This window comes from Curtobacterium sp. MCSS17_008 (genome assembly GCF_003234185.1).
Classification (GTDB): domain Bacteria; phylum Actinomycetota; class Actinomycetes; order Actinomycetales; family Microbacteriaceae; genus Curtobacterium.
On the sequence record NZ_QKSM01000002.1, the window covers coordinates 281,431 to 329,414 of the forward strand.

39 protein-coding genes (1 of these 39 running past the window's edge) are annotated in these 47,984 nt (G+C 72.9%); 21 read left to right on the top strand and 18 right to left on the bottom strand.

Features of this window, described 5'->3' with window-relative positions; genetic code table 11:
- The 3 genes in view from DEJ23_RS04165 to DEJ23_RS04175 are tightly spaced (at most 52 nt apart) and all read left to right on the top strand, a layout consistent with a single transcriptional unit that may run on beyond the window.
- A protein-coding gene (locus tag DEJ23_RS04165) for a biotin--[acetyl-CoA-carboxylase] ligase (RefSeq protein WP_111238977.1) crosses the window boundary here: on the top strand, positions 1-769 show its 3' portion. The gene continues 95 nt to the left of window position 1, outside the view; 769 of the gene's 864 nt are visible here — the last part of the coding sequence; the start codon falls outside the window, past its left edge; its stop codon occupies positions 767-769.
- Positions 770-773: 4 nt separating this feature from the next.
- On the top strand, positions 774-1,322 hold the full coding sequence (locus DEJ23_RS04170; RefSeq protein ID WP_181429101.1) for a PH domain-containing protein: 549 nt from the start codon (positions 774-776) through the stop codon (positions 1,320-1,322).
- 52 nt (positions 1,323-1,374) lie between these two features.
- Positions 1,375-2,682 (top strand): UDP-glucose/GDP-mannose dehydrogenase family protein, encoded by a 1,308-nt coding sequence (locus DEJ23_RS04175; protein WP_111238979.1) that lies wholly within the window; start codon positions 1,375-1,377, stop codon positions 2,680-2,682.
- A gap of 93 nt (positions 2,683-2,775) precedes the next feature.
- Here the strand turns inward: DEJ23_RS04175 and DEJ23_RS15610 are convergent, their stop codons facing one another.
- Positions 2,776-3,987, bottom strand: a complete 1,212-nt coding sequence (locus DEJ23_RS15610; protein ID WP_181429102.1) for a glycosyltransferase — start codon at positions 3,985-3,987, stop codon at positions 2,776-2,778.
- Positions 3,988-4,122: 135 nt separating this feature from the next.
- Here DEJ23_RS15610 and DEJ23_RS04185 point away from each other — a divergent pair, with 135 nt between their 5' ends.
- Together DEJ23_RS04185 and DEJ23_RS04190 are read left to right on the top strand one after the other, a co-directional pair.
- Positions 4,123-5,346 (top strand): polysaccharide pyruvyl transferase family protein, encoded by a 1,224-nt coding sequence (locus tag DEJ23_RS04185; RefSeq protein ID WP_181429103.1) that lies wholly within the window; start codon positions 4,123-4,125, stop codon positions 5,344-5,346.
- Positions 5,343-6,335 (top strand): lysylphosphatidylglycerol synthase domain-containing protein, encoded by a 993-nt coding sequence (locus DEJ23_RS04190; protein ID WP_111238981.1) that lies wholly within the window; start codon positions 5,343-5,345, stop codon positions 6,333-6,335. Before DEJ23_RS04185 ends, DEJ23_RS04190 begins: the two co-directional genes overlap by 4 nt.
- 97 nt (positions 6,336-6,432) lie before the next feature.
- Here the strand turns inward: DEJ23_RS04190 and DEJ23_RS04195 are convergent, their stop codons facing one another.
- The gene (locus DEJ23_RS04195) at positions 6,433-7,995 is read right to left on the bottom strand and encodes a glycosyltransferase family 39 protein (RefSeq protein ID WP_111238982.1); all 1,563 of its coding nucleotides are present in this window, start codon (positions 7,993-7,995) and stop codon (positions 6,433-6,435) included.
- 38 nt (positions 7,996-8,033) lie between these two features.
- The gene (locus DEJ23_RS04200; RefSeq protein WP_111238983.1) at positions 8,034-8,522 is read right to left on the bottom strand and encodes a GtrA family protein; all 489 of its coding nucleotides are present in this window, start codon (positions 8,520-8,522) and stop codon (positions 8,034-8,036) included.
- Between the two features lie 104 nt (positions 8,523-8,626).
- On the opposite strand from DEJ23_RS04200, the gene DEJ23_RS04205 reads away from it, so the two are divergent.
- The 3 genes from DEJ23_RS04205 to purE all read left to right on the top strand — a co-directional run bounded on the left by DEJ23_RS04205 (position 8,627) and on the right by purE (position 12,594).
- Complete coding sequence (locus DEJ23_RS04205; RefSeq protein WP_111239054.1) at positions 8,627-9,793, top strand: 5-(carboxyamino)imidazole ribonucleotide synthase; 1,167 nt, start codon at positions 8,627-8,629, stop codon at positions 9,791-9,793.
- A 246-nt stretch (positions 9,794-10,039) separates the two neighbouring features.
- On the top strand, positions 10,040-12,046 hold the full coding sequence (locus tag DEJ23_RS04210) for a glycoside hydrolase family 6 protein (protein WP_146240187.1): 2,007 nt from the start codon (positions 10,040-10,042) through the stop codon (positions 12,044-12,046).
- A gap of 38 nt (positions 12,047-12,084) precedes the next feature.
- A complete protein-coding gene (gene purE, locus DEJ23_RS04215) occupies positions 12,085-12,594 on the top strand; it encodes a 5-(carboxyamino)imidazole ribonucleotide mutase (protein WP_258375241.1) in 510 nt (169 codons plus the stop codon).
- Between the two features lie 7 nt (positions 12,595-12,601).
- On the opposite strand, the gene DEJ23_RS04220 is transcribed toward purE, so the two are convergent.
- The 4 genes from DEJ23_RS04220 to DEJ23_RS04235 form a co-directional block, all read right to left on the bottom strand.
- Positions 12,602-13,684 (bottom strand): GH25 family lysozyme, encoded by a 1,083-nt coding sequence (locus DEJ23_RS04220; RefSeq protein WP_111238985.1) that lies wholly within the window; start codon positions 13,682-13,684, stop codon positions 12,602-12,604.
- A gap of 120 nt (positions 13,685-13,804) precedes the next feature.
- Positions 13,805-14,533 (bottom strand): hypothetical protein, encoded by a 729-nt coding sequence (locus tag DEJ23_RS04225; protein WP_111238986.1) that lies wholly within the window; start codon positions 14,531-14,533, stop codon positions 13,805-13,807.
- A gap of 95 nt (positions 14,534-14,628) precedes the next feature.
- Positions 14,629-15,771: a glycosyltransferase family 1 protein gene (locus tag DEJ23_RS04230; RefSeq protein WP_111238987.1), complete on the bottom strand. Its 1,143-nt coding sequence runs from the start codon at positions 15,769-15,771 to the stop codon at positions 14,629-14,631.
- A 79-nt stretch (positions 15,772-15,850) separates the two neighbouring features.
- Positions 15,851-17,086, bottom strand: coding sequence for an acyltransferase (locus DEJ23_RS04235; protein WP_111238988.1), 1,236 nt, complete (start codon positions 17,084-17,086; stop codon positions 15,851-15,853).
- Between the two features lie 113 nt (positions 17,087-17,199).
- On the opposite strand from DEJ23_RS04235, the gene DEJ23_RS04240 reads away from it, so the two are divergent.
- Positions 17,200-19,086, top strand: a complete 1,887-nt coding sequence (locus DEJ23_RS04240) for a hypothetical protein (RefSeq protein WP_146240188.1) — start codon at positions 17,200-17,202, stop codon at positions 19,084-19,086.
- A gap of 121 nt (positions 19,087-19,207) precedes the next feature.
- Here the strand turns inward: DEJ23_RS04240 and rfbD are convergent, their stop codons facing one another.
- The 3 genes from rfbD to DEJ23_RS04255 form a co-directional block, all read right to left on the bottom strand.
- Positions 19,208-20,059, bottom strand: a complete 852-nt coding sequence (rfbD, locus tag DEJ23_RS04245; protein ID WP_111238990.1) for a dTDP-4-dehydrorhamnose reductase — start codon at positions 20,057-20,059, stop codon at positions 19,208-19,210.
- Complete coding sequence (rfbB, locus tag DEJ23_RS04250; protein ID WP_111238991.1) at positions 20,056-21,042, bottom strand: dTDP-glucose 4,6-dehydratase; 987 nt, start codon at positions 21,040-21,042, stop codon at positions 20,056-20,058. Before rfbB ends, rfbD begins: the two co-directional genes overlap by 4 nt.
- A gap of 86 nt (positions 21,043-21,128) precedes the next feature.
- A complete protein-coding gene (locus tag DEJ23_RS04255) occupies positions 21,129-22,070 on the bottom strand; it encodes a glycosyltransferase family 2 protein (protein ID WP_111238992.1) in 942 nt (313 codons plus the stop codon).
- Between the two features lie 126 nt (positions 22,071-22,196).
- Between DEJ23_RS04255 and DEJ23_RS04260 the strand changes: the two genes are divergently transcribed.
- The 4 genes from DEJ23_RS04260 (at position 22,197) to DEJ23_RS04275 (ending at position 26,916) form a co-directional block, all read left to right on the top strand.
- Positions 22,197-23,297: a hypothetical protein gene (locus tag DEJ23_RS04260; RefSeq protein WP_111238993.1), complete on the top strand. Its 1,101-nt coding sequence runs from the start codon at positions 22,197-22,199 to the stop codon at positions 23,295-23,297.
- Positions 23,298-23,407: 110 nt separating this feature from the next.
- Entirely contained in the window at positions 23,408-24,016 is a 609-nt protein-coding gene (locus DEJ23_RS04265) for a dTDP-4-dehydrorhamnose 3,5-epimerase family protein (protein WP_111238994.1), read from the top strand.
- Positions 24,017-24,032: 16 nt separating this feature from the next.
- Positions 24,033-24,896 carry a glucose-1-phosphate thymidylyltransferase RfbA gene (rfbA, locus tag DEJ23_RS04270; protein WP_111238995.1) on the top strand — a complete coding sequence of 288 codons (864 nt, stop codon included), beginning with the start codon at positions 24,033-24,035 and terminating at the stop codon, positions 24,894-24,896.
- 1 nt (position 24,897) lies between these two features.
- On the top strand, positions 24,898-26,916 hold the full coding sequence (locus tag DEJ23_RS04275) for a glycosyltransferase (protein ID WP_111238996.1): 2,019 nt from the start codon (positions 24,898-24,900) through the stop codon (positions 26,914-26,916).
- Between the two features lie 130 nt (positions 26,917-27,046).
- Here DEJ23_RS04275 and DEJ23_RS04280 read toward each other — a convergent pair whose 3' ends face one another.
- From DEJ23_RS04280 to DEJ23_RS04305, 6 genes are all read right to left on the bottom strand, one after another.
- Entirely contained in the window at positions 27,047-28,171 is a 1,125-nt protein-coding gene (locus DEJ23_RS04280; RefSeq protein ID WP_111238997.1) for a glycosyltransferase family 2 protein, read from the bottom strand.
- A gap of 61 nt (positions 28,172-28,232) precedes the next feature.
- Complete coding sequence (locus DEJ23_RS04285; RefSeq protein ID WP_258375242.1) at positions 28,233-29,126, bottom strand: glycosyltransferase family 2 protein; 894 nt, start codon at positions 29,124-29,126, stop codon at positions 28,233-28,235.
- Complete coding sequence (locus DEJ23_RS04290; RefSeq protein WP_220034178.1) at positions 29,123-30,250, bottom strand: glycosyltransferase family 1 protein; 1,128 nt, start codon at positions 30,248-30,250, stop codon at positions 29,123-29,125. Before DEJ23_RS04290 ends, DEJ23_RS04285 begins: the two co-directional genes overlap by 4 nt.
- A 1-nt stretch (position 30,251) precedes the next feature.
- The gene (locus tag DEJ23_RS04295; protein WP_111238999.1) at positions 30,252-31,499 is read right to left on the bottom strand and encodes an ABC transporter ATP-binding protein; all 1,248 of its coding nucleotides are present in this window, start codon (positions 31,497-31,499) and stop codon (positions 30,252-30,254) included.
- Positions 31,500-31,502: 3 nt separating this feature from the next.
- Positions 31,503-32,399, bottom strand: a complete 897-nt coding sequence (locus DEJ23_RS04300; protein ID WP_111239000.1) for an ABC transporter permease — start codon at positions 32,397-32,399, stop codon at positions 31,503-31,505.
- Between the two features lie 91 nt (positions 32,400-32,490).
- The gene (locus tag DEJ23_RS04305) at positions 32,491-35,058 is read right to left on the bottom strand and encodes a glycosyltransferase (protein WP_111239001.1); all 2,568 of its coding nucleotides are present in this window, start codon (positions 35,056-35,058) and stop codon (positions 32,491-32,493) included.
- A gap of 131 nt (positions 35,059-35,189) precedes the next feature.
- Between DEJ23_RS04305 and DEJ23_RS04310 the strand changes: the two genes are divergently transcribed.
- The 4 genes from DEJ23_RS04310 to DEJ23_RS04325 all read left to right on the top strand — a co-directional run bounded on the left by DEJ23_RS04310 (position 35,190) and on the right by DEJ23_RS04325 (position 40,855).
- A complete protein-coding gene (locus DEJ23_RS04310; protein WP_181429105.1) occupies positions 35,190-36,221 on the top strand; it encodes a glycosyltransferase family 2 protein in 1,032 nt (343 codons plus the stop codon).
- A gap of 242 nt (positions 36,222-36,463) precedes the next feature.
- Positions 36,464-38,548, top strand: coding sequence for a hypothetical protein (locus tag DEJ23_RS04315; RefSeq protein ID WP_111239003.1), 2,085 nt, complete (start codon positions 36,464-36,466; stop codon positions 38,546-38,548).
- Between the two features lie 92 nt (positions 38,549-38,640).
- Positions 38,641-40,014 (top strand): hypothetical protein, encoded by a 1,374-nt coding sequence (locus DEJ23_RS04320; RefSeq protein ID WP_111239004.1) that lies wholly within the window; start codon positions 38,641-38,643, stop codon positions 40,012-40,014.
- 76 nt (positions 40,015-40,090) lie between these two features.
- Positions 40,091-40,855, top strand: coding sequence for a polyprenol monophosphomannose synthase (locus DEJ23_RS04325; RefSeq protein ID WP_111239005.1), 765 nt, complete (start codon positions 40,091-40,093; stop codon positions 40,853-40,855).
- A 60-nt stretch (positions 40,856-40,915) separates the two neighbouring features.
- Here the strand turns inward: DEJ23_RS04325 and DEJ23_RS04330 are convergent, their stop codons facing one another.
- Positions 40,916-42,226 (bottom strand): O-antigen ligase family protein, encoded by a 1,311-nt coding sequence (locus tag DEJ23_RS04330; RefSeq protein WP_111239006.1) that lies wholly within the window; start codon positions 42,224-42,226, stop codon positions 40,916-40,918.
- 94 nt (positions 42,227-42,320) lie between these two features.
- On the opposite strand from DEJ23_RS04330, the gene DEJ23_RS04335 reads away from it, so the two are divergent.
- Positions 42,321-43,706 carry a hypothetical protein gene (locus DEJ23_RS04335; protein ID WP_111239007.1) on the top strand — a complete coding sequence of 462 codons (1,386 nt, stop codon included), beginning with the start codon at positions 42,321-42,323 and terminating at the stop codon, positions 43,704-43,706.
- 16 nt (positions 43,707-43,722) lie between these two features.
- Here DEJ23_RS04335 and DEJ23_RS04340 read toward each other — a convergent pair whose 3' ends face one another.
- Complete coding sequence (locus tag DEJ23_RS04340; protein WP_111239008.1) at positions 43,723-45,096, bottom strand: O-antigen ligase; 1,374 nt, start codon at positions 45,094-45,096, stop codon at positions 43,723-43,725.
- Between the two features lie 69 nt (positions 45,097-45,165).
- Between DEJ23_RS04340 and manA the strand changes: the two genes are divergently transcribed.
- The 3 genes from manA (at position 45,166) to DEJ23_RS04355 (ending at position 47,920) form a co-directional block, all read left to right on the top strand.
- Complete coding sequence (manA, locus tag DEJ23_RS04345; protein ID WP_111239009.1) at positions 45,166-46,374, top strand: mannose-6-phosphate isomerase, class I; 1,209 nt, start codon at positions 45,166-45,168, stop codon at positions 46,372-46,374.
- Between the two features lie 54 nt (positions 46,375-46,428).
- Positions 46,429-47,391, top strand: a complete 963-nt coding sequence (gene galE / locus DEJ23_RS04350) for a UDP-glucose 4-epimerase GalE (protein ID WP_111239010.1) — start codon at positions 46,429-46,431, stop codon at positions 47,389-47,391.
- A 190-nt stretch (positions 47,392-47,581) separates the two neighbouring features.
- Positions 47,582-47,920: a WhiB family transcriptional regulator gene (locus DEJ23_RS04355; protein WP_111239057.1), complete on the top strand. Its 339-nt coding sequence runs from the start codon at positions 47,582-47,584 to the stop codon at positions 47,918-47,920.
- The last annotated feature ends 64 nt before the right edge of the window (positions 47,921-47,984 follow it).

Sequence of the window (47,984 nt, forward strand, 5' to 3'; positions counted from 1 at the left end):
GAACGCGGACCTGCTCGCCGTCGCGCCGGACCGTCCGCACGGCAGCGTCCTCGCGACCCTGGACCAGACCGCCGGGCGCGGCCGGCTCGACCGCACCTGGACGGCGCCGGCCGGTCAGGCGCTCGCGGCCAGTCTGCTCGTCCGGGCCGACCTCGACGACCGCGACCGCGGCTGGCTGCCGCTGGTCGCCGGGACCGCGATGCGCGACGCGGTGACCACGGTGCTGCCCGGCGCCCGGGACGGCGGCGACGCCTCCCGGCCGGTGGCCGCCGACGCGAGCGCGACCCGGACGTCCGAGCCGCGAGTCCTGGTGAAGTGGCCGAACGACGTCCTGGTGGACGGACGCAAGGTGTGCGGGATCCTCTGCCAGGTCGCCGCGGACGGGAGCGTCGTCGTCGGCGCCGGCGTCAACCTGACCATCCCGGCGGACGCGCTGCCGACCCCGACGTCCACGTCGCTGGCCGTGGCGGGTGCGCCCGGCGATGCCGTCGGGCTGGGCGACGCGGTGCTGTCCGCCTTCACGACGGCCGTCCTGGAGGCCGTGGGCGCCCTGGTCGACGGCGGTGCCGGTGCCGAGGCGGTCCGGTCCCACGTCCGTGCCGCGTGCGGCACGATCGGTCGCCGCGTGCGCCTGGAGCTGCCCGACGGCGGCGTCGAGGAGGTGGACGCGACGGGGATCGACGACGACGGCCGGATCACGATCCGGGATCGGGACGGCCGCTCCAGGGGCGTCGCGGTGGGGGACCTCACCCACCTGCGGTATGCATGACGGCATGACCGCCGAGCCGCCGCCCGAACGCGTCGTCGCGCGGCTCCGGCCGCACGCGCGGCGGCTGGTGCGGCCGGCCGTGTTCGTCGTGCTCGTCGCGATGGCCGGCGGGTTCGGCTTCGGGGTGTTCCGCGCGCAGCTCGCCTGGGTGAACGCCGTCGTGGCCGCGCTGACGGTGCTGCTCGTCGTGCTCGGCGGCCTGGTCCCGCTGCTGCGGTGGATGTCCCAGCGGTACGTCGTCACCACCAGGCGGCTCGTCGTCGTGCACGGGCTCGGCACCCGGACCAGGCGGGAGCTGCTGCACTCACGCGGCTACGACGTGACCGTCCGCCGCCGCGGAATGCAGGGGGTCTGGCGGTCCGGGGACGTCCTCGTGTTCCCCGGTGACGACGCCCCCGTCGTGCTCGCGGACGTGCCGCACGCGGACCTGGTCGTGGCGGTCCTGCACGACCTGGTCGAGGCGCACGAGGCCCGCCGTCGGCACCGCGAACCGGACTGGGACGAGATCGTCGGCGGCCCGGTCCGCCCGACGTGGGACGACGGCGGGCGCTGACCCGCACGCGCGGGGATTGGGGCATTCCCGGGGGACCCGGTACCGTCGTCCCGTGCGTATCTCCGTCATCGGCTGCGGGTACCTCGGTGCCGTGCACGCCGCCTCCATGGCCAAGCTCGGACACGAGGTCGTCGCGGTCGACGTCGACCCCGCCAAGATCGAGCGCCTCGCCGCGGGCGAGGCCCCCTTCTTCGAGCCCGGACTGCCCGAGATCCTGACCGAGGCCCTGTCGTCCGGTCGCATCCGGTTCACCACCGACATGTCCGAGGTCGCGGGCTCGACCGTGCACTTCCTCGCGGTCGGCACCCCGCAGGGCCCGACCGGCGCCGCCGACCTGACCTACGTCGACGCCGCCGTCGCCGCGCTCACGCCGCACCTGTCGGCGGGCGAGTTCGTCGTCGGCAAGTCGACCGTGCCGGTCGGCACCGCGGCGCGTCTCGCGGGCGAGGTCGAGTCGGCCGTCCCCGGTGCGACGCTCGTGTGGAACCCGGAGTTCCTGCGCGAGGGCTTCGCCGTGCAGGACACCATCTCGCCCGATCGCTTCGTCTACGGGGTCCCCGAGGGCGAGGCCGGTCAGCGCGCCGTCGCCGTGCTCGACGAGGTCTACGCGCAGGCGCTCGCCGCCGGCACGCCCCGCCTCGTGGTGAACCTCCCCACGGCGGAGCTCGTGAAGATCAGCGCCAACGCGTTCCTCGCGACGAAGATCTCGTTCATCAACGCGATGGCGGAGATCGCCGAGGTCGCCGGCGCCGACGTCACGGCGCTCGCCGACGCGATCGGACACGACGACCGCATCGGCCGGAAGTTCCTCAACGCGGGTCTCGGGTTCGGCGGGGGGTGCCTGCCGAAGGACATCCGTGCGTTCCAGGCGCGCGCCGACGAACTCGGCGTGGGGGAGTCCCTGGCGTTCCTCGCCGACGTCGACGCCACGAACCTGCGTCGTCGCGCCCACGTGGTCGAGCTCGCCACGGAGCTGCTCGGCGGTTCGGTCGAGGGCAAGCGCGTGGCCGTGCTCGGACTCGCGTTCAAGCCGAACTCGGACGACGTGCGCGACTCCCCGGCGCTCGACATCGCGGCGCGGCTGCTCGCCCTCGGCGCGACGGTCGCGGCGTACGACCCGGAGGCGATCGAGACCGCCCGTCGTCTGCACCCCGCACTCGACTACGTCGCGTCGCCCACCGACGCGGTGACCGGCGCGGACCTCGTGCTGGTGCTGACCGAGTGGACGGCGTTCCGCGACCTCGACCCGACCGAGATCACTCCGCTCGTCGCGTCGCCGGTCGTGATCGACGGCCGCAACTGCCTGGACCGCGACGCCTGGACCGCCGCGGGCTTCACGTACCGCGGCATGGGGCGTTGACCCGCTGACGACCATCACGACGGACGGCCGCTCCCCTCGGGGAGCGGCCGTCCGTCGTCCGACCGGGTTCCTGCGACGGGCCCCCGGTCCGGGTCAGGCCCGTGGGGCGGTGGCCCGGTCGAGTGCCGAGCGGAGGACGTCGCGGTAGCGCGCACCGATGCGTTCCGTCGCGTACTCGGCCGCGGCCGCCACGGCACCGTCCTGGTACCGCTGGCGGGCGTCGTCGTCCGTCAGCGCGCGCACGAGCGCGGCGCGCAGTGCGTCCACGTCGCCCGGGGGCACGAGCAGACCCGACGTGTCGTCGCGGACGACCTCGCGGATGCCGGGCAGGTCGCTCGCCACGATCGCCGCGCCCACCGCCGCCGCCTCGAGCAGCGTGACGGGCAGCCCCTCCTGGTCGCCGTTCGCGGCCGGGACGGAGGGCAGGGCGACGACGGTCGCCGACGCCAGGGTGGCGAGGACCTCGGACTTGCCGCGCTGGCCGAGGAACTCCACCGGCAACCCCGCGGCCTGCCGCTCGAGGCGCTCGCGCCAGGGGCCGTCGCCGACGACGGTCAGTGACCAGTCGACCTCGTCGATGCCCCGGAGTGCCTCGACGAGGTTGCCGAAGCCCTTCTTCTCGACGAGGCGACCGACCGCGACCACGTGCCCCGGTCGGCGTGCGGTGTCCTGTCGTGCCGCGAGGGCAGGAGCGAGGTCGACGCCCATCGGGATGACGCTCGAACGCGCCGGGTCGACACCCCACTCGGTCAGACGGTCGCGCATCTCGTCGTTGACCGTGGTCACGTGGGCGGAGCGCCCGAAGACCCAGCGCTTGAGCCGGACGAGCGGCGCGGCGCGGAGGGCGTAGACGTCGCCGCCGTGCGTCGTGACGACGAGGGGGACCCCGGGTGCCGCGAGCGCCGTGACGAGGCCCTGCGGGATCGCCCAGTGCGCGTGGATGACGTCGGGCCGCGCCGCCCGGACGGCACGCCGCACGGCGAGGTACTGCGCGACCAGGAGCGCCGGCACCTGCAGCAGACGCTTCCGGTCCGCCTTCAGGTTGTCCAGGATCGCGCCGTCCGCCAGGTCCTCGAAGCGACGCGGGAAGTAGGGGAACCGGCGGACGCGGACGCCGTCGATGGTCTCCGACCGGGCCGCGCCGGCGACCCGCGGCGTCAGGACGGCGGTGTCGAACTCGACCGCCTCCTGCCGTGCGAGGTCGAGCACGAACGCGGGCACCCCGTCGTCGGGGTGCGCGGGGAAGGTGGAGGCGAGCACGAGCAGGCGCGGGCGTCCGGTGGCGGGGCGGGCGGGTGCGGGCAAGGAGGGGCCTTCCGTGTCGACGGTGGATCGGCGGACGGGTCCCGGTCGATCGGGGACGCCGCTCGGGTTGGTACGCTGCTCGGGGCCTGCGGCGCGACCGGTGCGCAGGCGCGGCAGGACCGGAGCAGGAGACCCGTGCGCGTACTCATCCACAATAGCGATTCGCCCCACAACCGAGGGGACCGGGCGATCCTCGCCGGGAACATCGAGCTGGCTCGCCGTCGGTGGCCGGGTGCGGAGATCGTGTCGCTGTCGCAGTACCCGGAGCGCGACGGGGAGTGGTTCGGGATCCGATTCCTGCCGATGTCGCCGTACAGCACGGGCATCGGCGACCTCTTCCGTCTGCTGCGGGCGGCGCGCACCGCCGACGTCGTCCTCTGGGGCGGTGGCGAGATCCTCAAGGACTACACGAACAAGCTCGGGCTGGTCTACTGGCTGCTGAAGTTCCTGCTCGTCCGTGCCGTCAACCGGCACGTCGTCGGCGCGTTCCAGGGCATCGGACCGACGTCGGCGGGCATCAGCAAGCGGCTGATCCGCGCGACGGTCGACCTGACCGAGGTCTTCATCGTCCGCGACGAGGAATCGCGCGAGAAGCTGCGCTCCTGGGGTGTCCGGACGCCCGTGATCGCGTCCTTCGACCCCGCGGTCGTCGGGACCGTGACCGCCCCGGACGCGGCCGTGCTCGAGCGCCTCGAGCGGACCACCGGGCTCACCGCCGACCGACTCCGGGGCTCGGTGGGCATCGGCGTCCGCCGCTGGTTCCACTACAAGCGCAGCGGTTGGATCCCGTTCCGCTTCATCCCGAAGGCGCTCCGACGCGCGCACGCGGAGTCCGCCGATCTCGTGACCTACCGCGGGGCGCTCGCGGAGCTGGTCGACACCGTGGTCGAGCGCTGGGACGCCGACGTGGTCTTCTACCCGATGCACATGGAGGCGTCCGAGGGGGACGCCGCGTTCGCGCGCGAGGTCATCGCCGAGATGCGGCACGGCGACCGCGCCCACGTCGTCGAGGCCGACGAGTTCTCGCCCGCCGAGTACGCCGGCCTCATGTCGCGCAGCCGCCTCTTCATCGCGAGCCGCCTGCACTCGGCCATCGTCGCGACGATCGCGGGCGTGCCGGCCACCGTCCTCTACTACGTCGACAAGGGGCGGCTGTTCTTCGAGCAGATCGGCCAGCAGCGCTACGCCCGTCCCATCGAGGACGCCCTCACGCCGACCTTCGTCGCCGACGTCGTCGCCTCGCTCGAGGACCTCGACGAGCACCGCGACCGTGTCGTCGCGGACCTGGCTGACGGCGTGGAGCGCATGACGACGGCCCTGCACGCCGACTTCGCGCGCGGGACCGAGGGCGTGGCTTGAGCCCGACGGCGAAGCGTGTGCTGCGACGGGCCGTCCCGATCGTCTTCTACGTCCTCCTCGCGGTCTTCCTCTTCCTCTACGTCCGCAGCGTCGACTGGGGGCAGCTCGCCGGGATCCGCTGGAACTGGTGGTGGGTCGCCGTCGCGACGGCGATCAGCCTCGGCTTCCGGTACTGGGGCGTCGGCATCTGGTTCTTCCTGCTCCGGCGGCTCGGTGCGACCGGCCTGCGGGGCAGCGGTGTCGCGCTGACCTTCGTCTACGCCAAGTCGTGGATGGGCCGGTACATCCCGGGCGCCGCGACCTGGATCATCGGCAAGGTCTACTTCGCGTCGAAGCACGGTGTCTCCCGCGCACGGCTCGGTGTCAGCGGGCTGCTCGAAGGCGCCCTGCAGATCGCCGCCACGCTCGCGCTCGCACTCGTGCTGCTGCTGGTCGACCCGCGGACGCACGAGCTCGACCCGTGGATCATCGCGCTCATGGTCGTCGCCTTCGTCGGGTGCGTGGTGTGCCTCATCCCGAAGGTCTTCGTCTTCCTCATCAGCACGGCCCTGCGCATCCTCCGCCGGCCGGCGCTCGACCCCGACGTCGCTCCGAGCCTCGGCACGGTGCTCGGCGGCGCCGGCCTCTACGTCGCCGGTGCGGTCCTGTCCGGGACCGCGTACTACTTCATCACGCTCGCGGTCTACCCGTCGCTGCGTCCTGCCGACGCCGCGTTCGTGATCGGCGCGGCCAGCATGGCGTCGGCGATCAGCATGCTCGCCGTCTTCGCCCCCGGCGGCCTCGGCGTCCGGGAGGGCGTGCAGGCGCTCCTGCTCGGACTCGTGATGCCGGGACCGATCGCGCTCGTCGTGGTCGTCGTCACCCGCGTGTGGAGCCTGGCGGTCGACGGGCTGTTCCTGCTGGTCGCTGCCGTCCCGACGTGGTTCTCGAAGCGGAGCGGGCCCGACGAGGTCGACCCCGCCGGTGCGGAGCCCGCGCCGGGCCACTGAGACGGACCGGTCGACAGGACGCAGGAGCAACGGCAGGGGCCGGACCACCGCGGTGGTCCGGCCCCTGCCGTTGTGGCACCGTCCGCGGCAGGAGGGGTCAGGCGGTCGTCACCCGGTCACGGTCCGCCACGCGCGCAGGGGCGGGCATCCGCACCACCTGGACGACCGTCGCGACCACCCCGACGAGCACCAGCACGACCAGGACGGCGACGACCGCCGGGGGCACGGGCCCGAGGGCCACGTAGCGGGCGACCCCGGCGGGCGTGACCGGGAACCGCGCGGCGTTCCAGAACCAGCTCGACACGACGCCGAGGCCGTAGAAGCCGATCACGGGCAGCGCGACCGCCAGACCGACGGCCGTCCGGGTGCGGGCGACGGGACCGGCGGCGAGCCGACGCCAGGCGACCGCGCTCACGGCGATGAGACAGACGATCGCGGGGAAGTAGTAGCGCCCCTGCGTCGCCGCGACCTCGGTCGTCGTCAGGTAGGCGTGCGCACTCGTGTACGTCTGGATGCCGATGAGGAGCGCGGGGAAGACGGCCACCACCGCGACCACGCGGCGCTCCGGGGCGCGACGGAAGGCGAACACGACGACGACCACGAGCGCGACGATCGTCAACAGGCTCGTCAGCACGTCACCGATCGAGACCTGGGCCTTGATGCCCGGACTGCCCCAGAACGTCCTGGCGAGGGTGCCCCAGCTGACGTCGAGGAAGTGCCCGAGTGTCGGGTGCTCCCCGGGCGGGAAGTCCTTCGGCGGCCGCATCGCGGTGTAGCCGTTGGGTTGCACGCGGCCGTACGCCACGATGTTGTGCAGCCACCACCACGCGCCGATCGCGGCGGCGAGGGCGAGCGTCGCGACCGTGCGCACCAGGCGAGCCCGCAGGGTGACCACGCCGCTGCCCGCGACGAGCACGACGAGCGCCACGAACGGGATCGCGGGGAGCCCGGTCCCCTTGATCCAGATGAGGGCGCCCAGTGCGACCCCGAGGCCGAGCGTCGTCCGCCACCGGTGGTCGCCGGTGAGGAGCCGGACGGCGAGCCACACGACGACGGCGGCGAACAGCATCACGGGTGCGTCGTTCGACACCGAGGACGCGATGGAGGCGAGCTGGGGGACGGCGAACAGCGCCAGCGCACCGAGCAGGCCGGCGCGCGGCGACCGGGTGACGCGACGCACCGACGCCCAGGTGAGGAGGGGGAGGAACGTGACCGCGGCGACGTCGACCAGTCGCAACACGAGGACCGCGTGGTCCCACCGGAGATCGGCGAAGTGGACGGCCTTGAGCGCGAGCGCGCCGACCAGGTAGGCCGTCGGCGGGTGCTGCGTCATCTGGTCGACGGTGCTCGACTCACCGGGTGCGCCGCCGAGGAGCTCCGCGAAGTCGGACCACTCCGACTTCGGGACGGTGGTCTGCTGCGCGGCCGCGGCCTGGACCGCGTTGAGCACGTGCATCTCGCCGGGCGCGACCCAGGGCGCCCCGATCGCCAGGTGCACGGTGGCGTCGATGTGCGCGGTCTCGTCGGGGGCCTGGAACACGGGCACGACGAGCGCCCAGACGAGCAGCCACAGGCCGAAGGCGACCGTGACGACGGCGACGGCGACGCGCTCCCGACGCGTGGTGGGTGGCAGGGTGTCTCGGCGTCCGGTCGTCGTCACCGGACCATCCTAGGGACGGTGCCGGGGGTCCACCGGTGTCAGGCCTCGGGGACGCGGACCGCCTCGGGCGTCGGGTCCGAGCGCCGAGCGGACTCCTGCTCGACGCGATCGGGGTGGTACACCCACACCTTGTACAGCCAGAACCGGAACGCCGTGCCGAGCCCGAGGCCGATCACGTTGCCGGACACGTTGTCGGCGAGGGCGGACGTGAAGCCGAGCACGTAGTGCGACACGGCGAGGCAGCCGAGCGAGATGACCATGCCGCCGAGGGAGACGACGACGAACTCGAAGCCCTCCTTCGCGGCGACCGACCGTCGCTGGTGCCGGAAGGTCCAGTAGCGGTTGCCGATCCAGTTCACGAAGATCGCGACGGTGGTGGAGACGACCTTCGCCCAGAAGGGCCCGCTGTGGACCTCGTCGGGGGAGAGCACCGTGGCGCGGAGCAGGTTGAAGACCCCGAGGTCGACGACGAAGCCGAACGCCCCGACGACGCCGAAGCGTGCGAGCTGTGCGATGAGTCGCCGCACGTGGTCTCCTGAGTCCGTAGAGTTGTCCGGGACCGGCCAGCGGTCGGAACGGGGCGGATCGACGATCGGCCTCGCAAGAGTGTAGTCGAGCGGTCGTGTCGACCATGTCCGGAACAGCGGAAGGAACACACAGCATGGCATTGCGCGTCGGAGTCGTCGGCGGAGGACAGCTGGCCCGGATGATGGTGCCCGCGGCCGTCGAGCTCGGCCTGGAGATCAGCGTCCTCGCGGAGGGGCCCGGCATGTCCGCCGCGATCGCCGCCACCGCCGAGGGCGACTACCACGATGCCGAGACCGTCCTCGCCTTCGCACGCGGGGTCGACGTCGTCACCTTCGACCACGAGCACGTGCCCCAGGACGTCCTCCGCGCGCTCGTGGCCGCGGGCGTCGCCGTGCATCCCGGGCCGGACGCGCTCGCCGTGGCCCAGGACAAGATCGAGATGCGGGAACGGCTGAGCGCCCTGGGCGTGCCCGTGCCCGAGTGGGCCGCCGTCCACGACCGCTCCGAGCTCGCGGCGTTCCTCGCTGACCACGGTGGCCGAGCGGTCGTGAAGACGCCGCGCGGTGGGTACGACGGCAAGGGTGTCCGGGTCGTGGCCGACCCCGCGGAGGTCGACGACTGGTTCACCGCGGTCGCCGAGCTCGGCGGGGACCAGGCACTGCTCGTGGAGGAGCTCGTGCCGTTCACGCGGGAGCTCGCGCAGTCCGTGGCGCGGCGACCCTCCGGGGACGTCGTGGCCTGGCCGCTCGTCGAGACCGTGCAGCGTGACGGTGTCTGTGCCGAGGTCATCGCCCCGGCACCGGCCGCCGCTGGTCGGCTCGCAGACGAGGCCGAGTCGCTCGCGGTCCGGATCGCCGAGGAACTGGGTGTGACCGGTGTGCTCGCGGTCGAGCTGTTCGAGACCGCCGACCAGCGGATCCTCGTGAACGAGCTCGCGATGCGTCCGCACAACACCGGTCACTGGTCGATCGACGGCGCGACGACGAGCCAGTTCGAGCAGCACCTGCGCGCCGTCCTCGACCTGCCGCTGGGCACGACCGGGATGCACGCGCCGGCGGCAGTGATGGTGAACGTCCTCGGCGGCCCGGTGGACGGCGACCTCGCCGGCCGGTACCCGGCCGCGCTCGAGGCGTTCCCCGAGGCGAAGTACCACTTCTACGGCAAGGCCCCGCGCCCCGGTCGGAAGGTCGGTCACGTCACGGTGCTCGGTGAGGACGTCGACGACGTCGTCTACCGGGCCCGCGCCGCTGCCGCGCACTTCGACGACTGACACGACCGGGCACGACCGACGCGGCCCGACCCTGGGCCGGGGCACGGCGTCGGCCTGCCCCGGGACGGCGGTCGGCAGCGGGGCGGCGGTGGGTCGTGCCTCCCGTCCGGAGGGGCGGACCCGCGTCCGCGGCGGTCCGCTGGACGACCGACACCCGCTCGGGTGCCACCCGGTCTGGGAACTGCGCCGACGGCGGTCCCGGGGCTTCCATGGGATGGTCCGTGCCCGTGTGTCCCGGAGAGTGCCGTGTCCCACCGAACCGCCCCGCCCGCGCGTCGTCGCACCCGCACCACCGTGGTGTGCACAGCCGTCACCGCCCGCGTGCTCACCCTGACGGCCCTGCTGAGCGGCACGCCGGCGTCGGCGGCCACCGACGTCCGCGACGCCACCGCGGCGCAGCTCTACCGCGGTGGACAGTACCTGTCGCCGACGAGCGAAGCGGCACGGGCCGCAGCGGCGCTCGCGTCCTCCGACCCTGCCGGGGCCCGCGCGGCGAGCGTCATCGCGCAGTACCCCGTCGCGACCTGGCTCGGGGAGTGGACCACCGGCCCGACCCTGGCGCGGACGATCGACACCGCGACGGCGGGCGGCGCCTCCGCCGGCACCACCCCCGTGTTCGTCCTCTACGCGATCCCCGACCGCGACTGCGGCGGCTACTCGGCCGGCGGGTTCGACGAACGGACCTACGACGCCTGGGTGGACCAGGTCGTCGCGCGCCTCGCCGGGAAGCGGGCCGCCGTCGTCGTCGAGCCGGACTCGCTGGCGATGCTGAGCAACGCCCGGTGCACGACCGACCTCGACGAGCAGCGCTACCGGATCCTCTCGCGCACCGTCACGGCACTCACGGCGGCAGGCGTCCCGGCGTACCTCGACGCCGGCAACTCGAACTGGGTGCAACCGTCGACCATGGCCGCGCGGCTCGAGCGGGCCGGCGTCGACCGTGCGCGCGGGTTCTCGACGAACGTCGCGAACTACTACCCGGTCGCGCAGGAACAGGCGTACGCCGAACGGGTGTCCGCCCTGACGGGAGGCGCGCACTACGTCATCGACACCTCGCGCAGCGGGCAGGGCTGGCGCGGCACCTGGTGCAACGCCCCCGGCGCCGGGCTCGGCGCCACCCCGCGGGTCGCGTCGGACGGCACGGCGCTGGACGCCCTGCTCTGGGTGAAGACGCCGGGCGCGAGCGACGGCACCTGCAACGGCGGGCCCGCGGCGGGCCGGTGGTACGCCGCGTACGCTCGTGCCCTCGTGGCGAACGCCGCCCTCGACCTGCCGACGAGCAGCACCGTGCTCGGCGCGTTGGACGACGTCACCGGATCGGCCGGGACGGTCCGCGTGACGGGGTGGGCGGCGGACCGTCAGGACCCGGCACGGTCCCTGACGGTCGACGTCACGGTGGACGGCGCACCGGCCGCGCCCGTCGCCGTAGCGGGGGTGTCCGCGAGCGGGACGGCCGCCGTCGCCGACCGTCCGCGGGCCGACGTCGACCGGTCCTACGGAGTGGGCGCGGCGCACGGCTACGACGTGACGGTCGCGGCACCCGCCGGCCTGCGGGAGGTCTGCGTCCGTGCGACGGGGACCACGGTCGGGCAGCTCGGGTGCGAGCAGGTGACGGTGCTCGCGCACGGGCCGGTGGTCTCCACCGCCCGTGCCGTCGTGGCACCGGGAGGCGTCGCGGTCAGCGGATGGGCGTACGACGGTGACGCGCCGACCACCTCGGTCCCCGTGACCCTGCTGGTCGACGACCGGCCCGTCCGCACCGCCGTGGCCGACCTGACACGGTCCGAGCCCGTCCTGCCCGGGGCGCTCGGTCAGCGCCACGGCTTCGAGGCCGTCGTGCCCGCCGGCGCGGGTCGGCACCGGGTCTGCGCCCGGGTCGACGGCACCGCGACCGGCACCGCGGCGACGAGCTGCCGGACCGTGTCCGTCCCCGCGGCCGCCCCGTCCGCGACGATCCGGGTCCTGAGCTCCCCGGCGCGGGGGCAGGCGCGCATCACGGGGTGGGCGTTCGACCGCGACGCCACCGACCGCCCGGTGACCGTGTCGGTGTCCGTCGACGGGCGCGCGCCCGTCCGTCTCGAGGCGTCGGGACGGCGGGCAGACGTCGACCGTACCTACGGCGTCGGGCCGCGCCACGGCTTCGCCGGGACGTTCGCCGCGAAGAGCGGCAAGCGCTCCGTGTGCGTCTCCGTGCAGGGGATCGGTGCGGGCGGTGACCGCGAGCTCCGGTGCCGGACGCTGGTGGTCCGCTGAGCCGCGAGGTCGTCCTCGGCCGCCGCTAGGCTCGTGCCGTGACCGACACCACCGCCGCCGCTCCGCTCGTCTCGATCATCATGGGGTCCGACTCGGACTGGCCGACCATGCGCGCCGCCGCCGACATCCTCGGTGAGCTGGGCATCCCGTTCGAGGCCGACGTCGTCTCGGCGCACCGCACCCCCGACAAGATGGTCGACTTCGCGCGTGCCGCCGCGGGCCGCGGCATCCGCGTCGTCATCGCCGGAGCGGGCGGCGCCGCGCACCTGCCCGGCATGGTGGCGTCGCTCACGACGCTGCCCGTGATCGGCGTGCCGGTGCAGCTCGCGCGGTTGGACGGGCTCGACTCCCTGCTCTCGATCGTGCAGATGCCGGCGGGCATCCCCGTCGCGACGATGGCGATCAACGGCGCCGCGAACGCCGGTCTGCTCGCGGCGCGGATCATCGGCACCACGGACGACGGGGTGCGTGCGGCGCTCGCCGAGTACGCGGACGGCCTGGAGCAGGTCGTCGAACGGAAGGCGCAGGCGCTCCGCGAAGCGCTCTGACCGGCCGTCAGCTCCGCTTCTTTGCGAACGTCTTGAGCATGGTGACGGTGTTGCGGTAGACGTCCTGGTCGCCCGGGAACACGCCGCTCGCCGACCACTGCCAGAACGTCCACTTCGACCAGCTCCGACCCAGGGTGCCCGGGGTGGTGAAGTCGTGCACCGGGTAGATCGCGACGAACAACGGGTTCTGCGAGAACTGGTTGCTGTTGTTCGTGCACCGCTTCCACCAGTCGGTCGTGGTGTAGATCGCGGGGTACCGGCCGATGCGGTCGTGGACGCGGTTCGAGAAGTCCTTGATCCACGCGCGCATCTCGCCCCAGCCCATGCCGTAGCAGGTGCCCTGTGCGGCGGAGCCGTACTCGATGTCGAGCAGGGGCGGGAGCGTCCAGCCGTCGGGGCTCCAGCCGCCCAGCGACCGGAAGAAGTAGTCGGCGGTCGCCGCGCCGCTCGCCTGGCTCGGCTGCGCGTACACGTAGCCGCCGCGGATGATCCGCGCCGCCTTCGCGTCCTCCCACTGCTTCACGTAGGTGCGGCTCTGGTACGTGACGCCCTCGGTCACCTTGATGTAGGCGAAGCGCGCGCCGTCCGCGCGTGCCTTCCGGAAGTCGACGTCCGGCTGCCAGGCGCTCACGTCCATCCCCTGGACGCGTCCGGGAGGCGGCCCGCCCGCGGCCGTCGCGCGCAGTGCCGAGGCGTCGGCGCGGCCGGTGCCGGCGCCGACACCGGTGGCCGCGCCGGTGGCTGCTGCGTGCGCGGCGATGCTCGCACCCATGGCGTGGTCGCCGGCCTGGTCCATCACCGCGACGGACGGGTCCGGGCTGCCGCTCCCGCTCACGTCGCCGGGCGCGGGGGCCGGAGCGCCCGGAGCCGCATCCGGTGTCGCGGTCGGGTCCGGTGCGGTCGGGTCCGGCGCGGTCGTGGCGGTCGGGTCCGGTGCCGTCGTGGCTGCCGCTGTCGGCGCCGTCGCGGCGGTCGGATCGGAGCGGACGACGGCGGCGCCGGCCGCAGCGGGTCCGGCGGTCAGCAGGACCCCCGTCACGACCGTCCCTGCCAGTGCTGCCCACGCCCGTCGGGCCGGTCGGATCCCCATGTGCTCTCCCTGTCGAGTTCGATGCGCGGCCCTGACCCCGCGCGCGGCCAGCGTAGCCGCCCGGTCGGTCGGCGTCGAGGGAGCTGGTCACCGATGCGTCCGGCGGCTCAGCCCCCGGGGTCAGCCGGCAGCGACGGCGCCCGAGACCGCGTCGACCCGCACGCGCTTCGTCGCCCCGTCCACGGACAGGGTCGCGCTCCACACGGGCGCAGCGGCGGTCCCGCCGAGGGCCAGTGCGCGCAGCGACGCCCCCGACGCCGAGGCGAGCGCCCGGTCGACGGCCGTCTCGGCGTCCACGCGGGCTGCGGCGGCCCGGGCGGCGTCCGCAGCCTTCGTCGCGGCGTCGGAGTCCTTCGGGAACGGACCGGAGGTGACACGTCCGAGTGCGACCGAGACGACGGACTGCGTCCGTGAGCCGTCGGGCCCGACCACGACCACCGTCCAATCGTCGCCGGACCCGGCGATCGAGACGACCGATCCGCCACCGGCGGCCGCGATGCCCTGCTGCGTGACCGTGGACCAGTCGACGGAGGCCGGCGCCCCCGCACCGCTGCCGTTGCCGGTGCCGGTCCCCGAACCGTCGGTCGGCGCGTCGCCGTCCGTCGGGGCGCCGGTCGCTCCGCCGTCGGTGGACGCTCCCGTGCCGCCGTCGGTGGGTGTCCCGGTCGCGGCCGGGGTCGAGGGCGCGGGCTGGGTCGTCGGGGTCGCGCGCGGGGTCGCCGACGCACTCGGCGACCGGGTCGGGGTCGGTGCGGGATCGCCCGAGCAGGCGGCGAGGCCCATGGTCAGGACGAGCCCGAGCCCGAGGGCGGCTGCGGAGCGGGACGGTGCGGGGCGGCGACGGGACATGGTCCGATCCTGACAGGTGGTGCCCACCAGGACGCCAACGACACGGAGGGTCCCGGCTCGGTGCCGGGCTCGGGCGGCTCCGCGGAGGTCAGAGGTCAGAGGTCGGCGTGGAGCTGCCAGGTCTCCTGCGCCGAGTCGTGCCAGCTGAACATCCGAGCGCGGTCCGGACCGGCGACGGCGAGCTGCTCGGCGAGGAGCCGGTCGTTCACCACCTGGAAGACCGCCTGGGCGAGGCGCTCCGGGTAGGACTCGAGCGGTGCCGACCGGACGGACACCGCCGCGTCGGACGCGACCTCGCTCACCGCGGCGTCGTCGGAGTGGATCACGGGGGTGCCGAAGCTCATCGCCTCGACCACCGGCAGGCCGAAGCCCTCGACGAGGCTCGGGAAGACGAAGACCGTCGCCCGGTCGTAGGCGACCGCGAGGTCGGCGTCGTCGACCCGGCCGAGCACCTTCACGCGCTCGGGCGCCAACCCCGCCTCCTGCGCCGTGGTGAACACGTCCACGTCGCCCCAGCCGTCCGGTCCGGCCACCACGAGGGGGATGTCCTGTGGAGCGTCGGGGTGCGCCAGTGCGCGGATGAGGTGCTGGAGGCCCTTCCGCGGTTCGAGCGTCCCCACGGCGAGGACGTACCGGTCCGGCAGACCCAGTCGTTCGGCGCGCAGGTCCGCGTCGACCGGCACGAGGAGCCTGCCGCTCGGCGCGCCACCGATGACCCGCAGACGGTCGTCGAAGCGGTGGACGTCGTTGAGTGCCGCGGCGACCGCGTGCGTCGGCACCACGACCGCGTCGGCGTGGCGGAACGCCCGCTTCACCATGGCCTTGTGGAAGTGGACGCCCCGCGGCGTCAGGGTCTCCGGGTTCGTCCACGGCACGGTGTCGTGCACGGTCACGACGGTCTGGCGACCCGGCTCCAACGACCGGTCGTGCTTGACGAGCGGGGCGAGGACGCTCGGGGCGTGCACCATCCCGTGCGATGCCCCGTGCGCGAGACCGGCCTGCCACGCGAGGGAGAGCTCGCGCCGGGGGAGGGCGAGCTGCTCGAGGTCGGCCAGCCCGGGCAGCAGGGTCCGGAGCCGGGACACCTCGGCCGGGGCCGACCGGGACACGATCCCCTCGACGTCGCAGCCGGCCGGCGCGGTCGCGATCAGCTGTCGCGTGAGTTCCTCGGCGTAGCGCCCGATCCCACCGGGTACCGGAGCGATCACCTGGTCCAGCATCACGCGGAGAGTGGTCACGGGGCGCTCCTCGGTCGGGTCCTGGACGGAATGGTCGACACTACCAGGGTGCTGCTGGCCGACCGCGGACGGGCGGGCGTCAGCGGTTCCCGCCGGGTGACACCGACTGGTCGGGCTCCGTCATGACCCCGACCTCGGGCTCAGGTCGACCCCGCCGGCCCGCGGCCGCCGCGTGCTGCTGTCGACGGTTGAGGAACCGGCGCTCGACGAGCCACCAGAAGAGCACGCAGAGGGCCAGGACGACCGGGACGACGCCGAGGACCATCGCGAGGAACTGCCACTTCGGGTAGAGGTCCAGCGGCAGGAGCAGCAGGTTGCCGAGTCCGAGCAGGGGGCTGTGCACGAGGTAGACGCTGTAGGACACCAGTCCGGCGAGGACGAAGGGCCGCCACCCGAGGAAGCGTGCGAGCCAGGTGTGCCGTCCGACCACGGCGCGCGTACCGAGCCACGTGAGCAGGACACCGACGAAGACCCCGGCGACGACCTCGGACGGCCAGGTCTGGTGCTGGTAGTAGTCGCGGTGGGTGAAGAAGAGCACGAGCACGCCGGCGAGCAGCACGAGCACGAACCAGCCGGAGGGCCCTCGGGTCGACCGCCCGCGGAGGCCGTCCTGCCGGTCCCGAGCGGCCACGGTGAGCTCCGCGGCGAGCATGCCGACCGCGAAGAGACCGACGAACCAGGGGTGCACCCACGAGTAGCGGCTCTCGCTGCCCATCCAGACGCCGATGAGCAGCAGGCCCGACGTCGTCGCCCACCCGCCGACGAGGCGCCAGAGCGGGAGGATGAGGAACGGCATGAGGAAGTAGATCTGCCACTCGACCGCGACGCTCCACATCGGGCCGTCGATCTTGCCGATGTACTGGGGGAAGAAGTCGTGCACCAGGAAGACGTGGGTGAGGAAGGTGCCCCACCCCATCGGGAGCTTGGTGTCCCACTGCGTGCCGCCCGGCTGACCGAGCACGGGCACGACGAGGATGAGGACGGCGAAGAGCACGAGCGCGACCCAGTACGGCGGGATGATGCGGCGCGCCCGTCGCTTGATGAAGCCCCAGATGCCGCCCGGGATCCGGTACCCGTCGAAGCGGGTGAGCACGGGGAGCATGAGCACGTACCCGGAGAGCACGATGAAGACCGGCACGCCGAGGTAGCCCCACCCGATGACGGGTCGGAGCCACGGCAGCTCGGTGGGCCCCGTCCCGGTGGTGCCCGTGAAGAGGTAGGCGTGGTAGAACACGACCGCCAGGGCGGAGAGGCCCCGGAGGCCGTCGAGGTAGGGGAACTCCAGACGGCCGGTGGCCTGACCAGGTGCAGTCAACGGTGGTCCTCAGGGTCGTCGTACAGGTCGAGTCAGTCTCGCACACGACCCGGGACCGAGCGTTGCTCGGGTCGGTGCCCGTGCCGCTCCTCGGGGATGCGATGATGGAGTCCGTGACTGTCACCGACCCGGCCACTGCCCCTGCCGTCCTCGACGAAGCGGACGCCCCGGATCCCGTCCCGGCCCGTCGCCGCGGCGGACGCGTGGTCGTCCACCTGGCGGTCCTCGCCGTCGTGCTCGTGGTGGCCGTCGTCCTCGTCGCACTCGTCGCCTACCGACAGCGTCTCGCGATCACGAACGTCGACGGCATCTCCTACATGTCGATCGCGCGGCAGTACGCGACCGGGGACTTCGCCGATGCCGTGAACGCCTACTGGTCGCCAGCCGTCTCCTGGCTCATGGCCCCCCTCGTGGCGCTCGGCCTCGGTCTCCAGACCGCCTTCGGCGCGGTCAACACCGCGGCCGCCGCCGTGGTGGTCGGTGTCGGCGGCTGGCTCGCCTGGTCGCAGACCCGCCGGCTGGTGCCGCCGCTCTTCTACATGGTGACCGTGACGCCGGCGCTCATGTCGGCCGTGCCCGCGCAGACCCCCGACCTGCTCGTCGTCGCCTGGTTCCTCTGCTTCCTGTGGGCGCTCCGGACGGCGGACCGCTCCCTCGTCGGTCCGCTGCGCGGGCGGATCGCCGCGGGCGCCGTCCTCGGTGCGGTCGGGGCCGTCGGGTACTTCGTCAAGCTCTACACGTTGCCCGTGACGGTCGTCGCCGTGGTGGTCTGGCTGCTCCTGCGGCTCTGGTCCCGCCGGCGACGCGGTGAGCGGGACCGGCGCACCTGGGTCACCCCGGTCGCGGCGGTCGTGGCCTTCGCGGTCGTCGCCGCGCCGTGGGTCGGGGTCCTCAGCGCCAAGTACGAGGGGTTCACGCTCGGGTCCTCGCTGGCGGTGAACTTCGGGTCGAAGTTCGACGACGCCGGGCACGGCAGCGGGTGGCCGTTCCTCCCGGTCCCGCCGAACGACTCCGCGGTGTCGCCGAACGAGGACTTCTCGCCCGACGTGTACGGGCGCGGTCCCCAGGACGACCCGGACCCGCTCCCGACGCCCGAGGTCGCCGGTGCGGCCCCCGCGGCGGATGCACAGGCCGCGCCCCAGGAGGACACTGCCTCGTCCGACGGCGGGATCGTGGCCAAGGCGCGGTACTACCTGCACCAGCGCGTCCTGGCGTTCCCGTTCTACCTCGCCCGCATCTCCGGGTACGCACCGTTCGTCGTCCCGATCGGTCTGCTCTTCGCCGCGGCCGTGACGGTCGGTGTCGTCCGCTTCCGCCGCAACGCGTTCGCGTGCATCGCCGCCGCGACCACCTTCGTCTACTTCCTCGGCTACGCGGGCATCACCTCGGCGGCGAGCCGCGGCGGCAACATCCGCTACTACTGGCCGCTGTTCTACGGGACCGTGCTCCTCGCCGCCCTCATGCTGCCGATGGTGTGGCGGCTCGTCCGGCGCCGTGGCTGGCTGCGGATCGCGGTCACGGTGGTCGCGGTGCTCGCGGTCACGGTCGCCTCGTACTCGCAGAACTGGCTCGGCCGGCAGGCGCCGTTCTACGCCTCCACGTCCAACGGCACGCCGCTCAACGTCTTCGGCCCGACGCCCGTGCCCGAGGTGTCGAGGCTCGCCGACCAGGTCATCGCGGACGGGGCGGTGCCGGCGGACGCCCGGATCATCGGCACGAACTACCGGACCCTGACCTCGCTCGGGTTCCTCATCGACGCGCACGTGTACGGGCGTTCCGCCCAGGGGTACCGGTACGACTCCGAGCCGCAGCGGGAGCTCTTCCTCGACCAGGGCGTGCAGTACTTCGTGCAGTTCGACCCGGTCGGCAGTCCGGAGCGGGACTACTCGTCGGCCGGCACGCTCGTCGGCACCTACGAAGCGACGGTGCCCTGCGCGTCGGACACGTCGTCCGAGTCGCCCATGCCGTGCCGCGTGCAGTTCGTCGAACTCCGGCGCTGACCCCGCCGCACCACGACGAAGGCCCCGCCCCGGAGAACCGGGGCGGGGCCTTCATCGTGGTGCGGTCGGTGCGGCGGGGCCGCGGTGTGGGCCGGGACGGTGACAGCCCGCCGGGCCGATGTCAGGCGCTGAGGACCCCTGCCGCCACCGCGGCGTGCAACGCCTCGCGCCAGTCGCGCATGGGGGGGAGGCCGGCACGACCCCAGGCCTCGTGCCCGAGGACGCTGTAGGCCGGTCGGGGAGCGGGACGGACGAACGCCGAGCTGTCCGTGGGGAGCACGCGCTCCGGGTCGAGGCCGACCTCGTCGAAGATCGCCCTGGTGAAGTCGTACCACGAGGCCTGGCCGCCGTTCGTCCCGTGGTAGACGCCCGCCGGCGCACCCGAGTCGAGCAGCGCGACGATCTGCGCGGCCAGGTCGGCGGTCCAGGTGGGCTGTCCGACCTGGTCCGTCACGACGCTGACCGTGTCGTGCGAGGCGGCCAGCCGCACCATCGTCTTGGCGAAGTTGGGGCCGCCGGCACCGTAGAGCCATGCCGTGCGCACGATGTACGAGGAGTCGGGAGCGATGGTCCGGACCGCTCCCTCACCGGCGGCCTTCGTCCGGCCGTACGCGCCGAGGGGGCGGGTCGGCTCGTCCTCGGCGTACGGAGCGGTGCCGGTGCCGTCGAACACGTAGTCCGTCGACACCTGGACGAGCCGCGCACCCGCCGCCGCGGTGGCGGTGGCGAGCACCGCCGCGCCCCGGGCGTTCACGGCGAAGGCCGCGTCCTCGTGGGACTCGGCGTCGTCGACCTTCGTGTAGGCGGCGGCGTTGACGACGACGTCGTGTCCCGCGACCGCGTCGGTGACGGCGGCCTGGTCGGTGACGTCGAGGTCGGCACGGGTCAACGCCGTGACCGCACGCCCGCCGAGCGCACGCTGGAGGTCCTGGCCGAGCATGCCGGCGGCGCCGGTGACGAGGTACCGGGTCATGCGATTGCCGCGCGCTCCTTGAGCGGCTCCCACCACGCGCGGTTGTCGCGGTACCACTGCACGACGTCGGCGAGCCCCTGCTCGAACGGGACGAGCGGCTCGTAGCCGAGCTCGGCCTGGATCTTCGAGATGTCGACGGAGTAGCGCAGGTCGTGGCCGAGCCGGTCGGCCACGCGGTCGACGTACGACCAGTCCTTGCCGGTCGCGTCGAGCAGGAGCTGCGTGAGCTCCTTGTTGGTGAGCTCGGTGCCGCCACCGATGTTGTAGGTCTCGCCCGCGCGACCGCGGGTGAGGACCATCGCGATGCCGCGCGTGTGGTCGTCCACGTGCAGCCAGTCGCGCACGTTGTCGCCCTCGCCGTAGAGCGGCACGTGCCGGTCGTCGATGAGGTTCGTGACGAACAGCGGGATGACCTTCTCGGGGAAGTGGTACGGCCCGTAGTTGTTGGAGCACCGGGTGATCGACAGGTCCAGCCCGTGCGTCCGGTGGTAGCTGCGCGCGAGCAGGTCGCTGCCCGCCTTCGACGCCGAGTACGGCGAGTTCGGCTCGAGCGGACGGTCCTCGGTCCACGAGCCCTCGCTGATCGAGCCGTACACCTCGTCCGTGGAGACGTGGACGAAGCGGTCGGTGCCGTGGCGGAGCGCGGCGTCGAGCAGGCGCTGGGTGCCCACGACGTTGGTCTCGACGAAGATCCCGGAGTCGCGGACGGAGCGGTCGACGTGCGACTCCGCGGCGAAGTGCACGATCGCGTCGACGCCGGGGACGACCTCGTCCAGCTTCGCGGCGTCACGGATGTCGCCCTGCACGAACGTGTACCGCGGTGAGTCCGCCACCGGCGCGAGGTTCTCGAGGTTGCCCGAGTAGGTCAGTGCGTCGTAGACGACGACCTCGGAGCCCTCGAGCCCCGGGTAGGCGTCCTCGAGGGTCCGACGGACGAAGTTCGAGCCGATGAACCCGGCCCCTCCGGTGACGAGGATCTTCACGCTTGGTTTCCTTTTCGTGGCCGATGTGCGTCGGCCACGAGGAGCCGACGGCGGTCGGGGTCGAGTGTAGCGGGGGCCGTCCGGGGTCAGTCGCCGTACCGGGCGAGCTTCTGCAGGTCGAGCTGCTCCTCGGCCAGCGTCCGGTTCAGGCGCGTCAGGTCTGCGACGACGCCGATCGTGATCGACAGCAGCGCGCTGATCATGAGCACCATGCCGAGGATGAGCGACTGCAGGTGGTTGCCCCCGCTGTCGGCCCAGAGCAGCACGAGGTAGCGGACGAACGGGATGAGCCCGGCGACGCCGAACACGGCGCTGACCCAGGCGAAGAGCGCCATGGGCCGGTACATGAGGTAGACCCGCGCGATGGCGGACCCCGACTGGAACATGTGCTGCCAGATGTTCTTGAACAGCCGGGACTCCCGCGTCTTCGCGTTCGTCGTGATCGGGATGCTCGCGATGGCCAGGCGCTTGTACCCCGCCTGCACGATCGTCTCCATGCAGTAGCTGAACCGGGTGACGATGTTGAGCCGGATGAGCGAGTACTTCGAGTACGCACGGAAGCCGCTCGCCGCGTCCGGCAGGTCCAGTCCCGCTGCACGGCTGGCGACCCACGACCCGAACCGCTGCATGGCCTTCTTGAAGCCGGAGAAGTGCTCGATCGTCCGCGTCTGTCGGTCGCCGATGACGATGTCGGCCTGTCCGTGCAGGATCGGCTGGACCAGGTCGGCGATCTGCGACTGCGGGTACTGGTTGTCCCCGTCGGTGTTCACGACGATGTCGGCGCCGTGCAGCATCGCGTAGTCCACGCCGTCGCGGAAGGACCGGGCGAGCCCCATGTTGGTCGTGTGACGGACGAAGTGCCGGACGCCGTGCGCCCTCGCGACCTCCACCGTGCGGTCGGTCGAGCCGTCGTCGATGACCAGGACCTCGATCTCGTCGATGCCGGGGATCGAGGTCGGGATGGTCTCGAGGACCGATGGGAGGGTCTGCTCCTCGTTCAGGCAGGGGATCTGGACGAACAGTTTCACGGGTGGTTTGGTCCCTGGGGTCGTCGGCCGGGCTCGTCGCCCGGGGCTTCGCGGAGTGCCGTCGTGGGCACACAGACGTCCGAGTCTATGCGCAAGCACGAGCGGATGTCATGCCACGATGGGGCGATGGCAGCGCTCAGGTCGACCATCGCCCGGCTCCTCGGGCGCAACGGCACCGCCCCGGCCGCGGTCCCGCCGCTCGTGGGCTTCGTGGTGCACGGCGCCGGTGGCGTGCACCCCGCCTCCGCGCACGTGCGCGTGACCGGGCGGATGTCCGCGCTCGCGGCCGAGGGACTCGCGCGCACCGTGCAGGTCGACCCGGTCCGCTGGGCGGACGGCTCGGACACCGCGCACCTCGACGCGATCCTGGTGCAGCGCGACGCCTTCCCCCTCGCGTCACTCGACGCGGCCTTCGCGCGCGCCCGCAGCGAGGGGACCAGGATCGTGGCCGAGGTCGACGACGACTTCTTCACGCCGGAGGCGCGTGCGCGCCTCGCCCGTGCGGAGTACGACCCGGACCGGCTCGCGGCGGTCGGACGCCTCGTCCGGTCGGCCGACGCGGTCGTCGTCGCGACCGAGCGCCTCCGCGACGTGCTCGCCGCCGAGGGCGTCGACGCGGTCGTCGTGCCCAACGGCGTGCAGCCCGGGCTCTGGCCGTCCCGGCCCGCCGAGCCCGCCACGTCCGGCGACCGCCGTGTCCTGTACATGGGGAGCGCGACGCACGATGCGGACCTCGACCTCCTCCGTCCGGTCTTCGAGGACTTCACGACCGACGACGGTCGCCGCGTCCGGCTCGAGGTCGTCGGGGTCACGGGGGACGACGACGCGTGGTTCGACCGGCTCCCGATCCCCGAGGGGGCGACGCACTACCCGGCGTTCGTCGCGTTCCTGGCGGGACAGGCCGACCGGTGGTCCGCCGGGGTCGCGCCGTTGACCGCCGAACGGTTCAACGACGCCAAGAGCGACCTGAAGTTCCTCGAGGTCACGATGCTCGGTCTGCCCTTCGTGGGCTCGGCGCGCCCGTCCTACGCCGGCGCGGACGCGGTCGGCGGACTGCTCGTGGGCGACGACCCGGGCGCCTGGCGCGCCGCGTTGTCGACCGCCATCCGCGAGGGGCCCGACCGGAACCGCCGCGCGCGCGAGCACGTGCTGGCGGAGCGGGTGGTCGCAGCGGGCCGTCCGAACGCGGGGGAACTGGCCTGGCGCCGCGCCCTCGGCGTGGGCTGAGCGGCCAGCGACGGCCAGCGGGCGGCCAGCGACCGGCCGAGGGGCTGCCGCTGCGCGCCCGGCCGGGCCGGCACCGGGACTCGCCGGTGCCTCCTTGCTAGGCTGCCCCGGTGCAGATCCGCGAACTGAAGATCCCCGGCGCGTGGGAGTTCACGCCCGTCCAGCACGGCGACGCACGAGGAGCCTTCCTCGAGGCGTACCGGGCCGACGTGCTCGAGGAGACGGTCGGGCACCCGCTCGACCTCCGCCAGGTGAACATGTCGATCTCCTCGGCCGGCGTCGCCCGGGGCATCCACTACGCCCTCGTCGCGCCGAGCCAGGCGAAGTACGTCACCGCCGTGCGCGGCGCGTTCATCGACTACATCGTCGACATCCGCGTCGGGTCCCCGACGTTCGGCCAGTGGGACAGCGTCCGCATCGACGACGTCGACCGCAAGGCCGTGTACCTGTCCGAGGGGCTCGGCCACGCGATCGTCGCGCTCGAGGACCGGTCCACGGTGAACTACCTGGTCAGCGCGCACTACGACCCGCAGCGCGAGAAGGGGATCACCATCCTCGACCCGACCGTCGGACTCGAGCTCCCCGAGGGCCTCGGTGAGCCGGTGCTCTCGGAGAAGGACACCACGGCGCCGACGCTCGAGCAGGCCGCCGAGCAGGGCCTGCTCCCGACCTACGAGGAAGCGGTGGCGTACACCGAGTCCCTCCGGACGAAGAAGTGAGAGGGGCACAGCACCGATGAAGGGCATCATCCTCGCCGGGGGTTCCGGCACGCGTCTCTGGCCGATCACCAAGGGCATCAGCAAGCAGCTCATGCCGATCTACGACAAGCCGATGGTCTACTACCCGCTGTCGACACTGATGATGGCCGGCATCCGCGAGGTCCTCGTCATCACCACACCGGAGTACAACGAGCAGTTCAAGGCACTGCTCGGCGACGGCTCGACGCTCGGCATGGACATCCAGTACGCGGTGCAGCCGAGCCCGGACGGTCTCGCCCAGGCCTTCGTCATCGGTGAGGACTTCATCGGCGACGACAGCGTCGCCCTCGTGCTCGGCGACAACATCTTCCACGGCACCGGTCTCGGCACGAACCTCCGGAAGAACACGGACGTGCAGGGCGCGACGATCTTCGCGTACCACGTGGCCGATCCGACCGCCTACGGCGTGGTCGAGTTCGACGACGACTTCACGGCGGTCTCCATCGAGGAGAAGCCGACGCAGCCGAAGTCGAACTACGCCGTGCCCGGCCTGTACTTCTACGACAACAAGGTGATCGAGATCGCGAAGACGATCGAGCCGAGCGCGCGTGGCGAGCTCGAGATCTCCACCGTCAACGAGCGCTACCTCGACGCCGGCGAACTCGGCGTGCAGGTGCTCGACCGCGGCACCGCGTGGCTCGACACCGGCACGTTCGAGTCGATGATGCAGGCCTCCGAGTACGTCAAGGTGATCGAGGACCGCCAGGGCTTCAAGATCGGCTGCATCGAGGAGATCGCCTGGCGGAACGGCTGGATCGACGACGCGCAGCTCGCCGAGCTCGCCGCACCGCTCGTGAAGGGCGGCTACGGCGTCTACCTGCAGCAGCTGCTCCGCGGCTGACGTGGCACGTCGCCGCCTGTTCGGCCGAGCCGGCAGCACCCCGCCCACGTCACGGCCGGAGGGCCGGGGCGGGGCCGAGCCGCGCCTCCCGGTCGACATCTCGCTGGTGACCGAGGCGCCCTCGCCGGACACCGACGGCTTCGACGTCGTCGTGACCGTCCGCGAGGCCGCGCACCGGGACGGCGCCCACCGCGCGACGGTCGCGGCCGCCCGGGCGGCGGGCGCCGGCCGGGTGGTCGTGACGGTGTACGACGAGCACGCCGGGCCGCAGAGCACGTACCCGCCGGTCGTCGCCGGCGCCGACCACGTGGTCGCGCGCCCCACCGTCGCCGCCACGTGGGGCGGCGCCGTCGCCGCGGCACGCCCGCTGCTGCGCGCCGCCGTGACGGTGGTGCAGGACACGTCCGTCGAGCTGCCGGAGGGTGCGCTCGCGCGGCTCGTCGCGGCCGTCGGGGGCGGCGCGGGCGCCGACGCCGACGGTCCCGGCGCGAGCGGGACGTCATCGAGCGGGGCGTCAGCGAGCGGGCGCGACCCGCACGGTCGGGGGGCCGTGGTCGCCCTGCCCGTCGTGCGCTCCGGATCCGACGTGGTCGCGAGCGCCGGCGCGGTGCTCGTCCGGGGCGCCGCTCCGGTGGCGTCCCTCCTGCGGGGACACCCCGCCGAGGACGCCGAGGCACTCGCCGGCGTGGGCGGCGCTCCCGGTGGCGGTGGCCCGACCGTCGTCTTCGCGGGCGACGAGCCCTGCTTCGCGGCGCGCACCGCGGCGCTCGCCGTCCCGGTCCGGACCGTCGACACACGGACCGCCGTCGCCCGGCTCACCCGGGACACCGCCGACGCCGCCGACGGCTCCTGCGTCGTGCTGCCGCTCGGCCGGGTGTACCGGACGGCGCCGCTGCGCGCCGGTCGGTACGACGCCGACGCCGCCGACGCGCTCGCGGTGTGGCACGGTCGCACCGACCACACCGCCGGCCGTGCCTACGAGCGCCTCGGTTGGACGGTCGACGCGCGCGGCGCCGACCCGGCAGGAGCCCCGGTGGCGCTGCGGGAGCCGGTGCTGCGTGCGGAGCGCGCCGCCGTCACGGGTGGTCTCGACGTGACCGACCGCGCCGAACGGCTGCGCTGGTCGATCCGGATCGCCGCCCACCCGGGCCCGCGCGGCGACGACTGGGGCGACACGTTCTTCGCGCGGGACCTGGCGCGAGCGCTCCGCGCCCTCGGGCAGGACGTCGTGCTCGACCACCGCGAATCGCACGTCCGACCGTTGTCGGAGCACCTCGACGACGTCGCACTGACCCTGCGCGGGCTCGACGACACCCCGGTCCACCCCACGGCCACGAACGTGCTGTGGGTCATCTCGCACCCCGACCTCGTGTCGGCGGCGGAGCTCGCCCGGTACGACCTGCGCTTCGCCGCCGGCCCGGTGTGGGCATCGCGCGTCTCGTGCGCGACGGGCCTGCCGGTGGCGCCGCTGCTGCAGGCGACGGACCCGGACCGGTTCCACCCGGGGCCGCCGGACGCCGCCTTCCCCGCGCTCGACGCCGCGTTCGTCGGCAAGACGCGCCGGGTCTTCCGCCCCGTGGTCCGCGACGCGGTCGACGCCGGGCTCGACCTGGCCGTGTGGGGCGAGGGCTGGGAGGGCCTGCTGCCGGACGGGGTGCACCGCGGCGTCTTCGTGTCCAACGACGAGCTGCCGGCGCTGTACCGGAGTGCCCGCGTGGTGCTGAACGACCACTGGGACGACATGGCGCGGGACGGGTTCGTGTCGAACCGCCTGTTCGACGCCGCGGCGTCCGGGGCGCTGGTGGTGACGGACCCCGTGCCGGGCGTCGAGGAACTGTTCCACGGCGCGGTGCGTGCCTACACGAGCGTCGAGGAGCTCCGGGAGACCGTGCGGTCGGGGGAGTCGGCGACGCAGGCGGAACGCGCCGAGCGCGGGCGACGGATCGGCTCCGAGCACTCCTTCACCCGGCGGGCGGAGACCCTGCTGGACGCCGTCCGACGCGAGCGCGCGGCGCGCTGACCGCCCGCGGACCGCTGCTTGCCGGCAGAAGCGCGCCGGTACGGGTCCGCACCGGGGTGTAGCGCGGTGCTCCGCGCGGTGTCCGCCGTGCGGTGTCCGCCGTGCGCCGCGGACGGTGCTCCGCGTGTGGTCAGCGCGCGCGGATCCGGCGGGCGACGTTCCCCGCGCGGTCTGCGAGCCGGACGATCCGCCGCGCACGCGTGCGCGCGAGCTCGCCCTCGAGCCGGTGGTTCGCGTCACGCTCGAACTGCACGGTCCGCCGGAGGGTGTCGGCGAGCTCCTCGGCGTCCCGCACGTCGTCCTCGAGCTCGGCGATGCGGGCGTCCCGCGTGGCGACCGCGCGGCCGAGGGACCGGAGGTCCTCCAGTCGTTGCCGTGGGACGACGACCTCGTCCGCCCCGTCGACCGCCGACGACCCGGCTCGTCGCAGGACCTCGGCGATGCCGTCGTCCCGCGTGAACGGTCCGGCAGCGGCCTCCTCGTCGGTGACGAAGCGCAGCGAGAAGACCGGCTCGAGCAGGCCCTCCTGCAACCGGCGGTAGTCGCGCATCCCGTGGTGGCGCGGGCTCGGCGTGAGGTCGGGGTTGTCGTCGTAGGCGCGGCCGGTGACCTCGACGCGGTGCGCGTACTGCGCCCACGACCGCCACGGCAGGTGCAGGACCTCGAGCGCGAGCTCCTCGGGCACCGGGGCACCGTTCGCGACGCTGGCGCGGTGGTTGCCCTGCACGACGGTCACGCCGGGATCCCCGACGTGCACCGTGTTCGCCGTGGGCGGTGCGATGAGCCCGACGGCGCGGAGTTCCTCGATCGAGCGCTCGTCGCGCCAGTGCAGGCGCTCGATGCCGGCACCGGACTCGGCGAGCGCACCGGTCAGGTTGACGACCGGCACGAAGAACGCGCCGACGACCGGGTCGAGCCGTTCGAAGACCTGCCGGACGGTCAGGGAGCGGTCGACGGGGATGATGAACTCGTCGGCGTCCGCGTTGACGACCCAGTCGGCTCCGTGCACCGCGGCGGCGTCGCGCGCCATCTGGGTCACGACGGTGCCCTGCTGCTTGCGGTGGACCGGGTCGTGCCGCAGGTCGACGGTGACGTCGTCGCGCTCGGCGAAGGACTCGAGCAGGGCGGTCGTCCCGTCCACCGAACCGTTGTCGGTGATGACGAAGACGTCGAAGCCCTGGGCGACGTGGTGGTCGAGCCAGGCGGGGATGACGTCCGCTTCGTCGCGGACCATCAGGGTGACGGCGAGGATCATGTGCTGCAATCCGGGTCGGGGGAGGGCGGGTGGGCGTGCTTCCCTGAGAGGTTATCGGGGTTCAGCGCGTCCGCGTGGCACGGGCACGCACGGCCAGGGCCACCCGGAGTGCAGCGCGCAGCGGCCAGAGCCACCACGCAGCGTACTTGCCGGCCAGGAAGCGGTAGGCGCTCTCGTGGTGGGCACGGCGCATGCGGTCCGAGGACCCGCGCGTCGCGGTTCCGCCCACGTGGGTGGCGACCGCCTCGGGCTCGTACACGTTCCGCAGCCCCAGTCGGCCGATGCGCCACCCCAGGTCGACGTCCTCGAAGTACATGAAGTACGCCTCGTCGAACCCGCCGAGCCGGTCGAGCACGTCGCGCCGCACCAGCACGCAGGCACCCGAGAGCCAGCCGGCGTCCCGGCGCACCGTGTGGTCGCCCTCCTGCCGGTACCGCTTCGTCCACGGGTTCCCGGGCCAGACGTTGGCGAACACCGCGTGCCCGAGACCGGTCCGGAGCGAGGGCACGAGCCGGGCCGAGGGGTAGACCTCGCCGTCCGGTTCGAGCAGGCGCGGACCGACGGCTCCGATCCTCGGGTCCGTCGTCGCCGTCTCGAGCATCCGGTCGAGGGCGCCGGGTGCCAGGACGACGTCGGGGTTCGACACGAGCACCCACCGGACGTCGGGGTCCAGCGTGGCCACCGCGCGGTTCACGGCGGCGCCGTACCCGAGGTTCGCACCGACCGGGACGAAGCGCGCCCCGGCGGCCTCGGTGGTCTCCCGCAGCCGGTCGGCGGTCGCGGAGTCGTTGTCGGCGACGACGACGTCGACGACCCGCGTGCTCGCTGCGGCGGTCGACGTGAGGAACGCCGGCAGCACGTCGTCGGAGTTGTACGAGACGGTGACGATCGCGGCCCGCCCGGGGGCGGCGGCGCGGAGCCCGTCGGTGCGGGGCTGGTCGGTGCCGACGCTCACGCGTACACCTCCAGGTGCCGCTCGGCGCAGGCGGCCCATGTGAACGTCGCCGCCCGGTCACGCGCCCGGCGCACCCGGTCCGCACGGACCGCCGACGGGGTGTCGAGCATCGCCGCCAGGGCCTCGAGGATCGCGTCGGTGTCGGGCTCGGTGTAGGTGACCGCGTCGCCGCCGACCTCGGGGATCGCCAACCGTTGGGTCGTGAGCACGTCGCCGCCGGACGCCATGGCCTCGAGCACCGGGAGCCCGAAGCCCTCGCCCGTGCTCGGGTAGGCGGTCACGCGTGCGGCCCCGAGCAGGACGCGCAGCTCCTCGATCGGCAGGTACCCCAGGTACCGCAGGGAGGCGCCGGGCACGTCGCCCGCCGCGGTCAGCTCGGCACGGGCCGCGTCGTCCCAGCCGAGGCCGCCCGCGACGAGCAGCGGCGGCACGCCGTCGCGGCGCTCGCGCAGTCGCCGGTGCGCGGCGACGAGCGCGGGCACCTGCTTGCGGGGCTCGACGGTCCCGAGGAACGCGAGCCAGTCGGTGCTGTCGTCGAGCCCGTGGGCTGCTCGGAACGCGTCCGTCTCGGCCGGCGTCGGGACCCGGAACACGGTGGTGTCGACACCGAGGTGGGCGACGGTCGTCCGACGACGGGGGCGCCCCGCCAGGCGGTCGAGCTCTGCGACCGTCGCCGCGCTGGGCGCGACGGTGGCCCGCGCCCAACGCCGCGCGAGCCGGGTCCAGGTGCGGAAGAACGCCACCTTGAGCCGGGAGTGCGCCGCGGGGTCCGAGAAGAACGTCGCGTCGTGCAGGGTCACGACGGTGCTGGAGGCGTGGGTCACCGGGAACGTGTAGTGCGGACTGTGCAGGACGCTCGCCCCGGTGCGACGGAGCAGCCCGGGCAGACCGACCTGCTCCCAGAGCAGCCGGAGCGGTCGGGACGCGGTCCAGGCCGGGGACGCGTGGTACCGGTGCGTGGGTGCGAGCTCGCGGAGCCACTCGACGTCGTCCGGTTTCGCGACCACGTCGACGCGGACGTCGAGCTCGCCGAGGCCCTGCAGCAGCCCGGCGATGTAGCGCGCGACGCCGCCACGGTTCGGCGGCACCGAGGTGGCGTCGACGAGCACGGGGAGCGCCCGCACGTCAGCGGACCTGGCGCTCGGTGGTCTTCGTCCAGGCGATGCCGGACTGCGTGTCCTCGTCCGCGACGACGAAGCGCGCCGCCTCGCGCTGGATCACGATGTGCTCACCGTTCGGCTTCGCGAGGAAGACGTGGACGAAGTACTGACCGCCGCCGAGGCGCAGGTCGTGGAGGTGCCACTCGACGGTCGCGGCGCCGTCCAGGGGGTCGTGGCGGGTCTGCAGCTGGCGGCTGTCGACGCCGAAGGCGGGGTGACCGAGGTGCGTCTCGATCTTGATGCCGGCTCGCCACTCCGGCAGCAGGGTCGTGTGCGAGAAGGTGGCCCGGACGACCAGGTCGTCCCCGTGCTCGTGCTCGGCGCCGGGCTCCTTGCCCGGGATCTCGAGCTCGACGTGCTCGACCCTGCCCGGGCTCGCCTCGTCCTCGGGGTGGTTCGCCTCGACCTCGGCGACCCGGCGGTCCTCGAGGATCTCGCGGAAGTTCTTCACCGCCAGGCGCGCGGAGCCCTGGAACTTGACCTCGCCGTGGTGCAGGACGACGGCGGAGTCGCACAGTTCCTGCACCTGTCCGAGGGAGTGCGACACGAGGATGATCGTGCGGCCCTGCTCCTGGAACTCGCGGATCTTGTCGAGGCACTTCTTCTGGAACTGCTCGTCGCCGACGGCGAGGACCTCGTCCACGAGCAGGACGTCGGGGTCGGTGTTGATCGCGACGGCGAAGGCCAGTCGCACGTACATGCCCGACGAGTAGAACTTCACCTGCGTGTCGATGAAGTCGCCGATGCCGGAGAACTGCAGGATGTCCTCGAACCGGGCCTCGGTCTCCTCCTGCGTCTGCCCGAGGATCGCCGCGTTGAGGTAGACGTTCTCGCGTCCGGTGAGGTCGGGGTGGAACCCGGCGCCGAGCTCGATGAGCGCCGCCAGCCGCCCGCGCCGTTCGACCGAGCCGGAGCTCGGCTCGAGGATGCCGCCGATCGTCTTGAGCAGGGTCGACTTGCCGGAGCCGTTCGGACCGAGCAGGCCGATCGTGGTGCCCGCGGGGATGTCGAGGCTGACGTCGCGCAGGGCCCAGAAGTCCTCGCTGTGCCGGCGGCCGGCGCGCCCGAGCGTGACGACGCGCTCCTTCAGCGAGTTGTCCTTGCGGATCGTGAACTTCTTCGAGACGTTGCGGACCGTCACGACGTTCGGGGCGTCGGCGAAGGGCGACGTCGGCGAGCCGGCGGCGGTGGTCGTGTCGTTGTCGATGCTCATCGATCAGATCTCCTGGGCGAAGTTGCCCTGCAGCTTGGCGAACACGCGCTGGCACGCGAACAGGGCGACGAGCCCGACGACCGCGGCGATGCCGAGGCGGAGCAGCAGGTGCTCGGGGTACTGCGCGTCGTCCCCGGCGGACCAGAAGGCCCGGTGGATGCCGAGCACCGCGAGCGTGATCGGGTTGGACGTGTACAGGGTCAGCAACCACTCCGGAGCGCGGCTGGCGACCATCTGCCAGCTGTAGACGATCGGCGAGCCCCACATGAGCAGGAGCACGAGCACCTCGACGAGGTACTGCATGTCGCGCAGGTACACGTTGAGCGCGGCGAGCAGGAGCGCGAGCGCCGTGGCCCAGATGAGGATCACGATCGTCGCCGGGAAGAAGAACAGCAGGTCGGGGCGCCACCAGGCGAAGCCGCTCTGCAGGACGGCGGCCACGAGCAGCACGACCAGCTGGACGCCGAAGTTGAAGAGTGCGGAGCCGACGCTCGCGAGCGGGTAGATCTCGCGCGGCAGGTACACCTTCTTGATGAGGCCGGCGTTGCTGACGATCGACGCGGTCCCCGACGCGACGATCTCGCTGAACAGGCCGTAGAGCGTCAGCCCGGAGAACACGTAGATCGCGAACTCGGGGATGTTGCGCGAGGCACCGAGGATCTGCCCGAGCACGAAGTAGTAGATGGCGAGCTGCACCAGCGGCCGGATGAGGGTCCAGGCGAAGCCGAGGACGCTGTCCTTGTACCGGGACTTGAGGTCGCGGCGGATCAGCAGGTCGAGCAGCTGTCGGTGCGCGAGGACCTCGCGGACCGACCCCACCACGGCGGACGCGGGGCGGCCCGCGGGGACCATGCGTTCCTGCCGGAGGCGTTCGAACCGCTCGGTGACGATGTTGCTCATGCGTTCCTCTGTGTTCGTGCACTGGGGGTGGTCGTGCACTGGGGCGACGGACAACTGTACATCGCAGCCCCGCGCACCCTCGGTGTGGACGTCAGCGCCCGTTCTTGCTCTCGCGCATGAGCCGCACGCGGTCCTGGACCTTGGCGCGGAGCCCGGAGACGCCGTTCTGTCGCAGGTACCACGTGGCCAGTCGGACGTCCCGGACGACGCCGTGGCGGCTGTTGGCGATCTCGTGGAACTCCATCTCCCGCTGCCGCGCCGGGCTGAGTGCGACGCGGGGCCGGCTCCCCGCCGTGACCGAACCGGCGGGTACGGCCGCGTCGTGCGCGCGGTCCGCGGCCGGCTGCGGGTCCTTGCAGAACTCGACGAGCGGCGCGAGCGCGCGCTCCCAGGTGAAGTCGCTCCGCACGCGTCGCACGGCGTCGCGGGCGGCCTGCGCGGCCTCGGGGTCGTACAGCATCGACTCGAGCGCGGTAGCCAGGGCGTCGACGTCGCGTTCCCGCACCGCGACGCCCATGCCCTCGGCGGCGACGAGGTCCCCGAAGCTGTCACCGTCGGTCGTGACGATCGGCAGGTTCGCCCACATGTAGTCGAGGATGCGGGTGCGGAACGAGAACGTCGTCTCGATGTGCGCGAAGTGCGTGCTCACGCCGGCGTCGGCCTCGAGCAGGTAGTTCTGGCGGTCGTCGAGGGCGACCCACTGCTCGTTGAAGAAGACGTGCTTGCCGGTGAGGCCGAGCTCGTCGCTGATCCGACGGGTCTCGGAGACGATGGCCATCTCGGGGACGTCCGGGTTCGGGTGCGCGACGCCGAGGAAGAACAGCCGGACGTCGTCGTGGCGCTCGGCCACCTGGGCGATCGCACGGACGAGCGACGGGGTGTCGAACCAGTTGTAGATGCCGCCGCCCCAGATGACGACCTTGTCGTCCTCGCCGATGCCCGGGGTGACGCCGCGGATCGCCTTGCGCTCGTGCTGCGGGGGCTTCGAGTCCATGCCGAAGGGTGCGATGGCGATGAGCTTCTCGAGGTTGTCGTCGGCGAGGTAGTTGTCCGGGTTGACCCGGCCGACCGCCGCGAGCTGGCCGAGCCAGAACAGGCGCTGCCGCTCCGAGGCGCACAGGAAGAAGTCGCCGCGCTCGAGCTGGGCGTTGATGACCTCGGTGGTGCTGGTCACCTGGTTGCGCCAGCCGACGTCGCCGTTGTCGCGGGCCTGCTCGAGCTGCTCCAGGTGCATCGGGTCGTACAGGTCGACGACCATGATCTTGTTCGACTTCTGCAGGGTGGTGAAGTGGTGCAGCGCGTAGCCCTGGAAGAAGATGACGTCGGCCCACTCCTCGTGCTCGCGCATCGCCCGCTCGTGCTGGAGCGGCACCCGCGCGACCTCGAAGGCGTCCGACTTGCGGTTCGCGACGTTCCAGGTCACCAGGCGCACGTCGTTGTCGGGGGAGAGCGCCTCGGCGATCTTCCACGCCCGCATGCCCGGTCCGGCCATCTTCTCGCCCAGCGCGTCGCCGGTGATGACGAGGACCTTCGTGCGGTGCATCGGCGCCTCGACGTCGAAGGACTCCAGGATGGCGCGGTAGCCCTCGAGGAAGTAGCCGTCCTCGAACAGCGGCTTGAAGGCGTCGCCGAACAGTCGGAACACGTCCTTGTCGCTCCGGACGCGCTGCGACTGGATCCGCCGGCGCTCCTCCGACAGGCGCGGCAGGTCGGCGACGAACTGGTCGAGCGCGAAGAACCCCGCGACGGTCTCCTTCGCGATCGGCGTCAGCGGGTCGAACTCGTCCGGAGCGCCGGTGAACCGGCGGATGTCGAACTCCTGCGAGTCGCGGCCGCTCTTCGCGACCGCACGGCGGGCGAGGAGCGCGAGCGCGGCGGGCAGGAAGACGCCGAGGTTCTCGTCCGACAGGTTCTTGTAGAGCAGGTGCAGCGCGTTCCGCTCGAGCAGGTACATCTCGCGGTGGTCGCCGAACGACTTCATCGAGCCGTGGTGCTTGTGGTAGACGACCGAGCGCGGCGCGAAGCGGACGCGGTACCCGAGCAGGTTGAGGCGCCAGCCCAGGTCGACGTCGTCGTAGAACATGAAGAGGCCGTCGTCGAAGCCGCCCACCTCGAGGAAGACGTCACGACGGACGAACAGCGCCGAACCCGTCCCGAACAGCAGGTCGCGCGGCTCGTCGAACCGGCCGTCGTCGACCTCGGCGATGTGCGCCTTGTAGCCCATGCCGAACCAGCTGAGGCCCGACTCGACGAAGTCGATCGTGCGCCCCTCCCAGTCGAGGACCTTGCTGGCGACCGCGGCGACGCGCGGACTCGGGGCGAACCCGGCGATGCCCTCCTTCACCCAGTCCGGGTGCGGCTTGGCGTCGTTGTTCAGGAACGCGACCACGTCGCCGGTCGCCTCGCGTGCACCGAGGTTGCTGCCGCCGGTGAAGCCGAGGTTCTCGGGCGAGACGATGATGCGGACGTTCGTCCGGTCGCCGAGCGCCGCGCGGAGCCGTGCTTCGCTGTCGTCGCCGGAGCCGTTCTCCACGACGACGATCTCGAGCCGGTCCACGGGCCAGTCCACCTCGCTCAGGCGGGCGATGCACTCGAGCGTGTCGTCCGTCCCGCGGAAGTTGATGACGACGACGGACACGCGGGGCGCGAAAGTGGACATGGACGAACTCCGTACATCGGCTTGCGGTGGTGCCCTCGGAACGGTGGCCCGGAAAGCGGCACCACTATACCCACGCCCCCTCTGCGAGCCGCGGCGACGCCGGCGGGCGCCGGGCCTGCGACACTGGGCGCGTGGACGTCTCCGTGGTCATCGTCGACTGGCACCAGCCCGAGCTCACCCGACGCGCGATCGACTCCGTGCTCGCACAACGTGTCGACGCCGCGGTCGAGGTCGTGCTCGTCGTGAACGAGGCCGACGAGCCGACCGTGACCGCCTACCGAGCCGACCTGCCCTCGGTCGTCGTCGTGCCGGAGCCGGCGAACACCGGCTTCGCGGGCGGGGTCGCCCGCGGGATCGCGGCCGCCGGGGCACCGGTCGTCGTGCTCCTCAACAACGACGCGGTGGCCGACCACGGGTTCCTCGACCGAGGGCTCGCAGCGCTCGCCGCCGGGGGGGACCGGGTCGCGGCCGTGGCTGCGACCGTCGTCCTCGAGGGCGGCTTCGTACCGGTCCCCGTCGGTGGCGTGCCCGGTCCCGACGACCTGGTCGCCGGGGACGGGCGCCGCTGGCGGCGCGATCCCGACGGCCGCACGCTCGTCAACGGCACCGGGGTGGTGCTCGACCGCGTCGGGAACGGCCGCGACCGCGACTGGCTCCGTCCGCTGCAGGACGCTCCGGAGCAGGCGCCGCTCTTCGGGTTCTCCGGCGGCGCCGTGTTCCTGCGCCGTGACGCGCTCGCCGACGTCGGCGGTTTCGACGAGACCCTCTTCATGTACTACGAGGACCTCGACGTGTCCTGGCGGCTCCGGTTGGCCGGGTACGAGGTCCGGCACGCTCCCGACGCCGTCGCCACGCACCGGCACGCCGCGAGCTCCGGCAGCGATTCGCCACTGGTGCGCTACCAGAGCATGCGCAACCGCTTGGCGGTCGTGCTGCGCAACGGGTCGTCGGGGATGGTGCGTCGCGTCGTCCTGCGGACGCTCGCGCGGGCGGCGAGCGACCTGCTCCGGCCGGCCACCGCACAGCTCACGCGGGCGCAGTGGGTGCGGCTCGGCCGGGAGGCGCCCGCGGTCGTCGGACACGCACGTCGCGCCCGCCGCGGGGACCGTGTCGGCCGTGCGGCCCGTCGCGCGGTCGAGTCGCTCCTCGACCCGGTCGCCTGAGCGCGCCCACAGGTGTGCGCGCCGGGGCCGCTCCGTGCCGGCGGCCCGCCGGACCGGCGGTGCGTGGCGGCAGCGGGGCGCGCCTCCCGGACGGGGGACACGATGGGGGCTGTGTGATCCCTGTGACGGAGGTACAGTTTCGTGACACGTGTGGTCTGGGCCGTGGACAGGGTCGTCCCGGACCGCTCCCGGAACACGTGATCGCTCGCACCCGTCGTCCGCCCCTCAGGAAGGCCCCCGACGTGAAGAAGCTCCTCGCCATGGCTGCGAGCGTGCTGGCGGTGGCCAGCGTGCTCGTCGGCCTGCAGGTCTCCGGCCCGACCGCATCGCAGGAGCCCGCATCGGCGCTCAGCGGTTCGTCGTTCCAGGCCGGCAACATCATCTCCGACGCCAACTTCTACAACGGCACCGCGATGTCGGCGGACCAGGTGCAGACGTTCCTGAACAGCCAGGTCTCGTCGTGCACGAACGCCAACTGCCTGCGCAACGGCCGGTTCTCGATGAACAGTCGTGGCGCCGACCCGATGTGCTCCGCGGTCACCGGCGGCTCGTCGCTCTCCACCGCGCAGATCATCACGCGGGTGAGCAAGGCCTGCGGCATCAGCCCGAGGGTGCTCCTCGTGACGCTGCAGAAGGAGCAGAGCCTGGTGACGAACCGGGGCCCGTCCGCCGCGGTCCTCGAGCGTGCGATGGGCTACGCGTGCCCGGACAACGTCGGCGGTCGCTGCGACCCGGCGTACGCGGGTGTCGGCAACCAGATGTACTGGTCCGCCTGGCAGTGGAAGCGGTACAGCAACCCGCCCGGCACGAGCAACTACTTCACCTGGTTCAACCCGGGTGCCACGCGCAACATCCAGTACAACGTGCCGACCTCCTGCGGCACGAAGGCCGTGAACGTGCAGAACAAGGCGACGGCCGCGCTGTACTACTACACGCCGTACACGCCGAACACGGCCGCGCTGAACAACCTCTACGGCACCGGCGACAGCTGCTCGGCGTACGGCAACCGCAACTTCTGGCGCATGTACAACGACTGGTTCGGGTCGCCCACCGGGGCCGCCCAGGTCGTCTCGACCGCGAAGGGTTCCTTCGACGGCGTGACCACCGACTACAACGAGATGACCGTCCGGGGCTGGGCGCTGGACACCACGACGTCCGCGACCACGAAGGTCGTCGTGGCGTACGCCGGACGCTCGAACACCGTCAGCGCGTCCCGGTCGCGCCCCGACGTCGGTGCCGCGTACCCGAAGGCGGGGGCGAAGCACGGTTTCGAGGCCACCCTCCCCGCGAGGTCCGGGAGCGGATCGGTCTGCATCACGGCGAAGTCCGCCGACGGGAAGACCTCGACGAGCCTCGGCTGCAAGAACGTCACCGTGCCCGACGGCTCGCCGTTCGGCTCCCTCGACAGCGCGCGCGCCGTGCCCGGTGGCGTCGAGGTCCGCGGGTGGGCGATCGACCCCGAGACCAAGGCGTCGATCGGCGTCCGTGTCCGTGCCGACGGCGTCCAGGTGCAGCGGCTCACCGCGAACGTGTCACGGCCGGACGTCGGTGCCGCCCACCCCGGGTCCGGTGCCGCACACGGGTTCAGCGCGGTCGTCCCCGTCCCCGCCGGCACCAAGCGCATCTGCGTCGACGGCGTCAACATCGGCGCGGGTGCGAGCAAGGCGGTGGGTTCCTGCATCCGCACCACCGTTCCGGGCAGCACCCCGAGCGGCGCCCTCGAGCGGGTCGCGACGACCTCCTCGACCATCCGCGTGACCGGCTGGGCGATCGACGGCGACGTCACCGGCTCGACCAAGGTCGTCGTCCGGATCGACGGGAAGGCCCGCACGTTCACCGCGAACCTGTCGCGGAGCGACGTGCAGTCGACCTACCCGGCGTACAGCTCGAAGCGCGGCTTCGACCGGACCTGGACCGTGGCCGCAGGCCAGCACAAGGTGTGCGTGACGGCGGTCAACACCGGTGCCGGGGCGAACGCCTCGCTCGGGTGCCGGACGGTGTCCGTGGTGAACTCCGCGCCGGTCGGCAGTCTCGACTCGGTCAGCGCCGCAGGCGGCAGGGTGACCGTGACGGGTTGGGTGTACGACCCGGACACGGCGACCGAGCCGCTCACCGTGCGTGTGTCCGTCGGGGGCAAGGTCTACAGCACGACCGCCTCGGTGAAGCGCGCCGACGTCGGCAAGGCCCACCCGGACGCCGGACCGGCGCACGGCTTCTCGCGGAGCGTCGGAGCGGCCGCGGGTGCCCAGCGGGTCTGCGTCTCCGCACTCGACTCCGAGGGCGGCGCGAAGAAGTCGTTCGGCTGCCGGACGGTGACCGTCCGCTGAGCCGGAGGGCCGGTCCTGGCCGTCCCCCCACCACCGCCGAGGGCGGGCGCGGCGTGCCGTGTCCGCCCTCGGCCGTGTGGCACCATTGCGAGGTGCTCTCCTCCGCCCGGACCGACGTCCCTCCCGGATCGGCCGGACCGACGGAGGACCGTCGTCGCCCCCGCCCGCTGCTGACCTGGCTGGCCGCCGCGGGTCTGGCACTCCTCGCCGCCGCCGTCGGGTGGTCCCGGCTGACGCCCCAGGTCCGGAACACGGTCTGGGCCGAGGACGGCCGCTTCTTCCTGCAGGAGCAGTACGACCTCGGCTTCGCCGCAGCGCTCTTCCACCCGTACCAGGGCTACCTCCACGTGCTGCCGCGGGCGCTCGTGGCACTCGCGTCGCACCTCGGCCCGGTCGAGCGGTTCGCCGTCGACGTCACGGCGCTCTGCTGCCTCGCAGCGGGGGTGGTCGGGGGAGCCGTGTTCGTGCTCACGAAGGGCCTGCTGCGGTCCGTCGTCGCACGGTCGCTGCTCGCGCTCGTGCCGGTGATCGTGCCCCTGGCACCGATGGAGATCGCCGGCAACGCCGCGAACCTGCACTGGTACCTGCTCTTCCTGACGCCGTTCGTGTTCCTGACGCCGGTGCGGGGCCGGACCCGTGCGGTCGTCCTCGGTGTCGTCACGCTGTTCATCGGGTGGAGCGAGATCCAGATGCTCGCGTTCGTGCCGCTGCTGCTCGTCGGCATCCGCGACCGGCGCCGGTGGCCGATGATCGCGGGCGCGCTCGTCGGCGGGGGATCGCAGGTCGTCGCGACCCTCACGCACCCCCGTGTGCCGGCGGCGCTCGAGCCGAACACCATCGGCGACGTCGTGCTCGGCTTCCTGGCGGAGCCCGTCGCCGGCTCCGTGACGTGGGACCTGACCGCCGTCGGCGAGAACGTCGTGACGAACGGGGTGCTCGTCACGCTCGTCCTGCCGTTCGTCGTGCTGGTCGCGGTCCTCGCCGCGGCGCTGTGGCTCGGCCAGCCGGGCCAGCGGTGGGTCCTCGTGGTGCTCGCGTACGGGGCGGTCGTCGTGTGGGGCGCCGCGCTGCTGCTCAACCCGACGCCCCAGGCCGCGGTGGCGCACTTCGACGCCGACGCGTGGCGGTCGCTGTGGCCGGTCCGGTACGGCGCGATCGCGTCGATGTTCGTCATCGCCGCCGTCGTCGTCGCCGCCGACGTCCTGCTGTCCCGTCGTCGCGTGGTGCTCCGCGTGGCCGGGCTCGTCCTCGTCGCCCTGGTGGTCTGGACCGCGGTGGCGAACGCTGCGGTCGACCGTGCGAACCGCCAGGACGGGCCCTTCTGGGACCAGCAGGTCGACACCGCACGCACGGAGTGCCTGGCCCGTCCCGGCACCGACGGTGCCGGGACCGCGGGCATCGCGCCCGCACCGCGCTGGACGACGGAGATCCCCTGCGCCCTGCTCGAGGGCGACGCCGCACGATGACGACCACCGGGCCGCGCACACGCCGCGGTCCCGCCGCGGCCACCGTCGCGGTGCTGCCGATCCGACCGAGGAACCGATGACCCACCCCACGCTGCACGAGCCCCTCGTGATCGTCCCGACCTACAACGAGGCCGAGAACGTCCGGGACATCACGCGACGCATCCTCGACGCGGTGCCGACGGCGCACCTCCTCGTGGTGGACGACGGCAGCCCGGACGGGACCGGGGACATCGTCGACGAGCTCGCGGCGACGGACGAGCGGGTGCACCTGCTGCGCCGCTCGGGCAAGCTCGGGCTGGGCACGGCGTACGTCGCCGGGTTCCGCTGGGGGATCGAGCACGGGTTCGACCTGCTCGTCGAGATGGACGCCGACGGCTCGCACCCGGCGGACCGCCTCCCGGCGCTCATCGGTGCGGTCGCCGACGCCGACCCCGCCGACGACGTCCTGCTCGCCATCGGCTCCCGGTGGATGCGGGGCGGCTCGGTCGTCGACTGGCCGAAGCGCCGCGAGTTCCTCAGCCGTGGCGCCAACACCTACGCGCGGATCCTGCTCGGCATCGACGTGCACGACGTCACCGCGGGCTTCCGCGCCTACCGCGCCGACGCGATCGCGCGCATGGACCTCGAGTCGATCGACTCGAAGGGCTACTGCTTCCAGATCGACATGACACTCCGCACCCACGACCTCGGCGGCCGCATCGTCGAGGTGCCGATCCGCTTCCGGGACCGCGTCCACGGCGTCTCGAAGATGAGCGGGGACATCATCGTCGAGGCGATGCTCCGGACCACGCAGTGGGGTCTGCAGCGGCGCTTCCGTCCGCGCCGGTCGCGGCGGCGCTGACCACCGGGCCACCCTCGCGCCACCGGGCGCAGCGGCGCCGACCGACCGGCCGCGCTCGCGCTACCGGTCGTCCAGCCGGGGCAGCCGGACGCGCCACGAGCGGCGTCGGGCCGCGACGACGAGGACGGTGACGAAGAGCATCAGTCCGGCGCCGTGGAGCAGGTAGCTCTCGGCCACGCTCGTGACGCCGAGGAGCACCAGGACCGCGGCCGGCCAGACGTAGGCCACGCCGGGGAACGTCGTCGCCGTCACCCACGACCGGGCGAAGGCGAGGACCGCCGCGCCGACGAGCAGCAGCATGCCGGCCAGACCGACCTGCAGCCACGCGTCCACGGCGGCGTCCAGTCCCGAGGTGAAGCGGCTGCCGCTCGGGTCGACGAAGGTGACGTAGGGGACCACCGGTTCGCTCGGCCAGGTCCCGACCCAGCCCCATCCCTGGATCGGCTTCTGCTCGATGAACGTCCGGATCTGCTCCCACAGCTGCAGCCGCGTCGTCGTCCCGCCCGCGGCGCCGATGCGGGGGAGCACCCGGCCTCGGGCCACGACGAGCGCGACGGTCACGGTCACCAGGAGCGCCGCCAGCGCGGTGTTCACCACGGGACGCACGCTGGGCCCGGCGTGTCGCAGCACCCACAGCGCGAGGGCCGTGACCGCGAGGGCGATCATCGCGACCCCCGTGATCGGTGACTGCACCAGCATGAGCGTGACGACGGCGCCGCCCATGGACGCGACCGCCCGCCACCGGCTGACCGAGTGCGTGAGGAACTCGACCACGAACGTGACGAGCGCGGTGGCCGCGATGAACCCCATGAAGTTGCGTGTCCCGCCGATGCCCTGGATCGGCCCCCCGAAGGCGATGTCGCCGCGGATGCCGAGCGCCGGGATCGGCAGGTCGAGCACCAGCCCCGACAGGACCTCGAGGCCGAGGGCCACCACCAGGAGGATCCGGAAGGCGTCCCCGCACGCCCGGATGAACTGGACGAGGTCACGGCCCAGCGCCAGGTAGAGCCCCAGCCCGACGAAGCCCACCGTCGCGGTGAGTCCGCGCAGTGCCACCCAGGAGTACTCGCTCCACAGGACGGACAGTGCGCAGTACCCGACGAACGCGAGCAGGGACAGCGGCAGGACGCCGTGCCACTCGATGCGGTAGCGCTGTCCGAGCAGGCTGAGGCCGGCGAGGACGACGAGGGTCACGAGCACCGCCCAGGTGCCCGCAGCGCCCACCAGCACCCGTACCGTGGGCTCGCCGAAGGCGAAGAGGACGATCGTCGTCGCGAGGGCCTGACTGAACCGTCCGCCCGCGGAGAACCCGATCCACGCGGACAGGTAGCGGCGGGCGCGGATGCGTCGCGTCGCCCGGCCGTCCGTCATCCCCCCATACTGGCGCACTCCGCCGGACGCCACCTGCGCCATCGCGGAGCGTCGATACAGCGGATCGTCGATACGACGCTACGGTCGACCCCCGATGACTCGGTCGTGGAACGGACTCCGGCGGGCGCTCGCCGCCGTCCTCGTGGGCTCGGTCGCCGCGGCGACGGCCTGGGCGCGTCTCGGCCCGGTGGCACGCGGGACCGTCTGGGCCGAGGACGGCGGGGTGTTCTTCCGCGAGCACCTCGCCCTGGGGTCGCTCCCGAGCATCGTGCACCCGTACGCCGGCTACCTGCACCTCGTGCCGCGGATGGTCGTCGACGCCGCGTTCCTCGTGCCGGTGCCCTGGTACGCGGTCGCCGTCTCGGCGATCTGCTGCGCGCTCACCGGCGCGGTCTGCGCCGGCGTGTTCGTCCTGGCGGCCGACGTCGTGCCGTCCGCACCGCTGCGCGTCGTGCTCGCCGCGGTACCGGTCCTGCTGCCGACGGCCCCGTGGGAGGTCCTCGGCAACGCGGCGAACCTGCACACCTTCGCGCTGTTCCTCGCGCCGTGGGTCCTCTCGCACCGAACCCGCACCTGGTGGGGCTCCGCGCTCCTCGGGCTCGTCGCCGTGCTCGTCGTCGGTACCGAGGTCCAGGCGATCCTGTTCCTGCCGCTGCTCGTGCTCGCGTGGCAGCCGTGGCGGACCGTGCCCCGCGCCTCCCGGCTGCGGGCGCTCCCCGTCACGCTCGCTGCGCTCGTCGCGGCGGCGGCACAGCTCGTGACGGCGACGACGACGGAGCGCGAGTCCGCTCCGGGCGACCCGAGCGTCAGGGACGTCGTCACCGGGTACCTGCTGCAGACACTCGGGGGACTCTGGCGCGCCGACGTCGCGGCGGTGGGGCGGTCCGTGGTCGCCTCGGGATGGGGTGTGCTGGTCGTCCCGGCCGTGCTCGTCGCGGCGGTGGTCGTCATCGCCGCGGTCGTCGCCGTCCGTGACGGTCGACCACGCGCGGCCGTGCTCAGCGTCGTGCTGGCGGCGGGTTCCGCCGTCGTCTGGACGGCTGCGCTCGTCGCCAACGCCTCGGCGAACGGGCACTGGTCACGGGCGGACCCGACCGCACTCGTCGTGGCGACACCGTCGCGGTACGCGGCGGCCGCCGGACTCCTGCTCAGCGCTGCGCTGGTGGTCGCGGCGTCGGTCCTCGTCGACCGCGTCCTCCGGCGTCCCGCCACCGACGGGCGGAGCGCGGCCGCCACCACGCGACGGGTGCTCCTCGCCGGGGTCGGGTGGGTCGTCGTCGCGGGACTCGTGACCTCCTGGGTGGTCGCGTTCCCCGGCGTGGCGCAGCGGTCCTCGGGGCCCGCCTGGCGACCGCAGTTCACCGACGCCGTGGCGCAGTGCCGCCGGGAGCCGGACGGCGCGGTCCGGATCGAGACCCAGCCGTGGGGAGCGCGGGTGCCGTGTGCGCTGGTGCTCGCGGACGGCCAGGGGGAGCCGTGACGCCGCTGCCTGCGCCTCAGACCGTCGCGCGGAACTCGCGTTTCGCCCGCGGCGTGCGGGGGCCGTCGCCGAGCGAGGCCGGCTCCTCGTTGACGAGCACGATCCGGGTCTTGATCGCGAGGAGCGCGAACAGCACCCAGTTCCCCTGGTAGAGCAGCCTCGACTCGGCCAGGGACTGCACGAGCAGCGCGACCACGACGAGCAGCGGGAAGAGCGTGACCGGGTCGAACGCCCGCGGCACGAGGCCCGGGCCGAACGCCTCCCGCGTGGCGCCGGCCCACGCACGGCCGAAGGTGGTGAGGACGTACACGAGGAAGAGCACGAGCCCGACCACGCCGGTCTGCATCCACACGTCGAGGGCGGCGTCGTGCGCCTGCAGGTACTGGACCCCGTGCCGCGGGGCGAGCTCGGCCAGCAACGGGATGTCCGGCCACCAGTACCCGATCCAGCCCCAGCCGAGCACCGGGTGCTGCTCGACCAGTCCGGCGACGGCCGTCCAGATGGCACCACGACCCGTGAGGTCCGAGGAGCGTCCCATCAGGTCGAGGAGGGGCGCCCGTGCCGCGACCACGGCGGACACGACGACCGCCAGCCCGGCGAGGACCGCCAGCGTCCGTGGGACCCGGCGACCGCTCGGGACCCGACGGAGCCACAGGGCGACCACGAGGGCGACGGCGACGGCCACCGCCGCCAGCAGGACCGTGCTGGACCGGGTCAGGAGCAACGCGGCGCCCGAGACGACCAGCCACGCGACCGCACGGTTGCGTCCCATCCGGCCCTCGGCGAACTGCACCGCGACGGCGATCGCGGCGAGCAGCGCGACCATGGCGAGCAGGTTCGCGTTGCCGGGGAGACCCTGGATCCGGCCGCCCGTGAGGAGCTCGGCGCGGGAGAAGTAGAACGCGTCCGGCACGTCCCGGTCGCCGTAGTCCGTCCAGATCGGCGCGATCGGGTGCCGGACGACCACCGCGACCACCGCCTCGAAGACGAGGGACAGCCCGACGACCCAGCGGAAGGCGGCGCTCGCCGCGTCGAGGACGCGACGCCAGGTGAGGGTGGAGGCGATGGTGAACGCGACGAGCGCGCAGAGCACCTGGGCGACCATGCTCGCCAGGGTCGCCGGACGCCAGTGCGACCACACCACCGACAGCAGGCACCAGCCGAGGAACAGCCAGAGCGCCCGCGGGGTGCGCGTCAACGGCGGTCGGGCCCGGACGAGCACGCTGACGCCCCACACGCCCTCGAGCGCCCACACCGTGGCGGCCCCGTACCAGGTCACCATGTTGGGCACCGCGTCGCCGGCGAAGAGCGTCAGCAGCACGGTCGTCGCCAGGGCGAACGCCTCGCGCTCGGACACGGTCCCGCGGGCGATCGGCCAGGTGTTCGTCACGGGGGACAGGCTAGCGCGCCGGGTCGGCGTGATCCTCGTGCCGCAGCCCCGGCCGGTACGCTCTGGTCCATGTTCCTCGGCATCACCAACACGCCACGCGACTACGCGTGGGGCTCGGTCACCGCGATCCCCGAACTCCTCGGCCGCACCGTCACGGGCGCACCGCAGGCGGAACTCTGGCTCGGCGCGCACGCCGGCAGCCCGAGCGTCGTGGTCAACCCGGCCATGGTGGGCGGTGCCGACACGCTGCGCGACTGGATCGAGGCCGAGCCGGAGGCAGCGCTCGGCCCCGACCGGAGTGGCCTGCCGTTCCTGTTGAAGCTCCTCGCAGCGGCGGCTCCGCTGTCCCTGCAGGCACACCCCACGCCGGAGCAGGCGCGGGAGGGCTTCGCGCGCGAGGAGGCGGCGGGCATCCCGCTCGACGATCCCGCTCGGAACTACAAGGACCCGTTCCCGAAGCCGGAGCTCGTCGTCGCGCTGAGCGAGCGGTTCGAGGCCCTCAGCGGCTTCCGTCCGGTCCCGGAGACGGTGGCGGAGGTCGAGGCGCTCGACGCCGGCACGGGGCGGCTCGGCCCGCTCCTGGCGCACCTGTCCCAGGGGCTCGAGGACACCGTCCGCTGGCTCGAGACCGCCGACCCCGCGGCGCTCGCCGTGGTGCAGGCCGCGTCCGACCTCGCCGCCGCGGTCGCCGAGGGTGACCGCACCCCGAACGTCCAGACCGTCGTCGACCTGTCGGACGCGTACCCGGGCGATCCCGGCGTGGTCGTGTCGCTCCTCATGCACCGGGTCACGCTGACCACGGGTGAGGCCATGTACCTGCCCGCGGGCAACGTGCACGCCTACCTCGACGGTCTCGGGATCGAGCTCATGGCGCCCTCGGACAACGTGCTGCGCGGCGGCCTGACGTCGAAGCACGTCGACGTCCCGGAGCTCCTGCGCGTGCTCGACTTCACCGCGTACCCGGCCCCGGTCCTGACGCCGGAGCACCTCGACCAGGGGGTCGACCGGTTCGCGCCGGAGGGCGTCGGGTTCGCCCTGGTCCGCATCACCGGCGACGGCCGACCCGTCGGCCTCGGCACGGGTGGCGTCGCGCCGCTCTCCGGCCCGAGCATCGCGGTCTGCACCGCCGGCGCCGTGACGCTCGTCGGAGCGACCTCGGCGACCCTGCTCCGCCAGGGGGAGTCCTGCTACATCACGCCCGACGAGGGCGACGTCACCGTCGAGGCCGACGCCGCGACCGGACTCACCTCGACGGTCTTCATCGCGACCGGTGCGTGAACACGCAGCGGGCTGCGGTCCGACGGGGCGGTGCCGTCCGCTAGCGTGACGAGCATGAGTTGGCTGGTCACCGGCGGTGCCGGGTACATCGGGTCCCACGTCGTCCGCGCGTTGCGGGCCGCCGGTATCGACACGGTCGCGTTCGATGACCTGTCGAGCGGTTTCCGTGCCTTCGTGCCGGAGGACGTGCCGTTCGTCGAGGGCACGATCCTGGACGGTGACCTGCTGGCCCGAACGCTCCGCGAGCACGCCGTGAGCGGTGTCGTGCACGTGGCCGGGTTCAAGTACGCCGGGGTCTCGGTCGAGCGGCCGCTGCACACGTACGAGCAGAACGTCACCGGCACGGCGACGTTGCTGCGTGCCATGGCGGAGAACGGGGTGACGAGGGCGGTCTTCTCGTCGAGCGCGGCGGTCTACGGCACGCCCGACGTGGACGTCGTGGTCGAGGACACCCCGAAGGCGCCGGAGTCGCCGTACGGCGAGTCGAAGCTGATCGGCGAGTGGCTGCTGCGTGACATGGAGGTCGCCGCCGGGTTCGCGACGACCTCGCTCCGGTACTTCAACGTCGTCGGTTCCGGCGAGCCGGACCTGTACGACGCGAGCCCGCACAACCTGTTCCCGCTCGTGTTCGATGCGCTGCTCGCCGGGCGCACGCCGCGGATCAACGGCGACGACTACGACACCCCGGACGGTACGTGCGTCCGTGACTACGTCCACGTCGCCGACCTGGCGCACTCGCACGCGGTCGCGGCGCGGAAGCTCGAGGCGGGGGAGCAGCTCGAGCGGGCGTACAACCTCGGCAGCGGCGACGGTGTCAGCGTGCGGCAGATCATGGACGCGATGGCGTCGGGTACCGGGATCGCGTTCGAGCCGGAGGTCGCTCCGCGCCGACCGGGTGACCCGGCCCGGATCGTCGCGACGGGTGAGGCGGCTGCGCGTGACCTGGAGTGGGCGATGCGCCACACGCTCGACGAGATGGTCGCCAGCGCGTGGGAGGCCCGCCGCCGCGTCGGCTGACCGCCGCGAGCGGTCCCGGCACCCCCGTCGTGTCCCCCGACGACCGGACAGAACTGCTGCGACACGCCCGTACGGGGGACATGACACGCCGCGGCGGTCAGAGCCTCCTATGATCCGCGACTTGACTTCCGACGAATGACACCGCTGTAATTACAGGCAACGGCTTCGGTCGTTGCAGGCCGTCGTCGACATGTCAGGGGTGATCAGGGTGAACGGTTCCGACTTCCACGCCGGCGTGCCGGAGGACTGGCACGTCGACCCGGTGTCGCTCGGCGTCCCCGGTGTCCGCCGAGCCGAGACGGACGACGAGAACCCGCTCGCCTGGCAGGTCGACTCGCTCTGCGCACAGACCGACCCCGAGGCGTTCTTCCCCGAGAAGGGCGGCTCGACGCGCGAGGCGAAGAAGATCTGCGGTTCCTGCGAGGTCCGCTCGCAGTGCCTGGAGTACGCACTCGAGAACGACGAGCGCTTCGGCATCTGGGGCGGGCTCTCGGAGCGCGAGCGCCGGAAGCTCCGCCGCCGCGCCTGACGGCCAGGAACGGCACGGAGCCCACCCGGCGCCCACCCGGCGCCCACCCGCCGCGGGGGAGGCA

What these genes read in the sequence shown, in the direction of transcription:
- DEJ23_RS04260 (WP_111238993.1), top strand. Translation starts at nt 22,197, where the DNA reads ATGGCAGCGCTCAGGTCGACCATCGCCCGGCTCCTCGGGCGCAACGGC.
- DEJ23_RS04170 (WP_181429101.1), top strand. Translation starts at nt 774, where the DNA reads ATGACCGCCGAGCCGCCGCCCGAACGCGTCGTCGCGCGGCTCCGGCCG.
- DEJ23_RS04300 (WP_111239000.1), bottom strand. Translation starts at nt 32,399, where the DNA reads ATGAGCAACATCGTCACCGAGCGGTTCGAACGCCTCCGGCAGGAACGC.
- rfbD (WP_111238990.1), bottom strand. Translation starts at nt 20,059, where the DNA reads ATGACCCGGTACCTCGTCACCGGCGCCGCCGGCATGCTCGGCCAGGAC.
- DEJ23_RS04330 (WP_111239006.1), bottom strand. Translation starts at nt 42,226, where the DNA reads ATGACGGACGGCCGGGCGACGCGACGCATCCGCGCCCGCCGCTACCTG.
- DEJ23_RS04325 (WP_111239005.1), top strand. Translation starts at nt 40,091, where the DNA reads ATGACCCACCCCACGCTGCACGAGCCCCTCGTGATCGTCCCGACCTAC.
- DEJ23_RS04205 (WP_111239054.1), top strand. Translation starts at nt 8,627, where the DNA reads ATGTCCGGAACAGCGGAAGGAACACACAGCATGGCATTGCGCGTCGGA.
- DEJ23_RS04335 (WP_111239007.1), top strand. Translation starts at nt 42,321, where the DNA reads ATGACTCGGTCGTGGAACGGACTCCGGCGGGCGCTCGCCGCCGTCCTC.
- DEJ23_RS04355 (WP_111239057.1), top strand. Translation starts at nt 47,582, where the DNA reads ATGTCAGGGGTGATCAGGGTGAACGGTTCCGACTTCCACGCCGGCGTG.
- rfbA (WP_111238995.1), top strand. Translation starts at nt 24,033, where the DNA reads ATGAAGGGCATCATCCTCGCCGGGGGTTCCGGCACGCGTCTCTGGCCG.
- DEJ23_RS04280 (WP_111238997.1), bottom strand. Translation starts at nt 28,171, where the DNA reads ATGATCCTCGCCGTCACCCTGATGGTCCGCGACGAAGCGGACGTCATC.
- manA (WP_111239009.1), top strand. Translation starts at nt 45,166, where the DNA reads ATGTTCCTCGGCATCACCAACACGCCACGCGACTACGCGTGGGGCTCG.
- DEJ23_RS04295 (WP_111238999.1), bottom strand. Translation starts at nt 31,499, where the DNA reads ATGAGCATCGACAACGACACGACCACCGCCGCCGGCTCGCCGACGTCG.
- DEJ23_RS04305 (WP_111239001.1), bottom strand. Translation starts at nt 35,058, where the DNA reads ATGTCCACTTTCGCGCCCCGCGTGTCCGTCGTCGTCATCAACTTCCGC.
- DEJ23_RS04220 (WP_111238985.1), bottom strand. Translation starts at nt 13,684, where the DNA reads ATGGGGATCCGACCGGCCCGACGGGCGTGGGCAGCACTGGCAGGGACG.
- DEJ23_RS04225 (WP_111238986.1), bottom strand. Translation starts at nt 14,533, where the DNA reads ATGTCCCGTCGCCGCCCCGCACCGTCCCGCTCCGCAGCCGCCCTCGGG.
- galE (WP_111239010.1), top strand. Translation starts at nt 46,429, where the DNA reads ATGAGTTGGCTGGTCACCGGCGGTGCCGGGTACATCGGGTCCCACGTC.